This window comes from Pseudomonas fluorescens, from assembly GCF_019212185.1.
Taxonomy (GTDB): Bacteria; Pseudomonadota; Gammaproteobacteria; order Pseudomonadales; family Pseudomonadaceae; genus Aquipseudomonas.
On record NZ_CP078138.1, the window covers coordinates 520,838 to 578,508 of the forward strand.

Annotated in this window: 49 protein-coding genes and 2 pseudogenes (2 of these 51 running past the window's edge); 34 read left to right on the plus strand and 17 right to left on the minus strand. The window is 60.9% G+C overall.

What is annotated here, in order from left to right:
• The 5 genes from hisH to KW062_RS02275 form a co-directional block, all read left to right on the plus strand.
• Nucleotides 1-57, plus strand: the end of a protein-coding gene (gene hisH, locus KW062_RS02255) for an imidazole glycerol phosphate synthase subunit HisH (protein ID WP_027617354.1). 582 nt of this gene lie to the left of the window's left edge; 57 of the gene's 639 nt are visible here — the last part of the coding sequence; its start codon lies off the left edge, out of view; its stop codon occupies nt 55-57.
• Nucleotides 57-317 (plus strand): DUF2164 domain-containing protein, encoded by a 261-nt coding sequence (locus KW062_RS02260; RefSeq protein WP_027617355.1) that lies wholly within the window; start codon nt 57-59, stop codon nt 315-317. The genes hisH and KW062_RS02260 overlap by 1 nt, the downstream gene beginning before the upstream one ends.
• Nucleotides 318-357: 40 nt before the next feature.
• Nucleotides 358-1,095 (plus strand): 1-(5-phosphoribosyl)-5-[(5-phosphoribosylamino)methylideneamino]imidazole-4-carboxamide isomerase, encoded by a 738-nt coding sequence (hisA, locus tag KW062_RS02265; RefSeq protein ID WP_027617356.1) that lies wholly within the window; start codon nt 358-360, stop codon nt 1,093-1,095.
• A gap of 9 nt (nt 1,096-1,104) precedes the next feature.
• Nucleotides 1,105-1,875 carry an imidazole glycerol phosphate synthase subunit HisF gene (hisF, locus tag KW062_RS02270; protein WP_105754077.1) on the plus strand — a complete coding sequence of 257 codons (771 nt, stop codon included), beginning with the start codon at nt 1,105-1,107 and terminating at the stop codon, nt 1,873-1,875.
• A 65-nt stretch (nt 1,876-1,940) separates the two neighbouring features.
• A complete protein-coding gene (locus tag KW062_RS02275; RefSeq protein ID WP_105754076.1) occupies nt 1,941-2,696 on the plus strand; it encodes a substrate-binding periplasmic protein in 756 nt (251 codons plus the stop codon).
• Here KW062_RS02275 and KW062_RS02280 read toward each other — a convergent pair.
• The 4 genes from KW062_RS02280 to gpmI all read right to left on the minus strand — a co-directional run bounded on the left by KW062_RS02280 (nt 2,693) and on the right by gpmI (nt 7,802).
• Nucleotides 2,693-3,472, minus strand: coding sequence for a divergent polysaccharide deacetylase family protein (locus tag KW062_RS02280; RefSeq protein WP_105754075.1), 780 nt, complete (start codon nt 3,470-3,472; stop codon nt 2,693-2,695). The genes KW062_RS02275 and KW062_RS02280 overlap by 4 nt on opposite strands.
• Before the next feature lies 1 nt (nt 3,473).
• The gene (locus tag KW062_RS02285; protein ID WP_027617360.1) at nt 3,474-4,781 is read right to left on the minus strand and encodes a S41 family peptidase; all 1,308 of its coding nucleotides are present in this window, start codon (nt 4,779-4,781) and stop codon (nt 3,474-3,476) included.
• Nucleotides 4,782-4,811: 30 nt separating this feature from the next.
• The gene (locus KW062_RS02290) at nt 4,812-6,107 is read right to left on the minus strand and encodes a murein hydrolase activator EnvC family protein (RefSeq protein WP_105754074.1); all 1,296 of its coding nucleotides are present in this window, start codon (nt 6,105-6,107) and stop codon (nt 4,812-4,814) included.
• 165 nt (nt 6,108-6,272) lie between these two features.
• Nucleotides 6,273-7,802, minus strand: coding sequence for a 2,3-bisphosphoglycerate-independent phosphoglycerate mutase (gene gpmI, locus KW062_RS02295; RefSeq protein WP_105754073.1), 1,530 nt, complete (start codon nt 7,800-7,802; stop codon nt 6,273-6,275).
• A 156-nt stretch (nt 7,803-7,958) separates the two neighbouring features.
• Here gpmI and KW062_RS02300 point away from each other — a divergent pair, with 156 nt between their 5' ends.
• From KW062_RS02300 to secB, 3 genes are read left to right on the plus strand one after another with little or no spacing between them, the layout of a single operon-like run.
• A complete protein-coding gene (locus tag KW062_RS02300; RefSeq protein WP_027617363.1) occupies nt 7,959-8,372 on the plus strand; it encodes a rhodanese-like domain-containing protein in 414 nt (137 codons plus the stop codon).
• Between the two features lies 1 nt (nt 8,373).
• The gene (grxC, locus tag KW062_RS02305; protein WP_027617364.1) at nt 8,374-8,628 is read left to right on the plus strand and encodes a glutaredoxin 3; all 255 of its coding nucleotides are present in this window, start codon (nt 8,374-8,376) and stop codon (nt 8,626-8,628) included.
• Nucleotides 8,629-8,678: 50 nt separating this feature from the next.
• A complete protein-coding gene (gene secB, locus KW062_RS02310) occupies nt 8,679-9,161 on the plus strand; it encodes a protein-export chaperone SecB (protein WP_027617365.1) in 483 nt (160 codons plus the stop codon).
• Nucleotides 9,162-9,263: 102 nt separating this feature from the next.
• Here the strand turns inward: secB and KW062_RS02315 are convergent, their stop codons facing one another.
• Complete coding sequence (locus KW062_RS02315; RefSeq protein WP_027617366.1) at nt 9,264-9,719, minus strand: tRNA (cytidine(34)-2'-O)-methyltransferase; 456 nt, start codon at nt 9,717-9,719, stop codon at nt 9,264-9,266.
• On the opposite strand from KW062_RS02315, the gene KW062_RS02320 reads away from it, so the two are divergent.
• A complete protein-coding gene (locus KW062_RS02320) occupies nt 9,718-10,158 on the plus strand; it encodes a hypothetical protein (protein WP_105754072.1) in 441 nt (146 codons plus the stop codon). The genes KW062_RS02315 and KW062_RS02320 overlap by 2 nt on opposite strands.
• Nucleotides 10,159-10,574: 416 nt before the next feature.
• Here the strand turns inward: KW062_RS02320 and ntrC are convergent, their stop codons facing one another.
• The 3 genes from ntrC to glnA all read right to left on the minus strand — a co-directional run bounded on the left by ntrC (nt 10,575) and on the right by glnA (nt 14,933).
• Entirely contained in the window at nt 10,575-12,011 is a 1,437-nt protein-coding gene (gene ntrC / locus KW062_RS02325; protein WP_105754071.1) for a nitrogen regulation protein NR(I), read from the minus strand.
• Nucleotides 12,008-13,093 carry a nitrogen regulation protein NR(II) gene (glnL, locus tag KW062_RS02330; protein ID WP_027617369.1) on the minus strand — a complete coding sequence of 362 codons (1,086 nt, stop codon included), beginning with the start codon at nt 13,091-13,093 and terminating at the stop codon, nt 12,008-12,010. Before glnL ends, ntrC begins: the two co-directional genes overlap by 4 nt.
• Nucleotides 13,094-13,526: 433 nt before the next feature.
• Complete coding sequence (gene glnA, locus KW062_RS02335) at nt 13,527-14,933, minus strand: type I glutamate--ammonia ligase (RefSeq protein WP_027617370.1); 1,407 nt, start codon at nt 14,931-14,933, stop codon at nt 13,527-13,529.
• A gap of 332 nt (nt 14,934-15,265) precedes the next feature.
• Here glnA and thiI point away from each other — a divergent pair, with 332 nt between their 5' ends.
• Together thiI and typA are read left to right on the plus strand one after the other, a co-directional pair.
• The gene (thiI, locus tag KW062_RS02340; RefSeq protein ID WP_027617371.1) at nt 15,266-16,720 is read left to right on the plus strand and encodes a tRNA uracil 4-sulfurtransferase ThiI; all 1,455 of its coding nucleotides are present in this window, start codon (nt 15,266-15,268) and stop codon (nt 16,718-16,720) included.
• Between the two features lie 139 nt (nt 16,721-16,859).
• Nucleotides 16,860-18,683 carry a translational GTPase TypA gene (gene typA, locus KW062_RS02345; protein ID WP_027617372.1) on the plus strand — a complete coding sequence of 608 codons (1,824 nt, stop codon included), beginning with the start codon at nt 16,860-16,862 and terminating at the stop codon, nt 18,681-18,683.
• Between the two features lie 110 nt (nt 18,684-18,793).
• On the opposite strand, the gene KW062_RS02350 is transcribed toward typA, so the two are convergent.
• Nucleotides 18,794-19,234: a YkgJ family cysteine cluster protein gene (locus KW062_RS02350; protein ID WP_027617373.1), complete on the minus strand. Its 441-nt coding sequence runs from the start codon at nt 19,232-19,234 to the stop codon at nt 18,794-18,796.
• A gap of 252 nt (nt 19,235-19,486) precedes the next feature.
• Here KW062_RS02350 and KW062_RS02355 point away from each other — a divergent pair, with 252 nt between their 5' ends.
• From KW062_RS02355 to KW062_RS02375, 5 genes are all read left to right on the plus strand, one after another.
• Complete coding sequence (locus tag KW062_RS02355; protein ID WP_105754070.1) at nt 19,487-21,937, plus strand: glycogen/starch/alpha-glucan phosphorylase; 2,451 nt, start codon at nt 19,487-19,489, stop codon at nt 21,935-21,937.
• Between the two features lie 100 nt (nt 21,938-22,037).
• Nucleotides 22,038-25,178, plus strand: coding sequence for a DUF2339 domain-containing protein (locus KW062_RS02360; protein WP_105754069.1), 3,141 nt, complete (start codon nt 22,038-22,040; stop codon nt 25,176-25,178).
• The gene (locus KW062_RS02365) at nt 25,175-26,548 is read left to right on the plus strand and encodes a DUF3999 domain-containing protein (protein WP_027617376.1); all 1,374 of its coding nucleotides are present in this window, start codon (nt 25,175-25,177) and stop codon (nt 26,546-26,548) included. Before KW062_RS02360 ends, KW062_RS02365 begins: the two co-directional genes overlap by 4 nt.
• Nucleotides 26,549-26,737: 189 nt before the next feature.
• Nucleotides 26,738-27,748, plus strand: a complete 1,011-nt coding sequence (locus KW062_RS02370) for a class 1 fructose-bisphosphatase (protein WP_027617377.1) — start codon at nt 26,738-26,740, stop codon at nt 27,746-27,748.
• A gap of 3 nt (nt 27,749-27,751) precedes the next feature.
• Nucleotides 27,752-28,354, plus strand: coding sequence for a DUF924 family protein (locus KW062_RS02375; protein WP_027617378.1), 603 nt, complete (start codon nt 27,752-27,754; stop codon nt 28,352-28,354).
• Between the two features lie 88 nt (nt 28,355-28,442).
• Here the strand turns inward: KW062_RS02375 and KW062_RS29365 are convergent, their stop codons facing one another.
• Together KW062_RS29365 and KW062_RS29370 are read right to left on the minus strand one after the other, a co-directional pair.
• The gene (locus tag KW062_RS29365) at nt 28,443-29,207 is read right to left on the minus strand and encodes a methyl-accepting chemotaxis protein (protein WP_442102623.1); all 765 of its coding nucleotides are present in this window, start codon (nt 29,205-29,207) and stop codon (nt 28,443-28,445) included.
• A gap of 93 nt (nt 29,208-29,300) precedes the next feature.
• Nucleotides 29,301-30,335 (minus strand): annotated as a pseudogene (locus KW062_RS29370) (HAMP domain-containing protein); the annotation flags it as partial.
• A gap of 279 nt (nt 30,336-30,614) precedes the next feature.
• Here KW062_RS29370 and KW062_RS02385 point away from each other — a divergent pair.
• On the plus strand, nt 30,615-30,869 hold the full coding sequence (locus KW062_RS02385) for a hypothetical protein (protein WP_027617380.1): 255 nt from the start codon (nt 30,615-30,617) through the stop codon (nt 30,867-30,869).
• A gap of 31 nt (nt 30,870-30,900) precedes the next feature.
• Nucleotides 30,901-31,470, plus strand: a complete 570-nt coding sequence (locus tag KW062_RS02390; RefSeq protein WP_027617381.1) for a lipocalin family protein — start codon at nt 30,901-30,903, stop codon at nt 31,468-31,470.
• Nucleotides 31,471-31,515: 45 nt separating this feature from the next.
• Here KW062_RS02390 and KW062_RS02395 read toward each other — a convergent pair whose 3' ends face one another.
• Nucleotides 31,516-32,880, minus strand: a complete 1,365-nt coding sequence (locus KW062_RS02395) for a formimidoylglutamate deiminase (RefSeq protein WP_105754067.1) — start codon at nt 32,878-32,880, stop codon at nt 31,516-31,518.
• A gap of 187 nt (nt 32,881-33,067) precedes the next feature.
• Between KW062_RS02395 and hutC the strand changes: the two genes are divergently transcribed.
• Together hutC and KW062_RS02405 are read left to right on the plus strand one after the other, a co-directional pair.
• The gene (gene hutC / locus KW062_RS02400; protein WP_256351103.1) at nt 33,068-33,736 is read left to right on the plus strand and encodes a histidine utilization repressor; all 669 of its coding nucleotides are present in this window, start codon (nt 33,068-33,070) and stop codon (nt 33,734-33,736) included.
• Between the two features lie 14 nt (nt 33,737-33,750).
• Complete coding sequence (locus tag KW062_RS02405) at nt 33,751-34,323, plus strand: HutD/Ves family protein (protein ID WP_105754066.1); 573 nt, start codon at nt 33,751-33,753, stop codon at nt 34,321-34,323.
• Between the two features lie 142 nt (nt 34,324-34,465).
• On the opposite strand, the gene KW062_RS02410 is transcribed toward KW062_RS02405, so the two are convergent.
• Both KW062_RS02410 and KW062_RS02415 read right to left on the minus strand, forming a co-directional pair.
• A complete protein-coding gene (locus KW062_RS02410; protein WP_105754065.1) occupies nt 34,466-35,380 on the minus strand; it encodes an RHS repeat-associated core domain-containing protein in 915 nt (304 codons plus the stop codon).
• Nucleotides 35,381-35,522: 142 nt separating this feature from the next.
• A complete protein-coding gene (locus KW062_RS02415) occupies nt 35,523-37,160 on the minus strand; it encodes a methyl-accepting chemotaxis protein (protein WP_105754064.1) in 1,638 nt (545 codons plus the stop codon).
• Nucleotides 37,161-37,601: 441 nt separating this feature from the next.
• Here KW062_RS02415 and hutU point away from each other — a divergent pair, with 441 nt between their 5' ends.
• From hutU to KW062_RS02485, 14 genes are all read left to right on the plus strand, one after another.
• Nucleotides 37,602-39,284 (plus strand): urocanate hydratase, encoded by a 1,683-nt coding sequence (gene hutU / locus KW062_RS02420; protein WP_027617386.1) that lies wholly within the window; start codon nt 37,602-37,604, stop codon nt 39,282-39,284.
• Nucleotides 39,285-39,538: 254 nt separating this feature from the next.
• The gene (hutH, locus tag KW062_RS02425; RefSeq protein ID WP_105754063.1) at nt 39,539-41,077 is read left to right on the plus strand and encodes a histidine ammonia-lyase; all 1,539 of its coding nucleotides are present in this window, start codon (nt 39,539-39,541) and stop codon (nt 41,075-41,077) included.
• Nucleotides 41,078-41,200: 123 nt separating this feature from the next.
• Nucleotides 41,201-42,610 carry an amino acid permease gene (locus KW062_RS02430; RefSeq protein ID WP_105754062.1) on the plus strand — a complete coding sequence of 470 codons (1,410 nt, stop codon included), beginning with the start codon at nt 41,201-41,203 and terminating at the stop codon, nt 42,608-42,610.
• Nucleotides 42,611-42,627: 17 nt separating this feature from the next.
• Entirely contained in the window at nt 42,628-43,833 is a 1,206-nt protein-coding gene (hutI, locus tag KW062_RS02435) for an imidazolonepropionase (RefSeq protein WP_105754061.1), read from the plus strand.
• Between the two features lie 10 nt (nt 43,834-43,843).
• Nucleotides 43,844-44,641 carry an N-formylglutamate deformylase gene (gene hutG / locus KW062_RS02440; RefSeq protein ID WP_105754060.1) on the plus strand — a complete coding sequence of 266 codons (798 nt, stop codon included), beginning with the start codon at nt 43,844-43,846 and terminating at the stop codon, nt 44,639-44,641.
• Nucleotides 44,642-44,810: 169 nt separating this feature from the next.
• On the plus strand, nt 44,811-45,278 hold the full coding sequence (locus KW062_RS02445; protein WP_105754059.1) for a DUF3757 domain-containing protein: 468 nt from the start codon (nt 44,811-44,813) through the stop codon (nt 45,276-45,278).
• Nucleotides 45,279-45,500: 222 nt separating this feature from the next.
• Entirely contained in the window at nt 45,501-46,472 is a 972-nt protein-coding gene (pip, locus tag KW062_RS02450) for a prolyl aminopeptidase (RefSeq protein ID WP_027617391.1), read from the plus strand.
• Entirely contained in the window at nt 46,469-46,906 is a 438-nt protein-coding gene (gene dtd / locus KW062_RS02455; protein ID WP_027617392.1) for a D-aminoacyl-tRNA deacylase, read from the plus strand. Before pip ends, dtd begins: the two co-directional genes overlap by 4 nt.
• Nucleotides 46,907-47,183: 277 nt before the next feature.
• Nucleotides 47,184-49,001: a glucan biosynthesis protein G gene (locus tag KW062_RS02460; RefSeq protein ID WP_027617393.1), complete on the plus strand. Its 1,818-nt coding sequence runs from the start codon at nt 47,184-47,186 to the stop codon at nt 48,999-49,001.
• Entirely contained in the window at nt 48,994-51,564 is a 2,571-nt protein-coding gene (gene mdoH / locus KW062_RS02465; protein ID WP_105754058.1) for a glucans biosynthesis glucosyltransferase MdoH, read from the plus strand. Before KW062_RS02460 ends, mdoH begins: the two co-directional genes overlap by 8 nt.
• A gap of 242 nt (nt 51,565-51,806) precedes the next feature.
• A complete protein-coding gene (locus tag KW062_RS02470) occupies nt 51,807-52,604 on the plus strand; it encodes a transporter substrate-binding domain-containing protein (protein ID WP_105754125.1) in 798 nt (265 codons plus the stop codon).
• 132 nt (nt 52,605-52,736) lie between these two features.
• Nucleotides 52,737-53,696, plus strand: coding sequence for an amino acid ABC transporter permease (locus KW062_RS02475; protein WP_027617396.1), 960 nt, complete (start codon nt 52,737-52,739; stop codon nt 53,694-53,696).
• Entirely contained in the window at nt 53,689-54,423 is a 735-nt protein-coding gene (locus tag KW062_RS02480; RefSeq protein WP_027617397.1) for an amino acid ABC transporter ATP-binding protein, read from the plus strand. Before KW062_RS02475 ends, KW062_RS02480 begins: the two co-directional genes overlap by 8 nt.
• A gap of 75 nt (nt 54,424-54,498) precedes the next feature.
• A complete protein-coding gene (locus KW062_RS02485) occupies nt 54,499-54,969 on the plus strand; it encodes an HIT family protein (protein WP_105754057.1) in 471 nt (156 codons plus the stop codon).
• Between the two features lie 33 nt (nt 54,970-55,002).
• Here KW062_RS02485 and KW062_RS29155 read toward each other — a convergent pair whose 3' ends face one another.
• The 3 genes and pseudogenes from KW062_RS29155 to KW062_RS02495 form a co-directional block, all read right to left on the minus strand.
• Entirely contained in the window at nt 55,003-55,866 is an 864-nt protein-coding gene (locus tag KW062_RS29155; protein ID WP_371321438.1) for a methyl-accepting chemotaxis protein, read from the minus strand.
• Nucleotides 55,861-56,919: pseudogene (locus KW062_RS29160) on the minus strand (methyl-accepting chemotaxis protein); the annotation flags it as partial. The pseudogene KW062_RS29160 and the gene KW062_RS29155, both read right to left, overlap by 6 nt.
• Before the next feature lie 72 nt (nt 56,920-56,991).
• Nucleotides 56,992-57,671 carry the 3' portion of a 16S rRNA (uracil(1498)-N(3))-methyltransferase gene (locus KW062_RS02495; RefSeq protein ID WP_027617400.1) on the minus strand. The gene runs 28 nt beyond the window's last position, so only the last 680 of its 708 coding nucleotides appear in the window; its start codon lies beyond the right edge, outside the window; the stop codon is at nt 56,992-56,994.

Below are 57,671 nucleotides of genomic sequence, written 5' to 3' on the forward strand. Positions count from 1 at the left end.
CATTCCCACGGCCTGCAGTTGCTGCAGAACTTCGCCGCGTGGGACGGTCGCTGGTAATGGCGGTCAAGAAGTCAAAGCCGCCGATCCTGCGGCTCACCGCCGAGCAGGAGAACGAGGCCAACAGCAAGATCAAGCGGTTCATGGAGGACCGCTTCGAACTCGACCTCGGTACGTTCGAGGCGGCTGAGATTCTTGAGCTGTTTACCCGCGAAATTGCTCCGCACTATTACAACAGGGCGATTTTCGATGTGCAGACGCACCTCAAAGAGAGGTTTGAAAGCATCGAAAGCGACCTGTGGGCGCTCGAAAAAAACTGATTTCGAGCAACGCTGAAAAATCGAATTGAAGGTTTGCCAGATGCTGATTATTCCCGCTATCGATCTTAAAGACGGTGCCTGTGTACGTCTGCGCCAGGGCCGTATGGAAGATTCCACGGTGTTCTCCGATGACCCGGTGAGCATGGCCGCCAAATGGGTGGAGGGCGGCTGCCGTCGTCTGCATCTGGTCGACCTGAACGGCGCCTTCGAAGGCCAGCCAGTCAACGGCGAAGTCGTCACTGCGATCGCCAAGCGCTACCCGAACCTGCCGATCCAGATCGGCGGCGGTATCCGCTCCCTGGAAACCATCGAGCACTACGTGAAAGCGGGTGTGAGCTACGTGATCATCGGCACCAAGGCCGTGAAAGATCCTGCGTTCGTCGCCGAAGCTTGCCGCGCGTTTCCGGGCAAAATCATCGTGGGTCTGGATGCCAAAGACGGTTTTGTCGCCACCGACGGCTGGGCTGAAATCAGCACCATCCAGGTGATCGACCTGGCCAAGCAGTTTGAAGCCGACGGCGTCTCTTCGATTGTTTATACCGACATCGCCAAAGACGGCATGATGCAGGGCTGCAACGTACCGTTCACCGCCGCACTGGCTGCTGCAACAAAGATCCCGGTGATCGCTTCCGGCGGCATCCACAACCTGGGCGACATCAAGACCCTGCTCGACGCCAAGGCCCCCGGTATCATCGGCGCTATCACCGGCCGTGCGATCTACGAAGGCACTCTCGACGTCGCCGAGGCGCAAGCCTTCTGCGATTCGTACAAAGGCTGAGGACTGACCATGGCGCTGGCCAAACGCATCATCCCTTGCCTGGACGTAGACAACGGCCGGGTGGTCAAGGGTGTGAAATTCGAGAACATTCGTGACGCCGGCGACCCGGTGGAAATTGCCCGTCGCTACGATGAGCAGGGTGCCGACGAGATTACTTTTCTCGACATCACCGCCAGCGTCGACGGCCGCGATACCACGCTGCACACCGTCGAGCGCATGGCCAGCCAGGTGTTCATCCCGCTGACCGTCGGCGGTGGCGTACGCACCGTGCAGGACATTCGCAACCTGCTCAATGCCGGTGCGGACAAGGTCTCGATCAACACCGCGGCAGTGTTCAACCCGGAATTCGTCGGCGAAGCCGCTCAGCATTTCGGCTCGCAGTGCATCGTGGTCGCCATCGACGCCAAGAAAGTCTCGTTGCCGGGCGAAACCCCGCACTGGGAGATCTTCACCCATGGCGGACGCAAACCTACCGGGTTGGATGCGGTGGAGTGGGCGAAGAAGATGGAAGGCTTGGGGGCCGGTGAGATCCTGCTGACCAGCATGGATCAGGATGGCATGAAAAGCGGCTTCGACCTGGGCGTGACCCGTGCCATCAGCGACGCGCTGGGCATTCCGGTCATCGCCTCCGGCGGCGTTGGCAACCTGCAGCACCTGGCCGATGGCATCCTCGAAGGTCACGCCAGTGCAGTACTGGCGGCCAGTATTTTCCACTTCGGTGAGTACACCGTGCCGGAAGCGAAGGCCTACATGGCGGCACGCGGGATCGTGGTTCGCTAAAGGCCAGTGGACAGCATGGCGGGCTCAAGGCAAGCTTGGGCACGCCATGGATTCCGGTAGCCGACATGCTCAGACGCCTTTTCCTCGTTCTCGCCAGTGCTTCATTGCTGTTATCCAGCCCCGTACGCGCAGCGGAAAACATCAACACCGACCTGGTGTTGCTGACGGAAAACTTCCCGCCTTACAACATGGCGAAGAACGGCAAGAACTTCGCTCAGGACGAGAATATCGACGGCATTGCCGTGGACATCGTCCGGGAAATGTTCAAACGCACCGACCTTACCTACAGCCTGACCCTGCGTTTTCCCTGGGAGCGTGTCTATAAACTCGCCCTGGAAAACCCCGGCTACGGCGCATTCGTCATGGCACGCCTGCCGGATCGCGAAAGTTTGTTCAAATGGGTCGGCCCCATTGGCCCGGACGACTGGATCCTGCTTGCCAGGGCTGACAGCAAGATCACCCTCGAATCGCTGCAACAGGCGCGCAAGTACAAGATCGGCGCCTACAAAGGTGATGCGATTGCGCAAACCCTGGCCAAGCAGGGGCTCAAACCCATTGTGGTGCTGCGCGATCAGGACAACGCCAAGAAGCTGGTCAATGGCCAGATTGACCTGTGGGCCACCGGTGATCCGGCTGGCCGTTATCTGGCACGCCAGGACGGCGTGACCGGGCTGAAGACGGTGCTGCGCTTCAATAGCGCGCAGTTGTACCTGGCGCTGAACAAGGAGGTGTCCGATGAGACCGTCGCCAAGCTGCAGGCCGCGCTGGACACGTTGCGTGAGGAAGGCGTGGTGGACGACATCATGGCACGCTATCTCTAGCGGTAACGCCCATCCTTGCCATGCCCGGCCATTGCCTGGTTGCTGCGCAGGCTGATCATCGATTTGATATCAATCCACTCGACGCCCTGGGCCTTGAGTCGGGGCAGCTCGCGCTCCAGCACCGCCAGCGTTTGCGGGTAAGGGTGGCCGATCATCACTGCCGAGCCCTGTTTGCGCGCCAGGCTGATGGCGGTCTGCAGTTGACCGAGGATCGCCGCCTCCGTACGCACATCATCGAGAAACACATCCCGCGACAGGCTGGCAAGGCCGATCTTCTGGGCCTCGGCGGCAGCGACGGTCTGGGCGCTGGTGCGGCTGTCGAGGAAGAACTTGTGGCGCCGCTGCAGTTCGGCCATCAGCCAGGCCATGGCCGGGCGCTGGGCAGTCATGCGGCTGCCCATGTGGTTGTTGATGCCCGCCGTATAGGGTACGGCCTTGAACGCCGCATCCAGGCGACTCTGCAATGCTTCGATGGGCAGTTCGGGGTGCCAGGCGAACGGGCCGGTGGCCGGGTCCATGGGCATGTGCAGGATGACAATCTTGCCGGCGCGGTGCGCCTCGCGGGCGAATTCGGCGGCGTGGGGGGTGTCGGGCATGATCGCGGTCGTCACCGGGCCGGGCAGGCTCAGCACGCGACGATCCCGGGGCAGGTTCTGTCCCAGGTCGTCGATGATCAGGCTCAGGTAGGCCTTGTGCGTGGGGGAAGCCTGGGCCAGGGTCGCATGGACGACGCTGGCCAGGCAGCACAACAGGCAGAGGATGCCGCGCAAACCCATCTCAGCGGCTACGGGTGATGCTCAGGCCCTTGAGCAGGCTCAGCGCCTGGGCCAACTGATAGTCATCATCCTGTGGCATCGGCTTGGCCTTGCCGCCCGAACCGCTTGGCTTGTCGGCGCCGCCGTTGCCATTGCCCAAGTGACCTTGCAGGTCGGCTTCCTTGAAGTACTCGCTGTCTTGCTCGTTGGTGATCTTCGCCCGGCGCACTTCGATGTCCGGGACGATGCCCTGGGCCTGGATCGAGCGTCCGTTCGGGGTGAAGTACAGCGCCGTGGTGATTTTCAGTGCGCGGTCGTTGTTCAGCGGCAGCACGGTTTGTACCGAGCCCTTGCCGAAACTGGTGGTACCCATGACCACTGCGCGTTTCTGGTCCTGCAGGGCGCCGGCGACGATTTCCGAGGCCGAGGCGCTGCCACCGTTGATCAGCACCACCATCGGTACGGCTTCGCTTTCGTCCTTGCCGGTGGCGGAGAAGCGCAGCTCGGAGTTGGCAATACGGCCCTTGGTGTAGACGATCAGGCCTTTGGTGATGAAGTGGTCGACCACCTCCACCGCCGATTGCAGGACGCCGCCCGGGTTGTTGCGCAGATCGAGCACGATGCCGCTGAGCTTCTTGCCGTTTTCCTTGCGCAGCTTGGCCAGGGCCTGGGACACCTCGTCACCGGTCTTGACCTGGAACTGGGTGATGCGGATGTAACCGTAGCCCGATTCCAGCAACTGAGCCTTGACGCTCTTGACCTGGATGGTCGCGCGGGCCAGCGTCACGTCGAACGGATTGCCACCGTCACGCACCAGGGTCAGGGTGATTTTTTCGCCGATCTTGCCGCGCATGCGGTCCACGGCTTCGGTCAGGCTCTGGCCGCGGGTGGGCTGGCCGTTGATCTTGACGATGAAGTCACCGGCCTGAATGCCGGCCTTGGATGCAGGCGTGTCGTCGATTGGCGAGACCACCTTGATGAAGCCGTCTTCGGAGCCGACTTCGATGCCCAGGCCACCGAACTCGCCGCTGGTGCTTTCCTGCAACTCGGCGAAGTCTTCCGGGCCCAGATAGGCGGAGTGCGGATCGAGGTTGCTGAGCATGCCCTTGATGGCATTTTCCAGCAGGGTCTTGTCGTCGACCGGTTCAACATAAGCTGCCTTGATCCGGTCCATGACCTCGGCAAAGGTACGCAACTCGTCCAGCGGCAATGGCGCCTTGGTGGTCGCGGCCGAGGTCGATGAGGCGGGCTCGGCGGCAAACGCCAGCGGCGCGCCGATCACCAGGGCGATCGTCAGGGCCAGTGAATTGAGGCGGGACAAATGCAGCATGTCGAACGAACTCCTGAGTTAGGTGGCGCCCTATCCTTGCGCGCGACACCATTGTGCCGGATCACTTGGGTGACCCTGCTGACGAATAGCGAAATACAGGGCGGGCGTGTCCTGGCCGCCGCTGTTACCGACCGTGGAGATGGACTCCCCGGCCTTGACCACATCGCCCGCTGACTTGAGCAGCGTCTGATTGTGGCCGTACAAGCTCAAATAACCGTTGCCATGGTCGAGAATCACCAGCAGACCGGCACCGCGCAACCAATCGGCAAAGACCACGCGACCGCCATGCACAGCATGCACCTGGCTGCCGGCGGAGGCGCTGATCATCACCCCGTCCCACTTGGTGCGGGCGTCATCGCCGCGGGTCTCGCCAAAGCGTGCAAGCAATCGACCATCAACCGGCCACGGAAGTTTTCCCCGAGTTGCCGAAAAAGCCCCGCCGAAGGTTTCGCCTGAGCTGGAAACCAGTGTGCCAGGTGTTGGTCGGGTGATTTTGCGTGGGGCATCAGACGTGGCATCCGCCGCGGCCTGGGCCTCACGTAAACGCTTTTTTTCCGCTTCCTGCTGGGCGATCAGCGCTTTCTGTCGCGCTTCTTCCGCCTCTCGGGCCTGGCGGGCCAGGGTTTCCTCGATGGTCTTGAGTACTTTAGACAGATCGGCCTGATCCTGCTCGCGGGCTTGCAGCTTCTGGTCGCGGTCTTTTACGTCAGTGTTGAGCTTGGCCAGCACCAGCTGACGTTCCTTGCGCACTTTGTCGAGTTCATCGCGCTGGCTGTCGAGGCTGCTTTTCTGTACCAGCAATTGGGCTTGCTGCTGGTTGATTTCCTGCTCGACATTGGCCAGTTGGCTCAGGGTTTCGTTGAAATTCTTCAACTGCTCCAGGCGGGCCTGGCTCAGGTAGTCGTAGTAGGTGAGGGTGCGGGCGAATTTCTCGGGGTTCTGCTGGTTGAGCAGCAGCTTGAGGTATTCCTGGCGGCCGTTCTGGTAGGCCGCTCGGGCCTGGGTGGCGATCAGTTGTTGCTGTTCAGTGCGCGCGCTCTGGAGTTTTTTTTTCTCGGCATCGAGTCGCTGCAACTCGGATTCGCTTTTCTGCAGCTCTTTTTGCAGGGCATCAACCTGCTTCTCGAGCTTGCCCATCTCGGTTTCGGTGCCCTTGAGGTCTTTCTGCACGCCGGATTTTTCTTCCTGCAGCTTGCCCAGCAGCTTTTTCAGCTCGGCAATATCCTGACGCGTGGCGTCCAACTGTTGTTGGGTTTGCGCGCGCTCGTCAGCGAAGGCCGGTTGGAGCAGGCAGGTCAGAGCGAGGGCTATCAGGACGCGGAGCATAGAGGTGGGTAACACCAGGGGAAAAAAGACAGCTTAGTATGCCCGCCATGGACGGCAAAAAAAATGCCCTTTTCCGAGTGTGTGATAACTGGATGGAAAAACCCCATGAACACCTGTGGGAGCGAGCCTGCTCCGGGCGGCTCGCTCCTACAGGGGGGCTTGCGGTTAGACGAGGATCGATTTACCCGTCATTTCCGCCGGCTGTTCCAGGCCCAGCAGCTTGAGCATGGTCGGTGCCACGTCCGCCAGGACGCCGCCTTCGCGGACCTTGAGGTCACGCTTGCCGTAGTAGATGAACGGTACCGGCTCGGTGGTGTGGGCGGTGTGGGCCTGGCCGGTGGATTCGTCGGACATTTGCTCGACGTTACCGTGGTCGGCGGTGATCAGCGCTTCGCCGCCGACTTTCTCCAGGGCATCGACGATTCGGCCGACGCACAGGTCCAGGCATTCCACAGCCTTCACTGCGGCGGAGAACACGCCGCTGTGGCCGACCATGTCGCCGTTGGCGTAGTTGACCACGATCACGTCATAACGCTGGTTTTCGATGGCGTCGACGATGCGGTCGGTGACTTCAGGGGCGCTCATCTCCGGCTGCAGGTCGTAGGTGGCGACTTTTGGCGAAGGGATGAGGATGCGCTCTTCACCCGGGAACGGTTCTTCGCGGCCACCGGAGAAGAAGAAGGTCACGTGGGCATACTTTTCGGTCTCAGCGATGCGCAGCTGGGTCTTGCCGTTCTTTGCCAGATAGTCGCCCAGCACGTTTTCCAGGCTGCCCGGGGCAAAAGCCGAGGGTGCAGGAATGCTGGCAGCGTATTGGGTGAGCATGACGAAGCCGGCCAGCTTTGGCTGACGCGCACGCTCGAACTCGCTGAAGTTGTCTTCGACGAACACCCGGCTCAGCTCGCGAGCGCGGTCGGCGCGGAAGTTCATGAACACCATGGCGTCGCCGTCTTCAATCGTGACTGTGTCGCCAATGGTCGTGGCTTTGACGAATTCGTCGCTCTCGCCGCGCTCGTAGGCGGCTTGCAGGCCTTCCTGAGCGGTTGCAGCGTGGAATTCACCCTTGCCGTCGACGATCAGGTTGTAGGCCTGGGCAACGCGATCCCAGCGGTTGTCGCGGTCCATGGCGAAGTAACGGCCAATCAGGCTGGCGATCCGGCCCTTGCCCAGGGTCTTGAAGGCTTCATCCAGCAGTTCGATCGACGACTGGGCGCTTTTTGGCGGCGTGTCGCGACCGTCGAGGAAGGCGTGCAGATAGACCTTCTCGGCGCCGCGCTTGACTGCCAGTTCGGCCATGGCGATCAGGTGATCCTGGTGGCTATGCACGCCGCCATCGGACAGCAGGCCCATGAAGTGCACGGCCTTGCCGGCGGCAACGGCCTTGTCCACGGCGGCGCAGATGGTCGGGTTCTCGAAGAACTCGCCGTCGCGGATCGCCTTGGTCACGCGGGTGAAGTCCTGGTACACCACGCGGCCCGCGCCAAGGTTCATGTGGCCGACTTCCGAGTTGCCCATCTGCCCGTCCGGCAGGCCGACATCCATGCCCGAACCCGAGATCAGGCCATTCGGAACGGTGGCGCACAGGCGATCGAGGACCGGCTTGTTGGCCGCGAACACGGCATTGGATTCCTGGCTCTCACTGTGACCGAAGCCGTCAAGAATCATCAGGACCAAAGGTTTAGGCGTGGTAGTCATAGATTCCGCTCTGGCTTGAGTTAAAAAAGGGGGCGATGGAAAAAGGGAGTGGCAGTTTAAAGGCAAGTTCCTTCCGCGTCACCGCCGGACGGGGTTTGGCCGACCATAGTGGCTGTGTATACTGGCCGACATTTTAACGCCCTGGAACCTCCTTCGATGGTTGCTCACCTGATTGAATTTGCCACTAATCACTATCTGCTCGTCGGTATCTTCGTGGTACTGCTGGGCCTGTTGATCGCTTACCAGATGCAAGGTGGCGGCCGCAGCCTGAGCACCGGCGAACTGACCGCGCTGGTCAACAAGGATTCGGGTGTGGTGATCGACATCCGTTCGACCAAGGATTTCGCCGCCGGCCACATCGTAGGCGCGCTGAACATCCCCCACGACAAGCTGACTGCCCGCGTTGGCGAGCTGGAAAAGCACAAGGCCAAGACCCTTATCCTGGTGGACGCCATGGGTCAGACCGCCGGCACTCACGCTCGCGAACTGCTCAAGGCCGGCTTTACCGCGGCCAAACTGTCCGGCGGTATCTCCAGCTGGAAAGCCGACAACCTGCCGCTGGTGAAGTGATATGGCCAAGGTCGTCGTCTACTCCAGCGATTACTGCCCCTACTGCTCGCGAGCCAAGTACCTGCTCGAAAACAAGGGCGTAGCCTTCGAAGAGATCAAGGTCGATGGCAAGCCGCAAGTGCGCGCCGAAATGGCCCAGAAGGCGGGGCGTACGTCGGTGCCACAGATCTGGATCGGCAGCACCCACGTCGGTGGTTGCGATGATTTGTTTGCCATGGACCGCGCGGGCAAGCTCGACGCGCTGCTCAAGGCCTGAGCTACACGATAAGCCAACCTAAAAGACCCCTGGATCAAGAAGGATCTGCGATGACTGACCAACAGAACACCGCTGCTACAGAAGAAGAAAATGCACCGCAATTCTCCTTGCAGCGCATCTACGTACGTGACCTGTCATTCGAAGCCCCGAAAAGCCCGGCGATCTTCCGCCAGCAATGGGAGCCGAGCGTCGGTCTGGACCTGAACACCCGTCAGAAAGCTCTGGAAGACGACTTCCATGAAGTGGTGCTGACCCTGTCGGTGACCGTGAAGAACGGTGACGAGGTGGCGTTCATCGCTGAAGTCCAGCAGGCCGGTATCTTCCTGATCAAGAACCTCGACCAGGGTTCGATGAGCCACACCCTTGGCGCGTTCTGCCCGAATATCCTGTTCCCGTACGCTCGCGAAGCCCTGGACAGCCTGGTGACCCGCGGCTCGTTCCCGGCACTGATGCTGGCTCCGGTGAACTTCGATGCGCTGTATGCGCAGGAAGTGCAGCGTATGCAGCAGGAAGGCACGCAGACCGTTCAATAAACGGCGCGGCTGACACCATCGCGGGCGAGCCCGCTCCCACAGGATTGTGCAAAACCTGTGGGAGCGGGCTCGCCCGCGATTGTTTTGGTCCGGCGAAAAAGCTTACTTGAAGCCCAGCTGGCGCCAACCTTCATACACCGCGACCGCTACGGTATTCGACAGGTTCAGGCTGCGGCAGCCCTCACGCATCGGCAGGCGCAGACGGTGGCCGGCTGGCAGAGCGTCGAGCACTTCGGCAGGCAGCCCACGGCTTTCCGGGCCGAACAGGAACGCATCGCCCTCGGCGAAGCTGACGTCGTGGAAGGGTTGCGAGCCCTTTGTGGTGAAGGCGAACACCCGCGGCTGGCCCAGGCTTTCCAGGCAGCTGGCGAGATCGGCATGGCGCTGCAGCGTGGCGTACTCGTGGTAGTCAAGGCCGGCCCGGCGCAGGCGCTTGTCATCCATCTCGAAGCCCAGAGGCTCGATCAAATGCAGGTGGCAGCCGCTGTTGGCACAGAGCCTGATAACGTTGCCGGTATTCGGTGGAATTTCCGGTTGAAAAAGGATGACGTGAAACATGCACGGCTCCGAAGGTAAAGACAGGCGGCATTCTACGCCTGAAGTGGACTTGCGATCGAAGCTATTCCCGCGGGTGATCGGTTCGTTGGCGATTGTCGGGGTGATGGTGGGCCTGATGATCGGCCGCCTGACCACGCCGGACCCGACTGAGTTGCAGCAGGTCGACGTGATGGACGATGGCTTGGTGGTGTGGTTCAACAATGAACCCAAGATTCACGGCGAGCAGATCGACGGGACGGTGGCGCTGCTGTTCGATGCGCAGGGCAAGTCCGCCAAGGGACAGCTCAGGCTCAATCAGCGTGACGTGAATTGGCGAGTGCGCAAGAGTGACCAGGGGTTGTTGCTGACGCTGGTGGCGGCCCGTCCGCTGAAGGGCGAATGGGCCGGCAGCGAGGAGGATGATCGCTGGCGGTTGGAGATCCATCTCCAGGAGCAATAAAAGAGGGAATCCCCGGCCTGCCTGTACCAAGGTCCCCAAAACGGGAGGGGGTTGCATCTTGCGTCGCAAGCCCCGGTGTAAAGAGGGGAATCCTCGGCCTGCCTGTACCAAGGTCCCCGAAACTGGGTAGTGATGGAGTTATTGCAGGGCGCGTGCCAGAACGCTCAAGTTGTGCAAAAAAATTTCAGATGAAAGCGCAAAGCCCCGGAGTACGGGGCTTTTGGGTTTGAAGATCTTCGAGTTGGGTGGCGTTGTCGGTGGGGTTTCAGTTCAACTGCCGTGCGCGATTGCGGTTCGCGGTGCATTGATGCGGTGCATGGCTTTTTGTTTTCGCTGGCAAGCCAGCGAAGGGATCATCAGCGACACCGCATCAACTTCCTTCGCCGGCAAGCCAGCTCCTACACAGGGGCCCTCATTCAGCCCTCATCCGCCTCGTCATCATCCCCGCCATCGACCTTCATCCCCAGCTCCTTGATCTTGCGGGTCAAGGTGTTGCGGCCCCAGCCCAGCAGTACGGCAGCATCGCGGCGGCGGCCAGCGGTGTGCTTGAGGGCGGTTTCGATCATGATTCGCTCGAAGGCCGGGACGGCGCTGTCGAGCAGGCTCGACTGGCCGCGGGCCAAAGCCTGATCGGCCCATTGGCGCAAGGCCTGTTCCCAGTTGGTGACCGGTGCAGAATCCTGCGGCAGGTTCAGCAGTTCCGGTGGCAGGTCGCTGATATGCACTTCGCGACCCGAAGCCATCACCGTGATCCAGCGGCAAGTGTTCTCCAGCTGGCGCACGTTGCCGCCCCAAGGCAGGTTCTTCAGGTATTCCTCGGTTTCGTTTTTCAGCAGCTTCGGTTCGACCGCCAACTCCTGTGCGGCCCGGGCCAGGAAGTGCTTGGCCAGGGTCGGAATGTCTTCACGACGGTCCGACAGGCGCGGAATATGGATGCGAATCACGTTCAGGCGATGGAACAAGTCTTCACGGAATTTGCCAGCGTGCACCAGGGTTTCCAGGTTCTGGTGGGTCGCGGCGATGATTCGTACATCGACTTTGACCGGCACATGGCCGCCAACGCGGTAGAACTCGCCATCGGCCAGCACCCGCAGCAAACGGGTCTGGGTGTCTGCCGGCATGTCGCCGATCTCATCGAGGAACAGGGTGCCGCCGTCCGCCTGTTCAAAGCGCCCGCGCCGCAGGTTGGCAGCGCCGGTGAATGCGCCTTTCTCGTGACCGAACAGCTCGGACTCCATCAGGTCCTTGGGAATCGCCGCCATGTTCAGGGCGATGAACGGCGAGGCCGCACGCGGACTGTGGCGGTGCAGGGCATGGGCGACCAGCTCTTTGCCGGTGCCGGATTCACCATTGATCAGCACGGTGATGTTGGAGTGGCTCAAGCGCCCGATGGCGCGAAACACTTCCTGCATCGCCGGCGCTTCGCCGATGATTTCCGGGGTGCGGGTCAGGGTCGGGGCCACTTCCAGGCCTTGCTGTTCCTGGGCGTGCTGATTGGCGCGCTTGACCAGCGATACCGCTTCGTCGACGTCGAAGGGCTTGGGCAGGTATTCGAAGGCGCCACCCTGGTAGGACGCGACAGCGCTATCCAGATCGGAGTGAGCGGTCATGATGATCACTGGCAACCGTGGGTGCTGCTCGCGAATCCGCGCCAGCAGGTCCAGGCCGCTGGCGCCGGGCATGCGGATGTCGGAAATGATCACGTCCGGTTGCTGGCGCGCCAGGCGACTCATCACGCCATCGGCGCTGTCGAAGCTCTGGGTGGTCATGCCTTCCTGTTGCAGGGCTTTTTCCAGGACCCAACGGATAGAACGGTCGTCATCGACGATCCACACGGTTTCACTACGGCTCATGTCGATGTGGCTCCTTGTTCCAGTGGCAGAAAGATCGAGAACGTGGTGTGGCCTGGGTGGCTGTCACACTCGATCAGGCCCTGGTGCTGGCTGATGATGTTCTGGGTAATGGCCAGGCCCAGCCCGGTACCGTCCGGACGGCCGCTGACCATGGGAAAGAAGATGGTTTCCTGCAGGTCCGCGGGAATGCCCGGACCGTTGTCGATAATCTCGATCTTGGTCACCAGGCGATGGCGCACATGGCCGATGGTGAATTGGCGCATGGCGCGCGAGCGCAGGGTGATGCGGCCCAGGCGCAGTTCGTTCTGGCTGCTGATGGCCTGCATCGCGTTGCGCACGATATTGAGTACCGCCTGGATCATCTGCTCGCGGTCGATCAACACGTCTGGAATGCTCGGGTCGTAGTCGCGCACCAGCGTGATGCAGCCTTGGCTTTCCGCCTCGACGAGGCTGCAGACGCGCTCCAGCACTTCGTGAATGTTGCACATGGCCAGCGATGGCAGCTTGTTCGAGCCGAGCATGCGATCCACCAGGTTACGCAGGCGATCGGCTTCCTCGATGATGACGTTGGTGTAGTCCTTGAGACTTTCTTCGGGCAGTTCGCGCGCCAGCAGCTGTGCGGCGCCGCGAATCCCGCCCAATGGATTCTTGATTTCGTGGGCCAGGCCGCGCACCAGCATTTTGCTGGTTTCCTGCTTGGACAGTTGCGCCTCTTCCTTGGTAATGCGCAGCAGCCGGTCCCGTGGGTGGACTTCAAGCAATAACAGCGTGGCGCCATTGCTGAGGATCGGCGTGACCGCGTAATCGACTGTCAGGGTCTGGCCGGTCAGGGCGGTAAGCAGGGCTTCGCGCTTGGTGAACGGGTGCGCCTGCTCGACTGCCTGGCGCAGCGAGTTCAGGGCTTCGGTCGACTCGGTGAACAGTTCGCTGATGAACTGCCCATGACTGCGCTGGCCGCTGATGGCCAGGAGCATTTCCGCCGCCGGGTTCATGTACTCAAGGCGCAGATCGGCATTGAGCAGGATGGTAGCGGTCGTCAGGTTGTCGAGTAGCAAGCGGTGCAGTGCGTCGCTGATGGTCATTAGGACCTCTTTTGGAGCAGTCGCGCGCGAGAAAAAAGCGCTGTTACAAAGAAAATGCAAAAACCAAACCAAGGCTCCGAAAAGAAGCAGTTAGCCCTCTGAAATGGGCGTTTCAGGTTCATTTACGTGGCGTTTTGCTACGTCCGTAAAGCATTGATGAACCAAAATGGGTTTCAAGGTGTTAGCTAGTGCAACCTATCGCACCAATATAGTGCGCAAAGCTGAACGGCGCTTCCATTGATTGGATGACGTCGACTGCAGGACGTTTCGCGAAAGGGGGGAGAAGCTTACTGATTGGGTCTTGCTCTGGCTGCCAGATGCAGCTGTGAATACCGCAGGCGCGGCAGGTTCGCTACGTCGGAACTTTCCATAAAAAAAGGCCTTCCGAAGAAGGCCTCTTTCAAGTCACGCCGCGAGTGCTGGCGTCACTGGATTAGCAGCTGTAGTACAGCTCGTATTCCAGTGGGTGCACGAAGGTGCGCACTTTGATTTCTTCTTCGCTTTTCAGGGCGATGTAGGCGTCGATGAAGTCATCGGAGAACACGCCGCCTTTGGTCAGGAACGCACGACCTTTGTCCAGCTCTTCCAGGGCTTCTTTCAGGCTGCCGCAAACTTGTGGGATCTCTTTCGCCTCTTCAGGCGGCAGGTCGTACAGGTTTTTGTCAGCTGCATCGCCAGGGTGGATCTTGTTCTGGATGCCGTCCAGGCCAGCCATCAGCAGTGCGGCGAAGCACAGGTATGGGTTGGCAGCTGGATCCGGGAAGCGTGCTTCGATACGGCGGGCTTTCGGGCTCGACACGTAAGGAATACGGATCGAAGCGGAACGGTTACGAGCCGAGTAGGCCAGCATTACCGGAGCTTCGAAGCCTGGTACCAGACGCTTGTAGGAGTTGGTCGCCGGGTTGGTGAAACCGTTCAGCGCCTTACCGTGCTTGATGATACCGCCGATGAAGTACAGGGCGGTGTCGGACAGGCCGGCATAACCTTCGCCTGCGAAGGTGTTCTTGCCATCTTTCCAGATGGACATGTGAACGTGCATGCCCGAACCGTTATCACCGTACAGTGGCTTCGGCATGAAGGTAGCGGTGCGGCCGTAGGCGTCGGCAACGTTGTGCACCACGTACTTCAGGGTTTGGGTCTCGTCGGCTTTCTTCACCAGGGTGTTGAACTTGACGCCGATTTCGTTCTGGCCAGCAGTCGCCACTTCGTGGTGGTGAACTTCAACGGTCAGGCCCATTTCTTCCAGTGCGTTGCACATGGAGGTACGGATTTCGTGGTCGTGGTCGAACGGCGGAACCGGGAAGTAGCCGCCTTTGACGCCTGGACGGTGGCCTTTGTTGCCGCCTTCCACGTCCTGGTCGGACATCCACGAACCTTGTTCGGAGTAGATTTTGAACATCGAGCCGGAGATGTCCGACTTGAACTTGACCTGGTCGAAGATGAAGAACTCTGGCTCTGGACCGGCGAATACGGTGTCACCGATGGCGGTGGCCTTCAGGTACTCTTCGGCGCGCTTGGCGATCGCACGTGGGTCGCGGTCGTAACCTTGCATGCTCGAAGGTTCGATGATGTCGCAGACCAGGATCAGGGTCGGCTCTTCGGTGAACGGGTCCAGGACAGCAGTGTCATCAACCGGCATCAGGATCATGTCGGAGGCTTCGATGCCTTTCCAGCCAGCAATGGAGGAACCGTCGAACATCTTGCCGACTTCGAAGAAGTCGTCTTCCAGCGCATCGCGAGCCGGCATGGTCACGTGGTGCTGAGTGCCTTTGGTGTCCGTGAAGCGCAGATCAATCCATTTAACGTCATGATCTTTGATGAGTTGAACCGACTTCGACATAGTGTCCTCCGGGTGGCTTCGGGCTTGAGTAGTGGATGCCCTAAGTAATGTGGGTGATGCCGGCGCGAATACTCTGCCAAGGCAACCTGCCTCACAAGAGAGCAAATTGCATGCCAGTGCCCCAGCATGGGTTTTTCGCCCCAAAATCACCCTTATAAAGGTGCAAATGGCCTGAATCGGCAAAAACGCGCCCTCTAATGTAGCGCGCAAAGGTGCAAATGAACCGTTTTGGTGCATTGCAAACCTGATGCAGATTAATTGGTTAAACCTTGAGCAATTTCCGCTATAATCCGCGCCCCCCTTTTTCGGCTGGCCCAGCGCGCGCTGTTTTCATGAAACTAATCGTAAAAGTCTTCCCCGAGATCACCATCAAAAGCCGCCCGGTACGGATGCGTTTCATCCGTCAGTTGGCCAAGAACATCCGTGCCGTGCTCCGTGACCTGGACCCGGCCGTGGTGGTGAACGGCGTGTGGGACAACCTCGAACTGGAAACCCACGTTACTGACCCCAAAGCCCTGAAGGACATGACCGAGCGCCTGAGCTGCACGCCGGGCGTCGCACACTTCCTGCAGATCGACGAGTACCCGCTGGGTGACTTCGACGACATCGTCGCCAAGTGCAAGCAGCACTACGGCGATGCCCTGGCCGGGAAGATTTTTTCGGTACGTTGCAAGCGTGCCGGCAAGCACCCGTTCAGCTCGATCGACGTCGAGAAATATGTCGGCAGCCAGTTGCGCCGTCAGTGCGGCGCTGCCGGGATTGACCTGAAAAAGCCGGAAATCGAAGTCCGAATCGAAGTTCGCGACCAACGGTTGTTCGTCATTCACAGCCAGCACAACGGCATCGGCGGCTATCCATTGGGCGCGCTGGAGCAGACCCTGGTGTTGATGTCCGGCGGTTTCGACTCCACTGTCGCGGCCTACCAGATCATGCGCCGCGGCCTGATGGCGCATTTCTGCTTCTTCAACCTGGGTGGTCGTGCCCACGAATTGGGCGTGATGGAAGTCGCGCATTTCATCTGGAAGAAGTACGGCAGCTCGCAACGCGTGTTATTTGTCAGTGTGCCGTTCGAGGAAGTGCTCGGCGAAATTCTCGGCAAAGTCGATAACAGTCATATGGGCGTAGTATTGAAGCGTATGATGTTGCGCGCTTCCGAACGAATCGCCGACCGCCTGCACATTGATGCGCTGGTCACGGGCGAGGCGATCTCCCAAGTGTCGAGCCAGACGCTGCCGAACCTGAACGTGATCGATTGCGTGACCGACAAGCTGGTGCTGCGCCCGCTGATCGCCAGTCACAAGCAGGACATCATCGATACCGCCATCGAGATTGGCACCGCCGATTTCGCCCGGCACATGCCGGAGTACTGCGGGGTCATTTCGGTGAACCCGAAGACCGCTGCCAAACGCCATCGCGTTGAGCACGAAGAGAAAGAATTCGACATGGCGGTCCTTGAGCGAGCGCTCGAGAACGCCAAGCTGGTGCCAATCGATCGGGTGATCGACGAATTGGGCCAGGACTTGCAGATTGAAGAAGTCAGCGAAGCGCTGGCCGGTCAGATCGTCATCGACATCCGTCACCCGGATGCCGCCGAGGATGACCCGCTGGCGCTGGCTGGCGTCGAGGTACAAACGATGCCGTTTTATGCACTGAACGCTCGTTTCAAGGAACTGGACCCTACTCGCCAGTACCTGCTGTATTGCGACAAAGGCGTGATGAGTCGCCTGCATGCCCACCATTTGCTCAGTGAGGGGCATGCCAATGTGCGCGTTTATCGACCGAGCTAAGAGCCCGGGGCTGTTTGCCTGTGGCCTGCGTCACCGGCCCCCCGACTCTGCCGTCAAGCTGTAACGGCATGGCCTGACTCTACTGTAAATCGCTGCCAAGACTTGTCAGCACACCGAATCCTCTGATCGAGATACACAAGTGATCGAAAATCTACGCAACATCGCCATCATTGCTCACGTTGACCACGGTAAAACCACCCTGGTAGACAAACTCCTGCGCCAATCCGGCACCCTGGAGCGCAACGAGCTCAACGACGAGCGCGTGATGGACTCCAACGACCAGGAGAAAGAGCGCGGTATTACCATTCTGGCGAAAAACACCGCCATTAACTGGAACGGCTACCACATCAACATCGTGGACACCCCGGGCCACGCCGACTTCGGCGGCGAAGTAGAGCGCGTAATGTCGATGGTCGACTCCGTTCTGCTGCTGGTTGACGCTCAAGACGGCCCTATGCCGCAAACCCGTTTCGTGACCAAAAAGGCTTTCGAAGCCGGCCTGCGTCCGATCGTCTGCATCAACAAGGTTGACCGTCCAGGCGCACGTCCGGACTGGGTTCTGGACCAGATATTCGACCTGTTCGACAACCTGGGTGCCACCGAAGAACAGCTGGACTTCAAAGTTGTCTACGCCTCGGCCCTGAACGGTATTGCCGGTCTGGACCACACCGAGATGGCTGAAGACATGACCCCGCTGTACCAGTCGATCGTCGACAACGTACCAGCGCCGTCCGTTGACCGTGACGGTCCGTTCCAGATGCAAATCTCCGCTCTGGACTACAACAGCTTCCTGGGTGTTATCGGTGTTGGCCGTATTGCCCGTGGTACCGTCAAGCCAAACACTCCGGTAGTGGCTATCGGCGCCGACGGCAAGAAGCGCAACGGTCGTATCCTGAAGCTGATGGGTCACCACGGTCTGCACCGCATCGACGTTGAAGAAGCAGCAGCTGGCGACATCGTGTGCATCAGCGGCATGGACTCGCTGTTCATCTCCGACACCCTGTGCCACCCTGACACCGTCGAGGCGATGAAGCCTTTGACCGTTGACGAGCCAACCGTTTCCATGACCTTCCAGGTAAACGACTCGCCTTTCTGCGGTAAAGAAGGCAAGTTCGTGACTTCCCGTAACATCAAGGAACGTCTGGACAAAGAGCTGCTGTACAACGTTGCACTGCGCGTTGAAGAAGGCGACTCGGCTGACAAGTTCAAGGTTTCCGGCCGTGGTGAGCTGCACCTCTCGGTACTGATCGAAACCATGCGTCGCGAAGGCTTCGAAATGGCTGTAGGCCGTCCGGAAGTGATCATCCGTCTGGTAGACGGCGTGAAGCACGAACCGTTCGAAAACGTCACCATCGACCTGCCGGAAGAATCCCAGGGCAAGGTGATGGAAGAGATGGGTCTGCGTAAAGGCGACCTGACCAACATGGTGCCGGATGGCAAAGGCCGTGTGCGTCTGGAATACAACATCCCTGCTCGTGGTCTGATCGGTTTCCGTAACCAGTTCCTGACCCTGACCAACGGTGCTGGCATCCTGACCTCGATCTTCGACCGTTACGACGTGATGAAGTCGGGCGACATGTCCGGCCGTCAGAACGGCGTTCTGGTTTCGGTTGAAACCGGCAAGGCGCTGACCTACTCCCTGGAAACCCTGCAGGCTCGTGGCAAGCTGTTCGTTGAACACGGTCAGGAAATCTACAACGGTCAAATCGTTGGCCTGAACAGCCGTGACAACGACCTGGGCGTCAACCCTACCAAGGGCAAGAAGCTCGACAACATGCGTGCTTCGGGTAAAGACGAAACCATCGCTCTGGTTCCACCTGTTCGCTTCACCCTGGAACAGGCTCTGGAATTCATCCAGGACGATGAGTTGTGTGAAGTGACTCCAAAATCGATTCGCCTGCGTAAGAAAATTCTTGACGAGAGCGAGCGTACCCGCGCTGCCAAGAAGGCCAAGGCTAACTAAGTCACTTAGTTAACCCGCCACAAAAAACGCCCCCGACCGCAAGGTTGGGGGCGTTTTTTTTGGGGTATTTGCGGTATGTCAGGCACACCGCTGGGGCTGCTATCTCTGGGTCAGAACTTGTCCAGGGTCCGCCGGCTATTGCTCTGGCGCTCCACTTCCTTGGGCTTGTAAGCGCAATAACCTGGACGCGGGCCGATTTTCGGGTGGTTGCGGCAGGTGTCGGGGCGCTTTTCATAAATAGTGCACAGACGGGATTTACGATCCAGGTAGTAGCAATCGTTGTTGCTCATGCGCTGGATGGTGAAGATCTCGGTGCGCTGGTTGAAGCGCTCGACTATCCCTTCCTTCTGCAGGCGCTTGGCGATGTTTTTCGGGGGATCGCCCATTTCGAACTCATCAACAATGCCAATGCGGATCAGGTCCTTGATCTTCACTTCGACCGGCAGCGTGCAGCAGCTGGATATGCAGGCGCCACACATGGGGGCGGAGTACTTGGCCCAGGTATCGAGACGGTCGATCTCCGCGGCAGCGATCAGGGTGGGCTTCATCATGGGCAATATCCAGCGTGTATCAGGGCGCGCGATCATACCGGGACTGGTGGATTTTTGAACAACCTTTCGCCAGATTTTTTTTATCCCGGCCGAATGCCCGCAAACCCCGGCACGACCCCTGCATCCATTTACCGTCAACAGCCTCACATTCGCGACTGACTCGCACCCATTGGAAAAACTGCCGAACCCATGCCTCTACCGTCTGTCAGACCGTCTAGGCTCAGACAATTCCATGCTCCCGAGGTCTCATCGATGACTCAAGAACCACTTGTTCGCGAAGCCGAGGTGGCTGCGTTCCGCGAAGCCGTCCTGACCAAACTGACGTACGCCGTCGGCAAAGACCCTGATCACGCCTTCGATCACGACTGGTTCGAGGCCATCGCGCTGGCGGCGCGTGATCACATGGTCGAGCACTGGATGGACCATACGCGGCAAATCTACCGCAAGGGCCAGAAGCGGGTGTATTACCTCTCGCTGGAGTTCCTCATCGGCCGCCTGCTTTACGACAGCCTGAGCAACCTCGGTTTGCTCGACGTCGCCCGCGAGGCACTGACCGAATTGGGTGTCGATCTGGAGCGCATCCGCCTGCTGGAACCCGACGCGGCGTTGGGCAACGGCGGCTTGGGGCGCCTGGCTGCGTGCTTCATGGAAAGCATGTCGACCCTGGGCATCGCCGGTCACGGCTACGGCATTCGCTACGAGCACGGGCTGTTCCGCCAAGCGATTGTCGACGGCTGGCAGCAGGAACAGACCGAGCACTGGCTGGATTTCGGTAACCCCTGGGAGTTCGAGCGGCCAGAGGTGATTTATCCAATCGGCTTTGGTGGCAGCGTCGAGACCCTCACCGATGCCAGCGGCAAGACCAAACAGGTCTGGACACCTGGAGAGACCGTGCGGGCGGTGGCCTATGACACGCCGGTAGTCGGCTGGCGCGGTGCCAGCGTCAACACGCTGCGCCTGTGGCGGGCGCGAGCGGTCGAAGATTTGCATCTGGAGCGTTTCAACGCCGGTGACCACCTGGGTGCAGTGGCGGAAGTGGCACGTGCGGAAAGCATCTCCAGAGTGCTTTATCCGGCCGACAGCACCGAGGCGGGGCAGGAATTGCGCCTGCGCCAGGAATATTTCTTCGTTGCCGCTTCGCTGCAGGACCTGCTGCGCCGCCATCGCAACATGCATACCTCGGTGCTGACCCTGGGCGATCATGCGGCGATCCAGCTCAACGACACTCACCCCTCGATTGCCGTGGCCGAATTGATGCGGCAACTGGTCGACGTGCACGACGTGGAATGGGACGCGGCCTGGCAGGTCACCGTCGATACGCTGTCCTACACCAACCACACCTTGCTCCCCGAGGCGCTGGAGACCTGGCCGGTAGGATTGATGGAGCGGATGCTGCCGCGGCACATGCAGATCATTTATCTCATCAACGCTCAACACATCGATTCGCTGCGGGCCAAGGGTATTCATGATTTCGACGTGTTGCGCGCGGTGTCGCTGATCGAGGAAGACAACGGCCGTCGCGTGCGCATGGGCAATCTGGCATTCCTTGGCTCCCACAGCGTCAACGGCGTGTCTGGCCTGCATACGCAACTGATGCGCAGCACGGTGTTCTCGGAACTGCACAAGCTGTACCCGGAGCGGATCAACAACAAGACCAACGGCATTACGTTCCGGCGCTGGTTGTACCAGGCCAACCCCGAGCTGACTTCGATGATGGTCGATGCCCTGGGCCCTGAATTGCTGGATAACCCCGAGGAACTGTTGGTCGGCCTGGAAGCGTTCGCCGAGAAGTCGGCGTTTCGCAAGCAGTTCGCCGAGCAACGGCTGCACAGCAAGAAAGCGCTGGCCTACCTGATTCACGAGCGCTTGGGCATCGCGGTCAACCCGGCGGCGCTGTTCGACGTGCAGGTGAAGCGGATTCACGAGTACAAACGCCAGTTGCTCAATTTGCTGCACACCGTCGCCCTGTATCAGGCGATCCGTGCCGAGCCGGAAACCGACTGGGTGCCGCGGGTGAAAATCTTCGCCGGCAAGGCGGCCGCCAGTTATCACCAGGCCAAACTGATCATCAAGTTGACCAACGACATCGCCCGCACGGTCAACAACGACCCGACCGTGCGCGGCCTGCTCAAAGTGGTGTTCCTGCCCAACTACAACGTCAGCCTGGCGGAGAGCATCATCCCGGCGGCGGACCTGTCGGAGCAGATCTCCACTGCCGGATTCGAGGCCTCGGGTACAAGCAACATGAAGTTCGGCCTCAACGGTGCATTGACCATCGGCACCCTGGACGGCGCTAACGTGGAAATGTGCGAACGCATCGGCGCCGAGCACATGTTCATTTTCGGTCTCAGCGCGCAGCAGGTCGAAGCGCGCAAACAGAATCATGAGTTCCATGCCGGCCCTGATATCGCCGCCTCCCATCGCTTGAACGACGTGCTGCAAGCGATTCGCAGCGGGGTGTTTTCGCCGGACGATCCGGCGCGCTACACCGGCCTGATCGATTCGCTGATCGACTACGACCGTTTCCTGGTCTGTGCTGATTTCGATTCCTACTGGGCGGCGCAGATGCGCGTCGAGAGTCTTTGGCATAACGATAACGAATGGTGGCGTTCTGCTGTACTGAACAGCGCGCGAATGGGCTGGTTCTCGTCTGACCGCACCATCCGCGAGTACGCCACGCAAATCTGGAAAGCCTTGGAGTAGCAGTCAGGATAAATCTGTTGCAGGCCCAGCGTTTGTTGGGCCGGATCGATATACTGGGCCCCGGTTTTACTGGATTCTTCAGTGCTTAGGGATATCGACCATGCAATGGACGTACATGCTGATTGGCCTGGTGCTGGGCTGGCTGCTGGATGAGTCCCTCAGCGACGCCTTTGTGGGCGCGCTGATTGGACTGGGCATTGGCCAGGTGCTGGCAATCAAACGCTTGAGCGGGCAAGCCGCCGAGCAGCAACGCCAATTGCATCTGGCGCAGGTCGCGCTGGGTGCGGTCGAGCAGCGTCTGGCGCTTCTAGAAGCCGGCGGCGAGCGCGTGGCGCCCGTTGCCGAGCCGCAGATTGTCGCCTCGACAAGCTCCGAGCCAGCCGCGCCAGAGCTGGTCTGGGAACTACCCCCTGAACTCGAGCCGCAACCGACGCCGGTCGACCACTGGATCGCTCGCGAGCCCGAGCAGCCAGCCGCCCCGCGTGGCCCGAACCTGATCGAACGCGGCATCAACGCAGCACGCAATTGGCTGCTGGGCGGCAACACCGTGCTGCGAGTCGGCGTGGTGCTGCTGTTTTTCGGCCTGGCGTTTCTGCTGCGCTATGCCACCGAAGGCATGGTGGTGCCGTTGGAAGTGCGCTATGCCGGGGTCGCCCTGGCCGCTTTGGCGCTGATGGGCCTGGGCTGGTGGCTGCGTCAGCGCAACCCTGACTACGCGCTGATTCTGCAAGGTGCCGGGATCGGCGTGCTGTACCTCACCGTATTCGCCGCCATGCGCTTGCACCCCTTGCTCGATCCGACGGCGGCTCTCGGACTGTTGGTGGCGGTCACGCTGTTCTCGGCGCTGCTGGCGATCAAGCAGGATTCCCTGGCGTTGGCCTGCGCAGCCGCCTTGGGTGGATTTGCCGCGCCGATCCTGACCTCTACCGGCGCCGGCAGCCATGTCGCGCTGTTCAGTTATTTCCTGCTGCTCAATGCCGGCATCCTCGCCATCGCCTGGTTCAAGGCCTGGCGCTTGCTGAACGTGATCGGCTTCGTCGGCACCTTCGGCATTGGATTCACATGGGGCTTGCGCGCCTACACGCCGGACCTGCTGGCCAGCACCGAGCCGTTTCTGATCGGCTTTTTTCTGATGTACCTGGCCATTGGCCTGCTGTATGCCCGGCGCAAATTGCAGGAGGCGCAGGACGTCCCGCAGACCGAGGACCGCTCTTCGCTGCTGCAGTGGTCGGCGCGCAACGGCGATTACGTCGACGGTACGCTGCTGTTTGGTCCGCCACTGGTGGGCTTCGGCCTGCAATTCGCGTTGGTCCAGCATTTGCCCTTGGCTGCGGCGTTCAGTGCCCTGGTCCTGGGCTTCCTCTACATGGGCCTGGCGTATGTCCTGCGCGGCGGACGGGCCTGGTTGCTGGCGCAAACCTGTCTGGCACTGGGCGTGATTTTCACCAGCCTGGCGATCCCCCTGGGCCTGGATGCACGCTGGACCACGGCAGCCTGGGCCGTGGAGGGAGCGGGCATCTACTGGCTCGGCCTGCGTCAACGGCGACCCGTCGCCCGAGCCTTTGCCTTGCTGCTGCAATTGGGGGCAGCGCTGATCTTTCTCAGCGAACTGCACGAGGGCGACAGCAGCCTGCTCAACGGTTCGACGCTGGGCGCGTTGCTTGTTGGTGTGGCCTTGCTGTTCAGCTTCTGGCAACTGCACCAGGCGCCCCTTGAGCGCAGCCGCAGTTGGGAACGCAAAGGCCTGCCGGTGCTGGCCTGCGCCGGTCTGACCTTCATCTATCTGTTGGCACCGTTGTTTTTCTTCAGCCACGGCACAGTGATCGGCTGGGCGCTGGCCGGGTTGCTGACGCTGCTGGTGGGCGTGCGCCTGCCGTCGCGCAGCGTGCTGGTGAGTGCCCTGGTGGTGCAATTGCTGGCGGGTGTGTTGGTGATCCTGGCCGCCGGCGCTGCCGAAGATCGCGTGTTGCTGGCCCATGCCGGGTTCTGGGCGCCAGCGCTGTTGGGTATGGCCGCGCTGCTGGGGGCCTGGCAGTTGCAGCGGTACGCCAATACATTCAGCGGACTCGACCTGCAACGCCTTTCGTACGGCCTGTTGGCCTGGGGTGCGGGCTGGTGGGCGCTGGCGCTGAGTAGTGAGGTGCTGCATTTCGCCGCGCCGTCCCTGCAATCGACCTGGTTGCTCGGCCTGCTGGCGCTCAGCGTGGCGCTGTGGGCCTGGCTCGCCCTGCGTCTGGCATGGCCGGCGCTGGGCGTGCTGTGCACGCTGTTGATTCCGGCTGCGACCCTGGTGTTGTTGGGCGCCTGGCATTCGCGCTACCACCCGGCCGCCGATTTCGGCTGGCTGGTCTGGACGCTGCTGTTCGCCGTGCATTTCCTCTCATTGAAGCGGCTGGCGACCCTGCTGCCGGCGACCGTCGCCAGTATCGCCCATGTACTCGGCTGCTGGCTGTTACTCGCGGTGCTGGTGCTGGAGTTGCGTTACGGACTGCTGGTGCTGTCGGAGCAGTACAACGCCTGGCGCTGGCTCGGCTGGGCGCTGGTGCCGAGCGTGTATCTGGTGCTGATGGCCGTGCCGCGTGCCTGGCCGTGGCCGCTGTCGAACTACAGCCGCGAGTACCGGCTATACGCTGCCTTGCCGCTGGCGTTGCTGATGCTTGCCTGGTTCTGGCTGGCGAACATCGCCAGCGACGGGAGCGCCGAGCCGCTGCCCTATCTACCGCTGATCAATCCGCTGGAAATCGGTCTGCTGTTCAGCCTGTTTGGCGTGTACCTGTGGTCGCGCAACACCCTCGATCAATTGCCCTTCGCCCAAGGCCAGCTCAGTCAGATTGTCGCCGGGGTTTCGCTGTTCGCCCTGTTCACCGCGATGGTCATGCGCACGGCGCACCACTGGAGTGGCGTGCCTTACGAGCTTGAGGCGCTGCTGGAATCGATGCGGGTGCAGGCCGGATTGTCGATTGTCTGGACCCTGATTGCCCTCGGCCTGATGATTGGTGGGCACCTGCGTAGCCGTCGCCAGGTCTGGCTGGTGGGCGCGGCGCTGATTGGCGTGGTGGTGGCCAAGTTGTTGTTTGTCGAATTGAGTAACCGCGGCGGTCTGGCGCGGATCGTGTCGTTTATCGGTGTCGGTGTGTTGCTGCTGGTGGTCGGCTATTTCGCGCCCCTGCCGCCCAGACGCATCGAAATCACATCGGGGCCGCAAGACGCGGTCAATGAATCCAAAGGAGTGTCGTCTTGAGCATCATGTTGAACCGGTCCTGGCTGGGTATCCTGGGCTGCTGTATTGCCTTGGCGGCACAGGCTCAGGACAGCCCCGCAGATTTCACCACCCAAATGCCGTTGACCCTCAGCGGCGAGGGCCCGTGGTACCGTCTCGATTTGCCGTTGGCGGTGCAATTGCATGCGCGTCAGACCGATCTCAGTGATCTGCGGGTGTTCAATGCCGCCGGTGAGGCGCAGGCCTATTCGCTGACCCTGGCGCAGCCTGCGGTGGGTGAAAGCCTGCCGCTGCATGAACTCAAGGCGTTCCCCTTGTACGATGCGGCGGATGCGGGCTCGGCGGTGCCGAACGTGCGGGTGCAGTCCAATGCCAACGGCACCCTGGTGCAGGTCCAGCCGCCCAGCCAACTGGAGGCCGGTGAAGAGGTGCGTCGCGGTTGGCTGCTGGATGCCAGTGCGATCAAGAAACCGTTGCAGCAGTTGATCCTTGACTGGTCCAGTGAACTGGATGGATTTCAGCGTTTCAGTATCGAAGCCAGCGACGACCTGCAGCATTGGCAGACCTGGGGCGAGGGGCAGGTTGCACGGCTGTCGTTTGCCGACGAGCGAGTCGAGCAGCGCGAAGTCGAGTTGCCTGGCCTGCGCGCGCGTTATTTGCGATTGCTGTGGCTGTCCCCACAAGGCGCGCCGGTGCTGACGTCGGCGCAGGTTCAAAGCCTCGACGCCAGTATCCCGCCTGCTCCGCTGGCGTGGTCCGCGCCTTTGTCCGGTAATCGGCTCAAGGATGCCGAGTACAGCTGGCAACTGCCCATGGGATTGAACGTCGAGCGCGTGCAGGTGCAGTTGGATGAAGCCAACAGCCTGGCCCCGGTATTGCTCTCGGGCCGGCGGGAAAGCAGCCTGCCGTGGCAGCCGTTGAGCAGCGGCTTGCTTTATCGCCTGAGCCAGAACGGCCAGGATGTGCTGCAGGACCAGTTACCCCTGCCGGGACAGGTGGTGCAGCAGCTCAAGTTGACGGTGGATGATCGCGGCGGTGGCCTGGGTGCGCAGGCACCGATGGTGCGCTACGCGGTGCGCTCGACTCAGTTGGTGTTCCTCGCCCGTGGCGCCGGCCCCTATACCCTGGCCCTCGGCAATCCGACGGTGAAGGCGGCCAGTCTGCCGTTGGCCACGCTGATTCCGGACTTCAATCCAAAACGCCTGGAAAACCTCGGTCAGGCCCAGGTCGAGGATGGCACGCTGGTGACGGCACCGAGCGCCGTGCTAACGCCGGCGCCGCCGGTAACTGACTGGAAAAAAATCGGCCTGTGGGCGGTGTTGCTGCTCAGTGTGGCGTTCCTCGCGGCCATGGCGTTCAGCCTGTCGCGCAAGCCGTCGGTCAAGTCCTGATCAGTGTTTGCCAGGTCGGCATAGACTTGGCAAACACATTGCTGTCGTACACCCAAACGTCCTTTTTTCGGACTACGCTCAACCCCGCACATGAACTCTGTTGTGCGAATCTCGTCTGATATGAGCAATTGCCTGACGACTCGCGCTAAACTGCGCGGGTTTTTAGCCCCCATTCCTTCGGAGCCTTCCATGTCCCGCGTTACCCTGAGTCGCTATTTGATCGAGCAGACCCGTAGCAACAACACGCCTGCCGATCTGCGTTTCCTGATCGAGGTTGTAGCGCGCGCCTGCAAGGAAATCAGCCATGCCGTATCCAAAGGCGCCCTGGGCGGCGTTCTGGGGAGCATGGGCACCGAAAACGTGCAGGGCGAAGTGCAGAAGAAACTCGACGTGATTTCCAACGAGATCCTGCTCGAAGCCAACGAATGGGGCGGTCACCTGGCCGGCATGGCGTCCGAAGAAATGGACAACGCCTACCAGATCCCGGGTAAATACCCGAAAGGCGCGTACCTGTTGGTATTCGACCCGCTGGACGGTTCGTCGAACATCGACATCAATGCCCCGGTCGGGACCATCTTCTCGGTACTGCGTTGCCCGAACGAGTACCTGAGCCAGAACGAAGCGCTGAACGAAAACGCCTTCCTGCAGCCAGGCACCCAGCAAGTCGCTGCCGGCTACGCGATCTACGGCCCGCAGACCATGCTGGTGCTGACCCTGGGCGACGGCGTCAAGGGCTTCACCCTGGACCGTGAAATGGGCAGCTTCGTGCTGACTCACGAGAACATCAGCATTCCTGAAACTACCCAGGAATTCGCCATCAACATGTCCAACCAGCGTCACTGGGAAGCCCCGGTACAACGCTACGTCGGCGAACTGCTGGCCGGTGAAGAAGGCGCGCTGAAAAAGAACTACAACATGCGCTGGGTCGCGGCGATGGTTGCCGACGTGCACCGCATCCTGACCCGTGGCGGTCTGTTCATGTACCCACGCGACAGCCGTGAGCCGTCGAAGCCGGGCAAACTGCGCCTGATGTACGAAGCCAACCCGATGTCGTTCCTGGTTGAGCAAGCCGGCGGCGCGTCCACCGACGGTCACCAGCGCATCCTCGACATCAAGCCCGAAGGCCTGCACCAGCGTGTTGCAGTGTTCCTGGGTTCGAAGCAGGAAGTTGCACGCATCACGGCTTACCACAAGGAATAAATCATGACCACGCCCTGGCAGCCGTTGCTTGAGTGGTGGTTCGGTTCGGCCGATGACCCCAACGCAGTGGCGGCGCAACAGGGCACGTTGTGGTTCGGCAAGCGTGACAGCCAGGACCTCGAAGCGCGCGAGCGTTTCGGGGAGCTGGTGGAACAGGCACTGGCCGGCGGATTGACCGAGTGGACGCAAGGTCCCGAAGGTTGGCTGGCCCTGGTGTTGTTGCTCGACCAATTACCGCGAATGATCTTTCGCGAGACCCCCAAGGCCTTTTCCGGCGATCTGCGCGCACAAAAGCTGGTAGCGCAGGGCATTGCGGCGGATTTCGACCGCGCGTTACGGCCGATCCAGCGGGTGTTCATCTATCTGGTATTCGAACACTGCGAGCACCTCGCGGTGCAGAACGAGGCGATCTCGCGCTTTACCGAGTTGATGAACCAGCAGCCCGAAGCCGATCGCGCGGTGTTCGCCGATAACCTCGACTATGCCGAACGGCATCAGCAGATCATCGCCCGGTTTGGCCGCTTTCCCCATCGCAATGCGGTGTTGGGGCGTGAGTCGACGGCTGAGGAATTGGCGTTTCTCAAGCGGCCTGGGTCGGGCTTCTGAAAAAGCTTTGCTGGCAAGCCAGCTCCTTCAGATCGCACACGTCCAGGTAGGAGCTGGCCTGCCAGCGAAGAGGCCCTTGAGGGGCACCTCAGATCCTGAAACTCCCCACCAACTGCTTCAACCGCGCCGCCTGTTGCTCAAGGTCGGCACACGCACGCAGGGTCGCCTGCAGGTTTTCCACCCCTTCCTGATTCAGCGTGTTGATCTCGGTAATGTCGACATTGATCGACTCGACCACGGCGGTCTGTTCTTCGGTGGCGGTGGCCACTGACTGGTTCATGCCGTCGATTTCGCCGATGCGCTGGGTCACACTGCCCAGCCGTGCGCCGGCCTGATTAGCGATGCCGACACTGTTTTCGCTCTGCCGCTGACTGTCGGTCATGATGCTCACCGCCGCGCTGGCGCCAACCTGCAGTTCCTCAATCATTGTCTGCACTTGCTGCGCCGAGTCCTGGGTGCGGTGGGCGAGGTTGCGCACTTCGTCGGCGACTACCGCGAAACCACGCCCGGCCTCACCGGCACGCGCGGCTTCGATGGCGGCGTTAAGCGCCAGCAGGTTGGTTTGCTGGGAGATGCTGGTGATCACCTCGAGGATCTGCCCGATGTTCACCGTGTTGCTGTTCAGGGTCTCGATGTTGCCGCAGGAATCGCTGATCTGTGCCGACAGTTGCTGCATCGCCGCGATGGTTCTATCCACCACCTGCTGACCTTCCTCAGCCAGGCCGCGCGCGTCGCTGGAATGCTGCGAGGCGAGGGCAGCGTTCTGCGCAATTTCCTGGGCGGCAGCGCCCAGTTCATTGATCGCTGCCGCGACGCTGCTGGTGCGCGAGGCTTGCTGGTCAGAGTTGAACATCGACGAGTTGGAGGCGCTGACCACCCGCAGGGCCACTTCGTTGACCTGTCCGGTGGCCGAGGACACTTCGCGGATTGAGTTATGGATGCGCTCAACGAAACGGTTGAAGGACAGCCCCAGGGTGCCGAATTCATCGTGGCCGTGAATCCTCAGGCGCTTGGTCAGGTCACCTTCGCCTTCGGCGATGTCGTGCATGGCCCTGCCCATGTCCAGCAGCGGCTGCATTAATACCCGGATCAACATGCCCAGCAGGCTGATGATGATCACCACGGCAATCAGCATGGCAACGATCGCCGAGGTGCGGAACTCGCTGAGCATTGAGAATGCCGTGTCCTGATCGAGCACCAGGGCTACGTACCAATTAGCCGACGGCACGCCGTTGACCGGGGTGAAGGAGATGAATTGGCGGCGGCCATCCACCGTGACTTCCTGCAGACCGGCCCGCACCTGCGGCGTGTTGCCGGGGTAGGCATCGCCCAGGGACTTGAGGACCAGTTTGCTCTCGGGATGGATCAGGATCTTGCCGTCACCGCTGACGATGAACGCATGGCCGTGGCCGTCGAAGTCCAGCGAGTTGATGATCGAACTGACGCTGCCCAGATCGATGTCGGCACCGGCGACACCGATCATCTGGTTCTGCCGCTGCACCGGGGTGGCCACGGTGATCACCAGCTTGCCCGACGAAGCGGCGACATAGGGTTCGGTGACAATGCTCTGCTGGGCAGCGTTGGCCGCCTTGTACCAGCCACGGCTACGGGGGTCGTAATCGGCTGCGCGATTGCCGGCCGGCACCGAGTACATCACGCCGTCGGCACCGCCGAAGTAGCTCAGTTGAAAGTTACGGGTGTACACCGGCAAGCCAACCGCGCGCTGCAGGGTAGTGGTGCCAGGGCCGTCGGCGGCTACTTGCTGCGCCAGCGATTGCAGCAGTTGAATGCGGCTTTCCAGCCAGGTCTGGATGTTGCTGGTGGTCAGGCTGCCGAGTTCCTGCATCGAGGCCTCGGTGCTGGTACGCAGGGTCTGGCGCTGGCGGTAGTCGTTGAACAGGATGAAACAGGCAAATGCGACGGCCACCACCAGGGCAGCAGCGAGCAGGATCTTGTGGCTGAATTTCATGTTTCTGGTCATTAAAGGAGCTACCGCGGGAGGACTGATCAACGAGAGGGCGACACAGGGTCACAGCTGGCTTGACGCAGCTTCTATGTCGACAGCGCGGCGCCAAAGATTAGGCGGCTTTTGCGAATTTCGACGAAATGCCGATTACTCGCAAAAAGTCGCTGATTTGCCGGGGAAATGCCGATTTGACCGTTCAAGAAATTCCCGCAGGGGCTGGGAACCAGATGGGGGTTTTCTCTTCTAAGCTTCTGGTTGGCAGCCATGCCAGCGTTTCTTTCCAGGAGTTTCACCATGTCGCTGCGATCTATCGCCTTGCTTTCGTTTTGCGTGCTGTTGGTCGCGTGCAGCAAGGTCAACCAGGAAAACTACTCGAAATTGTCGACGGGCATGCCCAAGGCCGACGTGGAAAACCTGCTCGGCAAACCAGCCGATTGTTCCGGCGCACTGGGCATGTCCAGCTGCACCTGGGGCGACAAGAACAGCTTTATCAGCGTGCAGTACGCCGGTGACAAAGTGCTGATGTTTTCCGGGCAAGGCCTGAAGTAATCCGGGGCTACGCGCCCTCGGGAGAAGAATAATGATGCGGTTTGTAATAGCTATTTTTGCCAGCCTGATCTTGGCTGGCTGCGCCACCCATGGCGATGATTCGCTGGCGCCGAAAACGGCCGGCGAGGTCAATCTCAAGCGTTATCAGGGCAAGTGGTACGAACTGGCGCGCATGCCGATGTACTTCCAGCGCAACTGCGCGCAGTCCGAAGCCCATTACTCACTCAAGCCCAACGGTGAGATCGATGTGCTGAACCGCTGCCTGACCGCCGAATGGAAGTGGGAAGAAGCCCGCGGCACGGCCGTCGCGCAGGTACCGGGCAAGACTGACAAGCTTTGGGTTAATTTCGACAACTGGTTTACCCGCCTGCTGCCGGGCGTGGTCAAGGGCGACTACTGGGTGCTGTACGTCAGCGACGACTACCAGACCGCGATTGTCGGCAACCCCAATCGACGCTACCTCTGGCTGCTGTCGCGCAAGCCGGAAGTCAACGCCGATACTCGTGAAGAATTGCTCAGCCGCGCCCGTCAGCAAGGCTACGACACCACCCGCCTGATCTGGCGTGTGTCGGACACACGCATGGCGCAGACCTCGAAGTAAGGCTGCCGCGAGGGAGCCTGCTCCCTCGCCACAACCCCGGGCATTTCAGCCGAGCAAATCGCGCAGCACCTGGGTGAAGGCGCGATTACTTTCCTCTTCGCCGGCATGCTGCCCGCCGCGTACCACCCACTTGCCGTTGACCAGCACATCACGAACCTGGCGATCGCCGCCAGCAAACAGCCAACGATTAAGAATCCCGTCACCGCTCGCGGTCGCCAGGTAGGGGTCGTTGCCGTCGAGCACCAGCCAGTCGGCGCGCTTGCCGACTTCCAGGGCGCCAATCGGTTGCCCCAGGGCCTGTGCGCCACCGTCGAGGGCCGCGTCGTACAGGGTGCGGCCGACCATCGGTTGCTCGGCGCCATACAGGCGATTACGCCGCTGGTCGCGCAGGCGCTGGCCGTATTCCAGCCACCGCAGCTCTTCCACCACGCTCAGCGACACGTGACTGTCGGAACCAATGCCCATGCGCCCGCCCTGGGCGAGGAAGTCCACGGCCGGGAAGATGCCGTCGCCGAGGTTGGCTTCGGTGGTCAAGCACAGGCCGGCGATGGCCCGACTTTTCGCCATCAGGCTGACTTCCTCGGCGTTGGCGTGGGTCGCGTGGACCAGGCACCAGCGCTGATCGACCTCGGTGTTTTCATACAGCCATTGCAGCGGACGACGGCCACTCCAGGCCAGGCAGTCGTCGACTTCCTTCTGCTGTTCGGCGATGTGAATGTGCACCGGGCACTGCTTGTCGCTGGCCGCCAATACCTCGTTGAGTTGTTGCGGAGTGACCGCGCGCAACGAGTGGAAACACAGGCCCAGGCTTTGCGCCGGCTGCTTCGCCAGGATCGGCTGTAGGCGGGCTTGCAGGTCGAGGTAGTTTTGCGTGCTGTTGATAAAGCGCCGCTGGCCGTCGTTTGGCGCCAGGCCACCGAAACCGGAATGGCTGTAGAGCACCGGCAGCAGGGTCAAACCGATGCTGGCGGCGCTGGCGGCCTGGCTGATCTGCAACGACAGCTCGGCCGGGTCGGCGTAGGGCTGGCCGTTGTGGTCGTGGTGCACGTAATGGAATTCAGCGACCGAGGTGTAGCCGGCCTTAAGCATCTCGATGTACAGCTGGCGGGCAATGATGCCCAGCTGTTGCGGGCTGATTTTTCCGACGAGGCGATACATCAGGTCGCGCCAGGTCCAGAAACTGTCGTTCGGATTACCGGCCACTTCCGCCAGCCCGGCCATGGCCCGCTGGAACGCATGGGAGTGCAGGTTGGGCATGCCCGGCAACACCGGCCCGCTCAAGCGTTCGGCGCCCTCGGCGCTGGCATCGGCCTGGATGTGGGTCAGCAGGCCATCGGCGCCGACCTCAAGACGTACATGGTTGGCCCATCCGTTAGGCAGTAGCGCGCGCTCGGCAAAGAAGGCGGACATCGTTCGGCACCCCATCGTGTGTTATTTGTATATACATATACAGACGTTTGCCTGCCCGGTAAACTCCGGCAAGCTAGCAACCTTTATCCCTCAACAAGGATTTCCCGTGCCGACTCCGCCTGCCAACACGCCGCTGAGTGCCAACCTGGGCGACAGTCCGGCGCCCTTGTATGCCCGCGTCAAACAGATGATCACCCAGCAGATTGACAGTGGAAACTGGCCGCCGCACTACCGCGTGCCGTCGGAAAGCGAGCTGGTCAGCCAGTTGGGTTTCAGCCGCATGACCATCAACCGCGCCTTGCGCGAGATGACCGCGGACGGCCTGTTGGTGCGCATGCAGGGCGTCGGCACCTTCGTTGCCGAACCGAAAAGCCAATCGGCTCTGTTTGAAGTGCATAACATTGCCGACGAAATCGCTTCACGCGGTCATCGCCACACCTGCCAGGTGATCACCCTGGAAGAAGAGGCCGCCGGCTCCGAGCGCGCACTGGCGCTGGACATGCGCGAAGGGCAAAAGGTTTTCCACTCGCTGATCGTGCATTACGAGAACGATATTCCGGTGCAAATCGAAGACCGTTTCGTCAACGCGCTGGTCGCGCCGGAGTACCTCAAGCAGGACTTCACCGTGCAAACGCCCTACGCCTATCTGAACCAGGTAGCGCCGTTGACCGAAGGCGAGCACGTGGTCGAGGCGATCCTCGCCGAGTCGAGCGAATGCAAGCTGCTGCAGATCGAAAAAGGCGAGCCTTGCCTGTTGATTCGCCGGCGCACCTGGTCGGGTCGCCAGCCAGTGACCGCCGCTCGTCTGATTCACCCCGGTTCCCGTCATCGCCTGGAAGGGCGCTTTCACAAGTAGAACAAGAGGCAACCATGAGTCAGTTGAAAGTCTTGCGTGCGGTCGACTATCCGCGCATGCCGTGGAAAAACGGCGGCGGCAGCACCGAAGAAATCACTCGCGATGCCGGCACCGGGCTGGATGGCTTTGGCTGGCGCCTGTCGATTGCCGACATCGGCGAGTCGGGCGGCTTCTCGACCTTTGCCGGCTACCAGCGGGTGATCACCGTGCTGCAAGGCGCGGGCATGACCCTGAACGTCGATGGCCAGGCAACGCGACCTTTGCTGCCGCTCGATCCCTTCGCCTTCAGTGGCGAGAGCCAGGTGTCCTGCACCTTGCTGGGCGGGGCGATTCGCGACTTCAACCTGATTTATGCGCCCCAGCGCTACCGTGCGCGGTTGCAGTGGTTGGCGGGCGAGCAACGGTTTTTCAGTTCGGCCAGTACGCTTTTGATATTCAGTGTGAGTGATCAGTTGGAAATTACGCTGGGCACTGAAACAACGCAGTGCCTCGGGCGTTATGACTGCCTTCACTTTGAGCATGATGGCGGTCTTCTGAACGTTTCTTCGAGCGGATCATGCTGCGTGATTGATTTGACTGCTCGTTGACTTGGCTTTGAGCGTCGGATAGGGAGCGGGTTGAGCAACGCGGCACCCTTCTCGTTTCAAACTCGGCGTCATGGGTTCATGGCGCAGCGTTGCCTTGGTGGGACAACTCCTCTTCGGACTGAATTTATTCTGCTCAAGTTGGTTACAGTGCCTGTCTCACGAAAAGTAGAGTTGCTTTCACTCTCTCGTTTAAGGCGACTTGTTCGAAAACCCTGTCTACATGTCTCAGGGTTGTAATTGCAGTCTCGGCGATACCGCTGACAATAGGTGCTGCGGCTCTGGCAGTGACAGCCAGTCCCGCAACAACCGTGCCTTGGGCAATTTGGCGTATGGCCAGTGGTGCTACCGCACGACCGCTGGCTGCTGCTCCCCAGACTCCGGCAGCAACGATCGCCGACGCGGCCGCTGCCTGCGTCCATATCGGGCGTATGGAACTACCCATGGCTTTCGCCATAAAGCCGCCGGCTACGGACAAGGTTCCTCCGGCTACCGCTATGGCTTTGGTCGACAGTGCCGCGAATATGGCCCCAATAAAATGCCCCGTCGGATCCGCGTGATTAACCGGATCCCCCAGACAATACGCATACGGATTCAACCCACCCTTACCAAACGGACTCATGTTGTCCGGGCTGTTGAATCGCTTCAGTATTGGATTGAATGCGCGGTAACCGTTTCCGAGCAAATAATGGCCGGTCACTGGGTCGCGCCGCTCGCCATTGAACTCAAGCAAGCTGCTGGTACCGTGTTCCGCCGGGCGATAGCCGTAGGGCGTGTAATTGAGCAAGTGTGCCTGAGTATCGAGAATGTGCAGGATCGAGCGCTGCCGGTCGGCAAGTAGCAGGCTGGTGTGCACCGTTGTTGATTGGCGCCGTAGCTGTGCCAGCAGATGATCGGCGTGCTGAATGATTGTGTGACTTTCCTGGCCTCGAATCTCCGTTGTCAGCTTGCCCTGCGCATAAAACCGCCGAGTGTTCGCCTGCAGTGCGGGCGTCAGGCCGACCAGTTGGTCCAGGGCATCGTAGCGATAAAGGCACAGTGGGGTGTCAAGCTTGCCCATCGCATCAATCCTCTACATCGGTTAATTTGTATCGTCAGGCTAAAGCAATCAGCTCGGGCCGATAACTATCAGAACTGCTAGACGTTAAGCCTTCGCAACCGCAGCACCTGCCTGGGCTGCGCGCTGCGGTTTTGAAGCGGCGTTACTGCCGTTCGAGGACGAAGCCTCGAACGGTGACCTCCAGTTCCGCTGACATCTGCTGCAGGGCATGAATGGTCTTGACCACATCCTGCTGCGCCGTGACATTTTCCTCGACCCGCTGGGCGACTGTTTCCACGTTGCGCGCAACGTCCTCGCTGGCCTCGCGTTGCTCCTGCAAGGCGTGGGATATCTGCCTGACCGCCTCCAACGAGGCATCCAGCACTGCCTTGACGTCATTCATCGAACTGCCGGCGTTGTCGATCAATTGTTGACCCTGAAGCACGCGCTCGCGGCCTGCGTTTATGCTGCTGTTGGCCTTGCGCATGCCGCTTTGGATGGCGCTCACCAGTGCCACGATTTCATCGGTGGAGCGGGTGGTGCGGGTCGCCAGTTCTCGCACTTCTTCGGCCACCACGGCAAAACCACGACCCTGTTCGCCGGCCCGGGCGGCCTCGATGGCGGCATTGAGGGCCAGCAGATTGGTCTGCTCGGCAATGCTGTGGATCACGTCGACAATCTTTCCGATGGCGTTGGAGTGCAGGGTCAACTGATCGATTTCGCTTGAGGTCTGGGTCACCAGTTCGGCGATTTGCTGCATCTCGATGATCGAGCGCTCCATGCTGGTGATGCCCAGGGCGGTGATCTGCTCGGCCTTTTGCGTGGTGGCCTGGGCCTGGGCGGCGTTGTCGGCGATGTGGGTGATGTTGGCGGACATCTGTTCCGCCGCTGCGGCAATTGATGACGCGGCGGCGTTTTGTTCAGCGGCCTGACGCAGGCCCTGTTCGCAGGCCACGCTCAGGTTCAGGGTCGAGGACTCGATGTGCCGCGAAGCCTCGCGGACCTTGCCGATCATGCCGCGCAGGCTGCGGCGCATGGCTTCGACTGAGTGCATGACCCCGGTGGAAACGGCGCCGTAAGTTGCCGGCTCGCTGAGTTGGCCCTGGGCAATCTGGGTGCTGATGCTCGCCAGTTCGTGGGGTTCGGCGCCCAGATAGCGGTTCAGGCGGGTGCCAAACAGCAGGGCATAGATGCTGCCCCACAGCAGGGTCAGTGCCAAAAGTAGCGCCATCAGTTGCACGTAGGTCGCGTAGCGATCCTGGCTGTGGGCGAACTGTTGCTGTGCCTCGTCGAGTTGGGCCTGGGTCAATTGACTGAACAGCTCGCTCAACGGATCGATCAAGGAATACAACCGGTGGGCGGCGAATTGTTCCAGGCCCGAGCCGGTGCTGGCGTTGTCTTTGAGTTCTGCCTGCAAGGCTTCAAGCGGTGCATCGGTGGCTTGCATCAGTGGAGTGATCCGCTCGATCAAGAGGAGTTCTGCCTCAATTAAATGGGTTGAGCGGTAGCGGCGCCAAAGGCTGTTTATTTCGCCCCGCGCCAGTTGTATCTGCTCTGCGGCCTGGCCGGCGCTATAGGCACCGTCGCGTGCTTTATGAATAGCGTCGACGATTTGCGCCGAATACAGCTCGGATATGCGCTTCAAGTCCTGTAGCGGAATGACGCGGTCCAGGTACACCGTTTCCAGTCCCTGAACCGTGGCGCGCATGCCGTACAGGCCCATTGCTCCAATGCCCAGCATGCTGCTGAGCAGGAGTGTGGCCAGGAGCAGGAGGTGCGTTCTGACTTTCCACTGTTTCATCGGGTGATCCTCGCGAAGGTAGCGTCAATGGGTATTCGGCGAGGTTCCGGGTTGATGGAGTAGGGCGCTTCTGGGGATGACGTAGGGTGTTTCCTGATTGCTCTATTGTGTACCCGGCGTGTTACCGAACGCCCCAGATCAGGGCGAAAACAGGCTCAAGTAACAGTCGGTGAGCCGAGTCGCTGGAACCGAGCGAGCAGCGATCCGCCGCTCAAACCCTTGCTCCTGTGGCGTTTCAGCCATTTCCAAGATTTTATTGAACGGCTATCCAATAAGTTGGCCGCTCGATTGCATATGCTTGTATGTACAAGTAAAGACGTATGCGTATGAGTCACGAAGACTCGACCATCGTCCACTGATTCGCTGGCAAGCATTGTTGCTCGCCGGCTCGCTCGCCCACCGCCTGGGTTGGTTTGGATTGATTGCTGAGGAGTGCTTTTCGTGACCGAGAATAAACCGACGAAGTTTCGTGACGTAGAAATCCGCGCTGCTCGCGGCAACCAGCTGACCGCCAAGAGCTGGTTGACCGAAGCGCCGCTGCGCATGTTGATGAACAACCTCGACCCGCAAGTGGCTGAGAACCCGAAAGAGCTGGTGGTTTACGGCGGTATCGGTCGCGCAGCGCGTAACTGGGAATGCTACGACAAGATCGTCGAGAGCCTGACTAACCTGAACGACGACGAGACCCTGCTGGTGCAATCCGGCAAGCCGGTCGGCGTGTTCAAGACCCACAGCAATGCCCCGCGCGTGCTGATCGCCAACTCCAACCTGGTGCCACACTGGGCGAACTGGGAACACTTCAACGAACTGGATGCCAAGGGCCTGGCCATGTACGGCCAGATGACCGCCGGCAGCTGGATCTACATCGGCAGCCAGGGCATCGTTCAGGGCACCTACGAAACCTTCGTCGAAGCCGGTCGCCAGCACTACAACGACAACCTCACCGGCAAGTGGGTCCTGACTGCAGGCCTCGGTGGCATGGGCGGCGCCCAGCCACTGGCGGCAACCCTGGCCGGTGCGTGCTCGCTGAACATCGAATGCCAGCAGGTGAGCATCGACTTCCGCCTGAACAGCCGTTATGTCGACGAGCAGGCCAAAGACCTCGACGACGCCCTGGCGCGCATCGCCAAGTACACCAAGGAAGGCAAGGCGATCTCCATCGCGTTGCTGGGTAACGCGGCTGAAATTCTGCCGGAATTGATCAAGCGTGGCGTGCGCCCGGACATGGTCACCGACCAGACCAGCGCCCACGACCCTCTCAACGGTTACCTGCCGGCTGGCTGGACCTGGGAAGAGTACCGCGCTCGCGCCAAGACCGAGCCCGCCGCTGTGGTCAAGGCCGCCAAGCAATCGATGGCCGTTCACGTCAAAGCTATGCTTGAGTTCCAGAAGCAGGGCGTACCGACTTTCGACTACGGCAACAACATTCGTCAGATGGCTCAGGAAGAAGGCGTGGAAAACGCTTTCGACTTCCCAGGTTTCGTTCCTGCCTACATCCGTCCACTGTTCTGCCGTGGCATCGGCCCGTTCCGCTGGGCAGCCCTGTCGGGTGATCCGCAGGACATCTACAAGACCGACGCCAAGGTCAAGGAACTGATCCCGGACGACGCCCACCTGCACAACTGGCTGGACATGGCGCGCGAGCGCATCAGCTTCCAGGGTCTGCCGGCGCGTATCTGCTGGGTGGGCCTGGGCCTGCGCGCCAAGCTCGGCCTGGCGTTCAACGAAATGGTCCGCAGCGGCGAACTGTCGGCGCCGATTGTGATCGGTCGCGACCACCTGGACTCCGGTTCGGTAGCGAGCCCGAACCGCGAAACCGAATCGATGCAGGACGGTTCCGACGCCGTGTCCGACTGGCCACTGCTCAACGCCCTGCTCAACACTGCGAGCGGCGCGACCTGGGTCTCCCTGCACCATGGCGGCGGCGTCGGCATGGGCTTCAGCCAGCACTCGGGCATGGTGATCGTCTGCGACGGTACCGACGAAGCGGCTGAGCGCATCGCTCGCGTGCTGCACAACGATCCGGCCACTGGTGTTATGCGTCACGCCGATGCCGGTTACCAGATCGCGATCGACTGTGCCAAGGAACAAGGCCTGAACCTGCCGATGATTACCGGCCAGTAACGCACTACCCGTAGGAGCCGGCGGGCAGCCAGCTCCTACATCAGTGATGTCGGCAGAGATTGCTTGTGTGGGCTGAAAACCGTGGATTAATGACCGTGCTGTTGAAAGACCCGGCCTCGCTGCAAGAGACTTTTGCCGATTTGTACTGACTTCTAACTAAGACCAGCGTGCCAAGGCGCCACCCCTCAAAAGCGGGAAGCGACGGACAACGGATACTTCCGGAGCGTCTGGTTAATAAAACTCTCAAAAGGAGAATGAATGTGACTGCGCTGAACCTCATCCCAGGCCAACTGAGCCTTGCCCAACTGCGTGCCGTGTATCAACAGCCGGTGCGTGTGACCCTGGACGACAGTGCTTCGGCACAGATCGACGCCAGCGTGGCCTGTGTGGAACAGATCCTCGCGGAAAACCGTACCGCCTACGGCATCAACACCGGTTTCGGCCTGCTGGCCTCGACCCGCATTGCCAGCGAAGACCTGGAAAACCTGCAGCGCTCCCTGGTGCTGTCCCACGCCGCCGGTGTCGGCGAGCCGATCAGCGATGCGCTGGTGCGCCTGATCATGGTGCTCAAGGTCAACAGCCTGAGCCGTGGTTTCTCTGGTATCCGTCGGCTGGTGATCGATGCTTTGATCGCCCTGATCAATGCCGAGGTCTACCCGCACATTCCGTTGAAAGGTTCGGTCGGTGCCTCCGGCGACCTCGCACCGCTGGCGCACATGTCGCTGGTGCTGCTGGGCGAAGGCAAGGCCCGCTACAAAGGCGAATGGCTGGAAGCTACCGAAGCGCTGAAAGTCGCCGGCCTGACGCCGCTGACCCTGGCCGCCAAAGAAGGCTTGGCGCTGCTCAACGGTACCCAAGTCTCGACGGCTTACGCCCTGCGCGGTCTGTTTGAAGGTGAAGACCTGTTCGCCGGTGCCCTGGCCCTGGGCGGCCTGACCGTTGAAGCGGTGCTGGGTTCGCGCTCGCCGTTCGACGCGCGCATCCACGCAGCCCGTGGCCAGAAGGGCCAGATCGACGCGGCCGCAGCCTACCGCGACCTACTGGGCGAGCGCAGTGAAGTGTCTGATTCGCACCAGAACTGCGACAAGGTCCAGGACCCTTACTCCCTGCGTTGCCAGCCGCAAGTCATGGGCGCCTGCCTGACTCAGTTCCGTCAGGCCGCTGAAGTGCTGGCCGTCGAAGCCAACGCCGTGTCGGATAACCCGCTGGTGTTCGCTGCTGAAGGCGACGTGATTTCCGGTGGTAACTTCCACGCCGAGCCAGTGGCCATGGCCGCTGACAACATGGCCCTGGCCATCGCGGAAATCGGCTCCCTGAGCGAGCGCCGCATTTCGTTGATGATGGACAAGCACATGTCGCAACTGCCGCCGTTCCTGGTGGCCAACGGTGGCGTCAACTCCGGCTTCATGATCGCCCAGGTGACTGCGGCGGCACTGGCCAGCGAAAACAAGGCACTGGCACACCCGCATTCGGTAGACAGCCTGCCGACTTCCGCCAACCAGGAAGACCACGTGTCCATGGCGCCAGCCGCTGGTAAGCGTTTGTGGGAAATGGCTGAAAACACCCGTGGTGTTCTCGCAGTCGAGTGGCTGGCTGCCTGCCAGGGCCTGGACCTGCGCGACGGCCTGAAAACCTCGTCGAAGCTGGAACAAGCCCGTACCATCCTGCGCGCCAAAGTGCCGTTCTACGAGAAGGACCGCTTCTTCGCGCCGGACATCAACGCTGCCTGCGAGCTGCTGGCTTCGCGCTGCCTGAATGAACTGGTGACGGCGAAGTTGCTGCCAAGCCTGTAAGGGTCCCATCGCGGGCAAGTCGAATCGTCGCACCGCCGCTCCCACAAGGATTGCGCTGAACTTGTGGGAGTCGGTTTGTTTGCGATGCGTTTTTTGCGTCGATAAAAATAATAGGGACGAGCAATGCAACAGCCAGACAAAGGCTTGAAACGCGGGCTATCCGCCCGACATATTCGCTTCATGGCGCTGGGGTCGGCGATCGGCACCGGGCTTTTCTACGGCTCCGCCTCAGCCATTCAAATGGCCGGCCCTGCCGTGCTGCTGGCCTACCTGATTGGTGGCGCCGCCGTCTTCATGGTCATGCGCGCCCTGGGCGAGATGGCCGTGCACAACCCGGTCTCGGGTTCCTTTGGCCATTACGCCAGCACCTACCTGGGGCCCATGTCCGGCTTCATCCTGGGCTGGACCTACGCCTTCGAGATGATCATTGTGTGCCTGGCCGACGTCACGGCCTTCGGCATCTACATGGGTTTCTGGTTCCCGGAAGTCGCGCGCTGGATCTGGGTGCTGGGCATCGTGCTGCTGATCGGTGGGCTGAACCTGTGCAACGTCAAGGTTTTTGGCGAGATGGAGTTCTGGCTGTCGCTGCTGAAAGTCGCGGCCATCGTCGCGATGATCCTCGGCGGCTTCGGCATCATGCTGTTCGGCATCGGTTCGGCCAGCACTGAGCAGGCCACCGGCGTCAGCAACCTCTGGGCTCATGGCGGTTTCATGCCCAATGGCATCGGCGGCGTTATCGCTTCCTTGGCAGTCGTCATGTTCGCCTTCGGCGGTATCGAAATCATCGGCATCACCGCCGGCGAAGCCAAGAACCCGCAACGGGTGATTCCGCAGGCGATCAACGCCGTACCCCTGCGAATCCTGTTGTTCTACGTGCTGACCCTGTTCGTGTTGATGGCAATCTTTCCTTGGCCGCAAATCGGCAGCCAGGGCAGCCCGTTCGTGCAGATTTTCGACAGCCTGGGCATCAGCTCTGCGGCAATCGTCCTGAACATCGTGGTGATTTCGGCCGCAGTCTCGGCGATCAACAGCGACATCTTTGGCGCCGGGCGCATGATGTACGGCCTGGCCCAGCAAGGTCACGCACCGAAAGGCTTCGCGCAACTGTCCAAGCAGGGCGTGCCGTGGATGACCGTAGTGGTCATGGGCGCTGCGTTGCTCGGCGGCGTGGTGCTGAACTACCTGATCCCCAAGGACGTGTTCCTGGTGATCGCTTCGATCGCGACCTTCGCTACCGTCTGGGTCTGGCTGATGATTCTGGTCACCCAAGTCGCCATGCGTCGCTCCATGACCCGTGAGCAGGTCGCTGCGCTGCAATTCCCGGTACCGTTCTGGCCCTATGCGCCGGCCGCGGCGATCGTCTTCATGCTGTTCGTCTTTGGTGTACTGGGTTACTTCCCGGACACCCAGGCCGCGCTGGTGGTGGGTGCCGTATGGATCGTCCTGCTGGTGATTGCTTATAAACTGTGGGTCAAGCCGGCGGCCGCACAGCCGGTCGAAGTCGCCCGCGACGCTTCAACCTCTCATCGATAACCCCACGGAGGCCCGGGATGAAAACCCTCTGGCAACACTGTAACGTCGCAAGCATGGCGCAAGGCACCTACTCGATCATCGAGGATGCCGCCATCGTGACGTCCGGTGCGCTCATTGAGTGGATCGGCCCACGTCGTGAGCTGCCGTCCGATTACTATCCTGAGGTCCACGACCTCGGCGGCGCTTGGGTCACCCCGGGCCTGATCGACTGCCACACCCACACGGTGTTCGGCGGCAACCGCAGCGATGAATTCGAGAAGCGCCTGCAAGGTGTCAGCTACGCGGAAATCGCCGCCAGCGGTGGCGGCATCGCCAGCACCGTGCGCGCCACCCGCGAGGCCAGCGAAGATCAACTGTTCGCCAGCGCCGCCAAACGCCTGAAAAGCCTGATGCGCGACGGTGTCACCAGCATCGAGATCAAGTCCGGCTACGGCCTCGACCTGGCCAACGAAGGCAAGATGTTGCGGGTCGCCCGGCGTCTCGGCGAAGCGTTTCCGATCAGCGTGCGCACCACCTGCCTCGCCGCCCACGCCTTGCCGCCGGAGTACAAGGACCGCGCTGACGACTACATCGAACACATCTGCAGCGAGATGCTCCCGGCCCTGGCGGCCGATGGCCTGGTGGACGCGGTGGATGCGTTCTGCGAGTACCTGGCGTTTTCCCCGGCGCAAGTCGAGAAAGTGTTCATTGCCGCGCAGCAACTCGGTTTGCCGGTGAAATTGCACGCCGAGCAACTGTCGTCGCTGCACGGCTCCAGCCTGGCGGCGCGTTACCAGGCGTTGTCCGCCGACCACCTGGAGTTCATGACCGAAGACGACGCCATCGCCATGGCCGCCTCCGGTACGGTCGCGGTGCTGTTGCCGGGGGCGTTCTACTTCCTGCGGGAAACCCAGCTGCCGCCGATGGATGCTTTGCGCAAACACAAGGTGAAGATTGCCATTGCCAGTGACCTCAACCCGGGCACCTCGCCGGCGCTGTCGGTGCGCTTGATGCTGAACATGGCCTGCACCTGTTTGCGCATGACCCCGGAAGAAGCCCTGGCCGGCGCGACTATTCACGCCGCCACGGCGTTGGGCATGGAGCAGACTCACGGTTCGCTGGAAGTGGGCAAGGTCGCGGATTTTGTCGCCTGGCAAATCGATCGTCCCGCCGACCTGTCGTACTGGCTGGGCGGCGAACTGGAAAAACGCGTCGTGCGCCACGGCGTCGAAGTCGAGATTTAGGAGAGCAGCTGTGGATAAGGTTCTGAACTTCAAACAAGGCCGGGTGCCGCTGCTGATCAGCATGCCCCATGCCGGTACCCGTCTGACCCCGGCGGTCGAAGCCGGGTTGATTGCTGACGCGAAAAGCCTGCCGGACACCGACTGGCACATTCCGCAGCTCTACGACTTCGCCGCCGAGTTGGGCGCCAGCACCCTGGCGGCCGAGTACTCGCGCTTCGTCATCGACCTCAACCGCCCGTCCGACGACAAGCCGCTGTACGTCGGCGCCACCACCGGCCTGTACCCGGCCACGCTGTTCGATGGGATTGCATTGTTCAAAGAGGGGCAGGAGCCGTCGAAAGAAGAGCGCGCCACTTATCTGCAGCAGATCTGGACCCCATACCACCAGACCCTGCAGAGCGAACTGGCACGGCTCAAAGCCGAGTTCGGCTACGCGCTGCTGTTCGACGCCCACTCGATCCGCTCGATCATCCCGCACCTGTTCGACGGCAAGCTGCCGGACTTCAACCTCGGCACCTTCAATGGCGCCAGTTGCGATCCGACGCTGGCCACCGAGTTGGAAGCAATCTGTGCTGGCCACAGCGGGTACAGTCACGTGTTGAACGGGCGCTTCAAGGGCGGCCACATCACCCGCCATTACGGCAATCCGGTTGACAACATCCATGCGGTGCAACTGGAGCTGGGGCAGTGCACCTACATGGAAGAGTTCGAGCCGTTCCGTTATCGCCCGGATCTGGCGGCCCCGACCCAGGTGGTGCTCAAGCAACTGCTGCAAGGGATGTTGGCCTGGGGTCAGCAGCGCTATTGATTGGCGGTCTTCGTGATCGCGCATTTATGCGCGATCATTTTTTTGCTGTGAATCGAGGAATTGGCCTACAGCAAATTCAGGCGGATTTCGGCGCCATCCACTCTGAAAAAAAATATTGTCTGCGAGAGCTTTTTCTCTTTCACGCAATTAACTTCAGGAAGGCGCGTTAATGAAATCAAAATTACTGGTGTCGGCGTTTTTGATCCTTCTGACACAGCAGGTCCAGGCGCTTGATATCGAGCATTGCCCTCTGCCTCAAGTCATCAAAAATACCAATGGCATCTACACGGCGCTGACGATCAGCCGAAAAGGGCAATGGGTTGGCACCGCAACGGCGCCTCGCCCGAGTTCAAGCGACCGTTTTTCAGTCGATGAGGTCAAGACCTTTGATGGCGCAGTTTTTTATACGACACCGCAAAACGGGATCGCCCGAGGTGTGCTGAGCCGTTGCATGTACACAAACAGGGGGGGAGAGCGCCTGGACTTGCATTATCGTCCGGATGTTCGGCCTGACCTGGCCGTCAAATTGCTCGATATCAAAAAATGGCAACTGCAACCGGCGTCTGCCACCGGGTTGCAAACCTATCTTTGCAAGAGCAAAGAGCAGGGTGGGTGTGTTTTTGCCCTGATCGAATGATGTGACCAGCATCAAGTAAGTCGATTGACCGCCTGGGCATTGCGCAGGCGGCGAACCATGGTCGACGGGTGGTCACCGTTGCGCAAACCTGCTCGGGCGCACGGCTGACAAATTGTGACCTCGCACGGACATGCTCATTGGCGCTATTCGGGTTTATGATGCCCAACGGCAGAATAATAGAAGTCCCCCCAGGGATGACCTCGACCCCTTACGGAGCGCGCAATGCAGACTTTGTACCCGCAGATCAAACCCTACGCCCGGCATGATCTGGCCGTCGATGAAACCCACACCCTGTATGTCGACGAAAGCGGATCACCGGAAGGTTTGCCGGTCGTGTTCATTCACGGTGGCCCCGGGGCCGGCTGCGACGCGGCGAGCCGCTGCTATTTCGATCCGAACCTTTACCGCATCGTCACCTTCGACCAGCGCGGTTGTGGCCGCTCGACCCCTCACGCCAGCGTGGAAAACAACACCACCTGGGACCTGGTGGCGGATATGGAGAAAATTCGCCAGCACTTGAATATCGATAAATGGGTGCTGTTCGGCGGCTCCTGGGGTTCGACCCTGGCCCTGGCCTATGCGCAAACCCATCCCGACCGTGTCCATGGTCTGATCGTGCGTGGGATCTTTCTCGCCCGCCCGCAAGAAATCGAATGGTTCTACCAGGCAGGCGCCAGCCGCCTGTTCCCTGACTACTGGCAGGACTACATCGCGCCGATTCCTCAGGACGAGCGCCACGACTTGCTCGGCGCCTTCCACAAGCGCTTGGTGGGCAACGATCAGATCGCCCAGATGCACGCCGCCAAGGCCTGGTCCCTGTGGGAAGGTCGTACCGCGACCCTGCGTCCGAACCCGCTGGTGGTCGATCGCTTCTCCGAACCGCAGCGCGCGCTGTCGATTGCCCGGATTGAATGCCACTACTTCACCAATAATGCTTTCCTCGAACCGGACCAGTTGATTCGTGACATGGGCAAGATCGCCCATCTGCCGGGCGTCATCGTCCATGGTCGCTACGATGTGATCTGCCCGCTGGACAACGCTTGGGAGCTGCACCAGAACTGGCCGAACAGCGAGCTGCAAGTGATTCGCGACGCAGGCCACGCGGCTTCTGAGCCGGGCATCACTGATGCCCTGGTACGTGCGGCGAGCCAGATGGCGCGACGCCTGCTCGACCTGCCGCCGGAAGAAGCATGAAGGGCCTGCTGCAGCGCGTGCGGGGTGCGCGCGTCGAGGTAGCAGGGGAGATTGTCGGGGCGGTCGACCAAGGGTTGTTGGTGCTGGTCGCTGTCGAGCCTCAGGATTCCCGGGCAAGTGCCGACAAACTTCTGCATAAGCTGCTTAACTATCGGGTGTTCAGTGACGCCGAGGGCAAGATGAACCTGTCCTTGGCCGACGTTGGCGGTGGTTTGCTGCTGGTCTCGCAGTTCACCCTCGCCGCCGATACCAAAAATGGCCTGCGCCCAAGCTTTTCGACCGCTGCCCCTCCGGCACTCGGCGAAGAGCTTTTTGACTATCTATTAGGCAAAGCGCAACAGTTGCATGGCAATGTGGCATCAGGCAGATTTGGCGCGGACATGCAGGTGCACCTGGTCAATGATGGCCCGGTGACCTTCCTGTTACAGACCTGAAAGCGTTTGAAACATCTTTTCCGGCGTGTTTCGGGATGAAACAGGGGTTTTTCGCAATAAATACTTTGTTACCCCTGATGCGTTGTAACGCGGGCTACTAGATAATCCCGCGCTACGGGGATCAGCGTTCGTTGGCCCATTTTTGACTTAGGTAGAGACTTGTTCGCGACCGTTTGGGGAATCATTTTGCCCCATCGGAGTCGGAACAATGCTCGCCAACCTGGCATATAGATAGCTGGCCGTTGGTTTTTTGATCTGTTTTCGGCGAGGGTTGCTCGTGATTGTTAGTCCCTGTACTGCACCAAAATTGTCTGCCAAACGGTTGCGCAATGCACTGGCGACGGGCTCTGCCCTGTTGTGCCTGCTCAGCGCCGGCCAGCTTTGGGCATTCAATCTGAACGACGTGTCGGCCAAGGCGCAAGAGTTGGCCGGGCAGAAGTACGAAGCCCCGCGCAGCAATCTGCCGAACGAATTCCGCGAGATGAAGTTCGCCGATTATCAGAAAATTCGCTTCCTCACCGAAAAGGCCGAGTGGGCGGACAAGAAGACCCCGTTCAAGCTGTCGTTCTATCACCAGGGCATGCATTTCGATACGCCGGTGAAAATCAACGAAATCACGGCGAATACCGTCGAAGAGATCAAATACGACCCCAATCGTTTCGATTTCGGCGACCTCAAATTCGATCCTAAAGCCACCGAACAGCTGGGTTATGCCGGTTTCCGTGTGCTGTACCCGATCAACAAGGCTGACAAGCAAGACGAGATCATGACCATGCTCGGCGCGAGTTACTTCCGCGTCGTCGGCAAGAATCACGTCTACGGTTTGTCCGCTCGCGGCCTGGCAATCGACACCGCCTTGCCATCCGGCGAAGAGTTTCCGCGTTTTCGCGAGTTCTGGATTCAACAGCCCAAGCCGGGCGACAAGCACCTGGTGATCTTTGCGTTGCTGGATTCGCCACGGGCCACCGGTGCCTACCGCCTGACCTTGCGTCCGGGCAGCGACACCATTGTCGACGTCAAGGCGCAGATGTTCCTTCGTGACAAAGTCGGCAAGCTCGGCATCGCGCCGCTGACCAGCATGTTCCTGTTCGGCGCCAACCAGCCGTCGAAAGTCCTCAACTACCGCCGTGAACTGCACGACTCCAGCGGCCTGGCGATCCATGCCGGCAATGGCGAGTGGATCTGGCGTCCACTGAACAACCCGAAACACCTGGCCGTGAGCAACTTCTCGGTAGAGAACCCTCGTGGTTTCGGTCTGCTGCAACGTGGCCGTGACTTCAGCCACTACGAAGACCTCGACGACCGCTACGACAAGCGTCCAAGTGCCTGGATCGAGCCGAAAGGTGATTGGGGCAAGGGCACCGTCGACCTGGTCGAGATTCCGACCGCTGACGAAACCAACGACAACATCGTCGCTTTCTGGAGCCCGGAAACCATGCCGGAGCCGGGCAAGCCGCTGGACTTCGCCTACCGCATGCACTGGACCATGGACGAGGCGGCGATTCACGCGCCGGACAGCGCCTGGGTCAGCCAGACCTTGAAATCCACCGGTGACGTCAAGCAGTCCAACCTGATTCGTCAGCCGGACGGCAGCGTTGCCTACCTGGTGGACTTCGAAGGTCCGTCCCTGGCGGCATTGCCGGCCGATACCGATGTACGCAGCCAGGTCAGCGTCGGCGACAACGCCGAACTGGTCGAGAACAGCGTGCGCTACAACCCGGAAACCAAGGGCTGGCGCCTGACCCTGCGACTGAAGATCAAGGATCCGAGCAAGTCCACCGAGATGCGTGCAGCTCTGGTGCAGAACATCGTGCCGGCCGATCTGGCCAAGACCTCGATCCCGGCCTCCACCTCGTCGGTGGCCAAAGCTGACAAGGTCGCTGCGAAACAGGCCGAAAAAGCCGACAAGGATGCGAAAGCCGCCGAGGCCAATAAGGCCGAAGCCAAGCCGGTCGCGGATGCCAAGGATAAGGCCGACAAGAATGACGCCAAGCAGCCTGCTGCTGCCGACGCGGCCCCAGCCACACCGGAATCGGCGCCGACTGAAGAAGTCCTGACCGAGACCTGGAGCTATCAGTTGCCTGCCGATGAGTAATTCCCACGTACAGCCAGAGACTCTCAGCGAGTATTTGGCGCACCTGCCGATGACCGATGAGCAGCGCGCCGAACTGGCGGGCTGCAAGTCCTTCAGCGAACTGCATGAACGCCTGTCGTCTTCGACCTTCGACGCACCGAGCGAGGCCGCGCAGGCCTCGGTTGGCCGACGCCTGACCCTCAACTCCGCCGAGGAGCTGGAGGAGGCCGAGATGCTCGCGCTCGACGCCAGCGGTCGGGTCTGCCTCAAGGCAACCCCGCCGATCCGTCGGACCAAGGTCGTGCCCGAGCCATGGCGCACCAATATCCTGGTGCGTGGCTGGCGGCGGCTGACTGGCCGCACCAACCCGCCGGCGCCACCCAAGGATGAGCGGGTGTTGCCGGCTGCGCGTTGGCGCACCGTTGGTTCGATCCGACGCTACATTCTCCTGCTGCTGATGCTCGGCCAGACCATCGTTGCCGGCTGGTACATGAAAGGCATCATGCCGTACCAGGGCTGGTCGTTCGTCGACCTTGAAGAAGTCATGCACCAACCGCTGCTGCAGACCGCCACGCAAGTGCTGCCGTATGCCTTGCAGACCAGCATCCTGATCCTGTTCGGGATTCTGTTTTGCTGGGTCTCGGCCGGTTTCTGGACCGCGTTGATGGGCTTCCTGGAATTGCTCACCGGGCACGATAAGTACCGTATCTCCGGGAAAAGCGCGGGCAACGAGGCGATTGCGAAAGACGCGCGTACCGCGTTGGTGATGCCGATCTGCAACGAAGACGTGCCACGGGTATTCGCCGGCTTGCGCGCGACCTTTGAATCGGTCGCCGCGACTGGCGATCTGGATCGGTTCGATTTCTTTGTCCTCAGTGACAGTAACGACACCGATATCTGCGTTGCCGAGCAGCAGGCCTGGCTGGACGTCTGCCGCGAGGCCAAGGGCTTCGGCAAGATCTTCTATCGCCGTCGTCGCCGTCGCGTGAAGCGCAAGAGCGGCAACCTCGACGACTTCTGCCGGCGCTGGGGTGGCGACTACAAGTACATGGTGGTACTGGATGCCGACTCGGTGATGAGCGGCGAGTGCCTGACCAGCCTGGTGCGCCTGATGGAAGCCACGCCGGACGCCGGGATCATCCAGACCGCGCCTCGGGCGTCGGGCATGGACACTCTGTATGCGCGCATGCAGCAGTTCGCGACCCGTGTTTATGGCCCGCTGTTCACCGCCGGCCTGCACTTCTGGCAGTTGGGTGAATCCCACTACTGGGGCCACAACGCGATCATCCGCATGAAGCCGTTCATCGAGCACTGCGCCCTGGCGCCGCTGCCCGGTAAAGGCGCGTTCGCCGGTGCGATCCTGTCCCACGACTTCGTTGAGGCGGCGCTGATGCGCCGTGCCGGCTGGGGCGTGTGGATTGCCTATGATTTGCCGGGCAGCTACGAAGAACTGCCGCCGAACCTGCTGGACGAACTCAAGCGTGACCGTCGCTGGTGCCACGGTAACCTGATGAACTTCCGCCTGTTCCTGGTCAAGGGCATGCACCCGGTGCACCGTGCGGTGTTCCTCACCGGCGTGATGTCGTACCTGTCGGCGCCGCTGTGGTTCTTCTTCCTGGTGCTGTCGACGGCGCTGCTGGCGGTCAACACATTGATGGAGCCGCAGTACTTCCTTGAGCCGCGCCAGCTGTATCCGCTGTGGCCACAATGGCACCCGGACAAGGCCATCGCGCTGTTCTCGACCACTATCGTGCTGCTGTTCCTGCCCAAGTTGTTGAGCATCATCCTGATCTGGGCCAAGGGCGCGAAAGAGTTCGGCGGCAAGTTCAAGGTCACCCTGTCGATGCTGCTGGAGATGCTGTTTTCCATGCTGCTGGCGCCGGTGCGGATGATTTTCCACACCCGCTTCGTGCTCGCCGCATTCCTCGGCTGGGCCGCGACCTGGAATTCGCCGCAGCGTGACGATGACTCCACGCCCTGGAGCGAGGCGGTCAAGCGCCACGGTCCGCAAACCCTGCTGGGTTTCTTCTGGGCCCTGCTGGTGATCTGGCTGAACCCGAGCTTCCTGTGGTGGCTGGTGCCGATCGTCGGTTCGTTGATGCTGTCGATCCCTGTCTCGGTGATCTCCAGCCGTGTGGGCCTGGGCCTCAAGTCCCGTGACGAGAGCCTGTTCCTCATTCCTGAAGAATACAATCCGCCACAGGCCTTGCTGGCCACTGACCAGTACACCCACGAAAACCGTTGGCATGCACTGAACGATGGCTTCATCCGGGCCGTGGTCGATCCGCAGCAGAACGCTCTGGCGTGTGCTCTGGCGACTTCGCGTCACGGCCAGGCCGAGCCGATCGAGTGGCTGCGTGCCGAGCGCGTGCGGCATGCGTTGAAAGTCGGCCCTGCCGGGCTGAACAACCATGAGCGCCTGCAACTGCTCAGCGACCCGGTGGCTCTGGCCCGCCTGCATGAGCAGGTCTGGAGCGAAGGTCACGCCGAGTGGCTGGACGCCTGGCGCGGTTCGGTGAAAGCCGACCCCCATGCACCGTTGTTGCCGCTCAAACCCCTGAGCTTGCAGGCACAACCGGCCTGACGAAAAAACCCCGCATGCAGATGCGGGGTTTTTTTGTACCTGCAATTGGCGATTCTTCCTACTTACCGCAAAGGCAATGAACTACGACAAAAGCCTTCATCCTCTTTGTCCAAGTCGACGAGTGCGTTAGCATCGCTGCCTTCTTTGGTGCGCCTGGACAGCCTTCTGTCCTTATCTGCCGGATTTCCACACGAAAACGGCAATTTGCGTGCCTGACTACAAAAAGATTGGGGACTTTGATGATGAAGAAGTATCTCTCGATGCTGCTGCTTGGCGTCACTGCACTGGTAACCGTCAACGCCGCACAGGCTGGCGCCATCGATGACGCAGTCAAGCGCGGCACCTTGAAAGTCGGCATGGATCCGACCTACATGCCGTTCGAAATGACCAACAAACGCGGCGAAATCATCGGCTTCGAAGTCGATCTGCTCAAGGCCATGACCAAGGCCATGGGCGTCAAGCTGGAACTGGTGTCCACCGGCTACGACGGGATCATCCCGGCCCTGCTGACCGATAAGTTCGACATGATCGGCAGTGGCATGACCCTGACCCAGGAACGCAACCTGCGCCTGAACTTCAGCGAACCCTTCATCGTAGTTGGCCAGACCCTGCTGATCCGCAAGGAGCTGGAAGGCACCATCAAGTCCTACAAAGACCTGAACACGGCTGACTACCGCATCACCTCCAAGCTGGGCACCACCGGCGAGATGGTCGCCAAGAAGCTGATGTCCAAGGCCAAGTACCACGGCTACGACAACGAGCAGGAAGGTGTGCTGGACGTGGTCAACGGCAAGGCTGACGCGTTCGTCTACGACGCACCGTACAACGTGGTGGCGGTAAACAAGGTGGGCAATGGCAAGCTGGTGTTCCTCGACAAGCCGTTCACCTACGAGCCTCTGGCGTTCGGTCTGAAGAAGGGCGACTACGACAGCCTGAACTTCATCAACAACTTCCTGCACCAGATCCACGAAGACGGCACCTACGATCGCATCCATGACAAGTGGTTCAAAGACACCGCTTGGCAGAAAGACATGGAATAACACCGGTCAGCCAGACCGCGTCGCGTCAATCGCGAGCAGGCTCGCTCCTACAGGAGAACGCATTCCTCTGTAGGAGCGAGCCTGCTCGCGATGACGGCTTTCCAGGCAACAAAAAATCCCCCGGAACCCGCAATGAAACATAAAAAAGCCCAATGGCCCTGGCACGTCCTGACCGTGCTGGTGCTGGTCGGCTTGGCTGGCGCTTTGTACTACGCCACCTCGCTGATGTCCTACGAATGGCGCTGGAACCGCGTCCCGCAGTACTTCGCCTACCACGCCGAGGAAACCCAGCGCGCCGCCGACATTTCCACCGTCAGCGAACTGGTGCGCAAGGGCGACAAGGCTGAAGTGACCCTGCGCAACGATGCCGGCACCGAGCAAGTGCTGGTCGTCGACGAGAACAGCCTGCAAGTGGCGCGTGGCGACGATGTGGCTGAAGGCGATGTGGTCGGTGTCACTCGGCATTGGGCTGCCGGACCGCTGCTGTGGGGCCTGTGGACGACCTTGTGGCTGTCGTTGGTCTCGGGTGTGCTCGGGCTGTTGATCGGCCTGGCAACCGGCCTGTGCCGGCTGTCGAACAACCCGACCCTGCGCGACCTGTCGATCGTCTACATCGAACTGGTACGCGGTACGCCGCTGCTGGTGCAGATATTCATTTTCTACTTCTTCATCGGCACGGTCCTGAACCTCTCTCGCGAGTTCGCCGGGATCGCCGCGCTGTCGCTGTTCACCGGCGCCTACGTGGCCGAAATCATTCGTTCCGGGGTGCAGTCGATTGCCCGTGGGCAAAACGAGGCCGCGCGCTCCCTGGGTCTGAATGCCAGCCAGTCGATGCGTCACGTGGTTCTGCCGCAAGCCTTCAAGCGCGTGCTGCCGCCGTTGGCCGGGCAGTTCATCAGCCTGGTCAAGGACACCTCGCTGGTGTCGGTGATCGCCATCACCGAGCTGCTCAAGAGCGGCCGGGAAGTCATCACCACCTCGTTCTCGCCGTTCGAAATTCTGTTCTGCGTGGCAGGGCTGTACCTGTTGATCAACCTGCCGCTGTCGAAAATCGCCAGCCGGCTTGAGCGGAGGCTCGCGCAAAGTGATTGAAGTCCGCGATCTGATAAAAGTCTTCGACACCCGTGGCCAGATCGTCCGCGCCGTGGACAACGTCACCACGCAAGTGGCTAAGGGCGAAGTGCTGGTGGTGATCGGCCCGTCGGGCTCGGGCAAGTCGACCTTCCTGCGCTGCCTCAATGGGCTGGAAGAGTTCGACTCGGGCTCGGTGAGCATCGACGGCCTGCAACTGGCCGACCCGAAAACCGACATCAATGCCTACCGCCGTGAAGTCGGCATGGTGTTCCAGCATTTCAACCTGTTCCCGCACATGACCGTGCTCGACAACCTGTGCCTGGCGCAGAAGGTCGTGCGCAAGCGCGGCAAGAAGGAGCGCGAGGCCAAGGCCATGGCGCTGCTGGAAAAGGTCGGCATCGCGCAGAAGGCCCATGAATTCCCTTCGCGCCTCTCCGGCGGCCAGCAACAGCGGGTGGCGATCGCCCGGGCGCTGGCGATGGAACCCAAGGTCATGCTGTTCGACGAACCGACCTCGGCCCTCGACCCGGAAATGGTCGGCGAAGTGCTGGACGTGATGAAGACCCTGGCCGTGGAAGGCATGACCATGGTCTGCGTCACCCACGAAATGGGCTTCGCCCGCGAAGTGGCAGACCGGGTGCTGTTCTTCGATCACGGCAAACTGCTGGAAGACGCCTCGCCGGCGGAATTCTTCGATGCACCGAAGGATCCGCGGGCGCAGGCGTTTTTGCGCCAGGTGCTGTAAGACGTTCGGGCGCCCGCAGTAAATTGACGAGCGCCCGGAACGTTTATTAGGGATCACCCGGAAGGTTTACAGCACATGGATTGTATTTTTTGCGCAATGCTCGCCGGCCAAGCGCCGATGCATCTGATTTGGCAGGATGAAGGCCACGTCGCCTTTCTCTCCATTCGCCCCAATACACCGGGTTTTTCCGTGGTGGTGCCGAGGCAGCACCATGGCAGCTACGCGTTTGCCCAGTCGGACGAAGTACTGGCGGGGTTGGTGATAGCGGCGAAGAAAGTCGCCTTGCTTATCGACCGGGCGCTGCCGGGCGTTGGCCGTACTGGCCTGATGCTTGAAGGCTATGGCATTGATCACCTGCACGCGAAACTCTTCCCCATGCACGGCACGGGCGACTCCAGTGCCTTCAAGCCGCTGGCGTCCAACGTCGACGAGTTCTTCGAGCGCTACGAGGGCTATATCTCGTCCCATGATTTCAAGGGCGAACTCAATCACGACCTGGCGGCGATGGCCCGGCATATTCGTCAGGTGGGTGGCTCGCCGGACTGAAGCGGGAGGCTGCTGGCAGCCTCCCGGTCTCGATCAAACCCGAAACTTGCCCACCAGCAACTGCAAATGCGTCCCCAACCGCGCCAGCTCGACGCTGGAGGACGCGGTTTCTTCGCTGGCGGCGGCCGTCTGTTCGGAGACGTCACGCACATTGAGCACGCTGCGGTTGATCTCTTCGGCCACCGCGCTTTGCTGTTCGGCAGCGGCGGCGATCTGCTGGTTCATTGCCTGGATCGCCGACACGGTGCGGGTGATGTTGTCCAGTGAGCCACCGGCGCGGCGGGTCAGCTCGACGCTGCTGTCGGTCAGGGCGCGGCTGTTGTCCATGATGCTGGCGACCTGTTGGGTGCCGCTTTGCAGGCCGACGATCAGTTCTTCGATCTCTTCCGTGGATTTCTGGGTGCGCTGCGCCAGGCTGCGCACTTCGTCGGCGACCACGGCGAAACCACGGCCGGCTTCACCGGCACGCGCGGCCTCGATGGCGGCGTTAAGGGCCAGCAGGTTGGTTTGCTGGGCTACGGACTTAATCACGTCCAGCACGCTGCCGATCTTGTCGCTCTCGCGCTGCAGATGGCCCATGGCTTCGGTGGAGTGGCCGACTTCGGTGGCCAGGCGCTCGATCTGCGCGATGGCTTCGTTGACGACCTTGTCGCCTTCACGGGCCTGCTGGTCGGCGGCGACGGCGGCTTCGGACGCCTCTTCGGCGTTGCGCGCGACTTCCTGCACGGTGGCGGCCATTTCGTTCATGGCGGTGGCCACCTGGTCGGTCTCGACTTTCTGGCTGTTGACCCCGGCGCTGGTCTGCTCGGTCACGGCGGACAGCTCTTCGGCAGCGCTGGCGATTTGCGTCACGCCGTCGCTGATGCCACCGATCAGCTCGCGCAGGCCGACGGTCATGCTCTGGATCGCACGTTGCAACTGACCCAGCTCGTCGCGACGCTGGGACACCAGGTCGTGGGTCAGGTCGCCTGCGGCGATGCGCTGCGAGACGGTCAGGGCCTGATTCAGCGGGATGATGATCTGGCGAGTGATGGCCCAGGCCGCGATCAGGCCAAAGACCAGCGCAAGGATGGTGGCCAGCAGCAGGGTGTTCTTGGCGTGTGCGGCATCGCTGTCGCGCACCTGGGTCTGGGATAGCGTCAGCTTTTTGCTCAGGTCCATCAGCCGTTCGCCTTGCTGGGCCATGTCCTTGAGCGCGGCCGCGCTGGCGACCTGAGCGTCGCGGAACTGACTGACCGCTGCACGGTAGCCGACCAGAGAATCGCTGGCCTGCTGCAGGTTAGTGACGTGCTGATCAGGCAACTGCCCCGGCAGGCTTTTCAGGTAGCTGAGGGCATTGTCGATGGCGTCGAGGGCCGGTTGCTGGGCCTCGGCCTTGCCGCTGTAGGTATAGCCGCGCACCTGGAAACGCGCTTGCTGGAGCAGTTTGCTCAGCTCGACGACGCTGTTGAACTGGCTGACGTTGTCGCCTTGCAGCAACGTTTTTTCGATTTCACCGACCCGCGCCACGGCGTTGTCGGCGGTGGCACCCAGCCTGGCGCGCGCGGCCTCGCGGCTGGCGGTGGCCTGGGTCAGGTCGGTGAAGGCGCTGCGGTAGGCGCTGGCGGCGTCCAGTTGCTGCTTGAGCATGGCCAGGTCAGCAGGCTGTTCGATCATCGTCAGGGCGCTCTTGAGGCCCTGGTCGAGCGTGTTCAACACCTCGCTGACCGCCGCCGGGCCTTGCTCGCCATGCTGCATGTCGTAGTTCAGGCGAGCGATGCGCAGGTCCTTGGTCAGCTCGTTGAGGCTGGAGATGTAGCCCAGCTTGTCGCCCCGGCTGATGATGCTGCTCATGCCCGACCAGCCGTTGACGGTGATCAACAGGGTCAGCAACAGCACCAGTCCGAAGCCGATTCCCAGCTTGCGATTGACGCTCACATTGCCCAGATTCTCGGCTAACCATCGGTACATGCTGCGAACTCCCCATCGAATCAATTCTTGGGGAGGTTATCGGCAGGCGAGCGTGAATCTGTAGGCGCAGACTTAGAACAGGCGGGCCAACAAGGCGGTGACGGCGGTTTCAACCCGCAGGATGCGTTCACCCAACTGCACCGGTTGCAGCCCGGCCTTGCCCAGCAGGTCGATCTCGTAGGGGATCCAGCCACCTTCAGGGCCGATGGCCAGGGTCACCGGCTCATTCAGTCCGCGTGGGCAGGGCGGGTGGTTGCCGGGGTGACCGACCAGGCCCAGGGTGCCTTCGACGATGGCCGGCAGGCGGTCTTCGACAAACGGCTTGAAGCGCTTTTCGATGGTTATGCTCGGCAAGGCGGTATCACGGGCTTGTTCCAGACCCAGGACCAGTTGTTCGCGGATCGCTTCGGGTTCGAGAAACGGGGTCTGCCAGAAGCTCTTTTCAACGCGGTAGCTGTTGACCAGCACCACATTGGCCACGCCCATGGTGGCCACGGTCTGAAACACCCGACGGAGCATCTTCGGGCGGGGCAGGGCGAGGACCAGGGTCAGCGGCAATTTGGCTGGCGGTGCCTGGTCGAGGCTGACCCGCAGCTCGGCTTCGCCGGACTCGAGGCGCAGCACTTCGGCGGCACCCATCAAGCCGCCGATGCGCCCGACCCGCAAGCTATCGCCGACCGCCACGCGATGCACTTCCTGCATGTGGGTCAGGCGCCGATCGCGCAGCACGACGCGGTCGGCTGCAATGAAGT

Bases quoted from the DNA above. Each gene is read 5' to 3' on its own strand.
- KW062_RS02260 (WP_027617355.1), top strand. From the start codon at position 57: ATGGCGGTCAAGAAGTCAAAGCCGCCGATCCTGCGGCTCACCGCCGAG.
- hisA (WP_027617356.1), top strand. From the start codon at position 358: ATGCTGATTATTCCCGCTATCGATCTTAAAGACGGTGCCTGTGTACGT.
- hisF (WP_105754077.1), top strand. From the start codon at position 1,105: ATGGCGCTGGCCAAACGCATCATCCCTTGCCTGGACGTAGACAACGGC.
- KW062_RS02275 (WP_105754076.1), top strand. From the start codon at position 1,941: ATGCTCAGACGCCTTTTCCTCGTTCTCGCCAGTGCTTCATTGCTGTTA.
- KW062_RS02280 (WP_105754075.1), bottom strand. From the start codon at position 3,472: ATGGGTTTGCGCGGCATCCTCTGCCTGTTGTGCTGCCTGGCCAGCGTC.
- KW062_RS02285 (WP_027617360.1), bottom strand. From the start codon at position 4,781: ATGCTGCATTTGTCCCGCCTCAATTCACTGGCCCTGACGATCGCCCTG.
- KW062_RS02290 (WP_105754074.1), bottom strand. From the start codon at position 6,107: ATGCTCCGCGTCCTGATAGCCCTCGCTCTGACCTGCCTGCTCCAACCG.
- gpmI (WP_105754073.1), bottom strand. From the start codon at position 7,802: ATGACTACCACGCCTAAACCTTTGGTCCTGATGATTCTTGACGGCTTC.
- KW062_RS02300 (WP_027617363.1), top strand. From the start codon at position 7,959: ATGGTTGCTCACCTGATTGAATTTGCCACTAATCACTATCTGCTCGTC.
- grxC (WP_027617364.1), top strand. From the start codon at position 8,374: ATGGCCAAGGTCGTCGTCTACTCCAGCGATTACTGCCCCTACTGCTCG.
- secB (WP_027617365.1), top strand. From the start codon at position 8,679: ATGACTGACCAACAGAACACCGCTGCTACAGAAGAAGAAAATGCACCG.
- KW062_RS02320 (WP_105754072.1), top strand. From the start codon at position 9,718: ATGCACGGCTCCGAAGGTAAAGACAGGCGGCATTCTACGCCTGAAGTG.
- KW062_RS02315 (WP_027617366.1), bottom strand. From the start codon at position 9,719: ATGTTTCACGTCATCCTTTTTCAACCGGAAATTCCACCGAATACCGGC.
- ntrC (WP_105754071.1), bottom strand. From the start codon at position 12,011: ATGAGCCGTAGTGAAACCGTGTGGATCGTCGATGACGACCGTTCTATC.
- glnL (WP_027617369.1), bottom strand. From the start codon at position 13,093: ATGACCATCAGCGACGCACTGCACCGCTTGCTACTCGACAACCTGACG.
- glnA (WP_027617370.1), bottom strand. From the start codon at position 14,933: ATGTCGAAGTCGGTTCAACTCATCAAAGATCATGACGTTAAATGGATT.
- thiI (WP_027617371.1), top strand. From the start codon at position 15,266: ATGAAACTAATCGTAAAAGTCTTCCCCGAGATCACCATCAAAAGCCGC.
- KW062_RS02350 (WP_027617373.1), bottom strand. From the start codon at position 19,234: ATGATGAAGCCCACCCTGATCGCTGCCGCGGAGATCGACCGTCTCGAT.
- KW062_RS02355 (WP_105754070.1), top strand. From the start codon at position 19,487: ATGACTCAAGAACCACTTGTTCGCGAAGCCGAGGTGGCTGCGTTCCGC.
- KW062_RS02360 (WP_105754069.1), top strand. From the start codon at position 22,038: ATGCAATGGACGTACATGCTGATTGGCCTGGTGCTGGGCTGGCTGCTG.
- KW062_RS02370 (WP_027617377.1), top strand. From the start codon at position 26,738: ATGTCCCGCGTTACCCTGAGTCGCTATTTGATCGAGCAGACCCGTAGC.
- KW062_RS02375 (WP_027617378.1), top strand. From the start codon at position 27,752: ATGACCACGCCCTGGCAGCCGTTGCTTGAGTGGTGGTTCGGTTCGGCC.
- KW062_RS29365 (WP_442102623.1), bottom strand. From the start codon at position 29,207: ATGTTCAACTCTGACCAGCAAGCCTCGCGCACCAGCAGCGTCGCGGCA.
- KW062_RS02385 (WP_027617380.1), top strand. From the start codon at position 30,615: ATGTCGCTGCGATCTATCGCCTTGCTTTCGTTTTGCGTGCTGTTGGTC.
- KW062_RS02390 (WP_027617381.1), top strand. From the start codon at position 30,901: ATGATGCGGTTTGTAATAGCTATTTTTGCCAGCCTGATCTTGGCTGGC.
- KW062_RS02395 (WP_105754067.1), bottom strand. From the start codon at position 32,880: ATGTCCGCCTTCTTTGCCGAGCGCGCGCTACTGCCTAACGGATGGGCC.
- hutC (WP_256351103.1), top strand. From the start codon at position 33,068: ATGATCACCCAGCAGATTGACAGTGGAAACTGGCCGCCGCACTACCGC.
- KW062_RS02405 (WP_105754066.1), top strand. From the start codon at position 33,751: ATGAGTCAGTTGAAAGTCTTGCGTGCGGTCGACTATCCGCGCATGCCG.
- KW062_RS02410 (WP_105754065.1), bottom strand. From the start codon at position 35,380: ATGGGCAAGCTTGACACCCCACTGTGCCTTTATCGCTACGATGCCCTG.
- KW062_RS02415 (WP_105754064.1), bottom strand. From the start codon at position 37,160: ATGAAACAGTGGAAAGTCAGAACGCACCTCCTGCTCCTGGCCACACTC.
- hutH (WP_105754063.1), top strand. From the start codon at position 39,539: ATGAATGTGACTGCGCTGAACCTCATCCCAGGCCAACTGAGCCTTGCC.
- KW062_RS02430 (WP_105754062.1), top strand. From the start codon at position 41,201: ATGCAACAGCCAGACAAAGGCTTGAAACGCGGGCTATCCGCCCGACAT.
- hutI (WP_105754061.1), top strand. From the start codon at position 42,628: ATGAAAACCCTCTGGCAACACTGTAACGTCGCAAGCATGGCGCAAGGC.
- KW062_RS02445 (WP_105754059.1), top strand. From the start codon at position 44,811: ATGAAATCAAAATTACTGGTGTCGGCGTTTTTGATCCTTCTGACACAG.
- pip (WP_027617391.1), top strand. From the start codon at position 45,501: ATGCAGACTTTGTACCCGCAGATCAAACCCTACGCCCGGCATGATCTG.
- dtd (WP_027617392.1), top strand. From the start codon at position 46,469: ATGAAGGGCCTGCTGCAGCGCGTGCGGGGTGCGCGCGTCGAGGTAGCA.
- mdoH (WP_105754058.1), top strand. From the start codon at position 48,994: ATGAGTAATTCCCACGTACAGCCAGAGACTCTCAGCGAGTATTTGGCG.
- KW062_RS02470 (WP_105754125.1), top strand. From the start codon at position 51,807: ATGAAGAAGTATCTCTCGATGCTGCTGCTTGGCGTCACTGCACTGGTA.
- KW062_RS02475 (WP_027617396.1), top strand. From the start codon at position 52,737: ATGAAACATAAAAAAGCCCAATGGCCCTGGCACGTCCTGACCGTGCTG.
- KW062_RS02485 (WP_105754057.1), top strand. From the start codon at position 54,499: ATGGATTGTATTTTTTGCGCAATGCTCGCCGGCCAAGCGCCGATGCAT.
- KW062_RS29155 (WP_371321438.1), bottom strand. From the start codon at position 55,866: ATGACCGTCGGCCTGCGCGAGCTGATCGGTGGCATCAGCGACGGCGTG.